Annotated in this window: 59 protein-coding genes and 2 tRNA genes (2 of these 61 running past the window's edge); 27 read left to right on the plus strand and 34 right to left on the minus strand. The window is 61.9% G+C overall.

Annotated features, from left to right (window positions below; genetic code table 11):
- A protein-coding gene (locus tag F0A17_RS13705; RefSeq protein ID WP_228716912.1) for an SOS response-associated peptidase crosses the window boundary here: on the plus strand, positions 1–56 show its 3' portion. Its footprint begins 631 nt before the window's first position; 56 of the gene's 687 nt are visible here — the last part of the coding sequence; its start codon lies off the left edge, out of view; it ends in the stop codon at positions 54–56.
- An 851-nt stretch (positions 57–907) separates the two neighbouring features.
- Here F0A17_RS13705 and F0A17_RS13710 read toward each other — a convergent pair.
- Both F0A17_RS13710 and F0A17_RS13715 read right to left on the minus strand, forming a co-directional pair.
- Positions 908–2,188: a Y-family DNA polymerase gene (locus tag F0A17_RS13710; protein WP_187774701.1), complete on the minus strand. Its 1,281-nt coding sequence runs from the start codon at positions 2,186–2,188 to the stop codon at positions 908–910.
- Between the two features lie 2 nt (positions 2,189–2,190).
- Positions 2,191–2,631 (minus strand): LexA family protein, encoded by a 441-nt coding sequence (locus F0A17_RS13715; RefSeq protein WP_149328920.1) that lies wholly within the window; start codon positions 2,629–2,631, stop codon positions 2,191–2,193.
- Between the two features lie 131 nt (positions 2,632–2,762).
- Between F0A17_RS13715 and F0A17_RS13720 the strand changes: the two genes are divergently transcribed.
- Positions 2,763–3,113 carry a LexA family protein gene (locus tag F0A17_RS13720; RefSeq protein WP_149328921.1) on the plus strand — a complete coding sequence of 117 codons (351 nt, stop codon included), beginning with the start codon at positions 2,763–2,765 and terminating at the stop codon, positions 3,111–3,113.
- Positions 3,114–3,277: 164 nt separating this feature from the next.
- Here F0A17_RS13720 and F0A17_RS13725 read toward each other — a convergent pair whose 3' ends face one another.
- A complete protein-coding gene (locus tag F0A17_RS13725; protein WP_149328922.1) occupies positions 3,278–4,306 on the minus strand; it encodes a contractile injection system protein, VgrG/Pvc8 family in 1,029 nt (342 codons plus the stop codon).
- A 7-nt stretch (positions 4,307–4,313) separates the two neighbouring features.
- Complete coding sequence (locus F0A17_RS13730; protein ID WP_149328923.1) at positions 4,314–4,757, minus strand: phage tail protein; 444 nt, start codon at positions 4,755–4,757, stop codon at positions 4,314–4,316.
- A 12-nt stretch (positions 4,758–4,769) separates the two neighbouring features.
- Between F0A17_RS13730 and F0A17_RS13735 the strand changes: the two genes are divergently transcribed.
- Entirely contained in the window at positions 4,770–5,240 is a 471-nt protein-coding gene (locus F0A17_RS13735; RefSeq protein ID WP_149328924.1) for a hypothetical protein, read from the plus strand.
- On the opposite strand, the gene F0A17_RS13740 is transcribed toward F0A17_RS13735, so the two are convergent.
- The 13 genes from F0A17_RS13740 to F0A17_RS13800 form a co-directional block, all read right to left on the minus strand.
- Complete coding sequence (locus F0A17_RS13740) at positions 5,200–7,812, minus strand: phage tail tape measure protein (RefSeq protein ID WP_149328925.1); 2,613 nt, start codon at positions 7,810–7,812, stop codon at positions 5,200–5,202. The genes F0A17_RS13735 and F0A17_RS13740 overlap by 41 nt on opposite strands.
- 11 nt (positions 7,813–7,823) lie before the next feature.
- Positions 7,824–7,943, minus strand: a complete 120-nt coding sequence (locus F0A17_RS13745; RefSeq protein ID WP_149328926.1) for a GpE family phage tail protein — start codon at positions 7,941–7,943, stop codon at positions 7,824–7,826.
- 26 nt (positions 7,944–7,969) lie between these two features.
- Positions 7,970–8,266 carry a phage tail assembly protein gene (locus F0A17_RS13750; protein WP_149328927.1) on the minus strand — a complete coding sequence of 99 codons (297 nt, stop codon included), beginning with the start codon at positions 8,264–8,266 and terminating at the stop codon, positions 7,970–7,972.
- Between the two features lie 39 nt (positions 8,267–8,305).
- A complete protein-coding gene (locus F0A17_RS13755; RefSeq protein ID WP_149328928.1) occupies positions 8,306–8,815 on the minus strand; it encodes a phage major tail tube protein in 510 nt (169 codons plus the stop codon).
- Positions 8,816–8,849: 34 nt separating this feature from the next.
- Positions 8,850–10,019 (minus strand): phage tail sheath protein, encoded by a 1,170-nt coding sequence (locus tag F0A17_RS13760; RefSeq protein ID WP_149328929.1) that lies wholly within the window; start codon positions 10,017–10,019, stop codon positions 8,850–8,852.
- Between the two features lie 416 nt (positions 10,020–10,435).
- On the minus strand, positions 10,436–11,053 hold the full coding sequence (locus F0A17_RS13765; protein ID WP_149328930.1) for a hypothetical protein: 618 nt from the start codon (positions 11,051–11,053) through the stop codon (positions 10,436–10,438).
- 417 nt (positions 11,054–11,470) lie between these two features.
- A complete protein-coding gene (locus F0A17_RS13770; RefSeq protein WP_149328931.1) occupies positions 11,471–12,154 on the minus strand; it encodes a DUF4376 domain-containing protein in 684 nt (227 codons plus the stop codon).
- Between the two features lie 7 nt (positions 12,155–12,161).
- Positions 12,162–13,349: a phage tail protein gene (locus F0A17_RS13775; RefSeq protein ID WP_149328932.1), complete on the minus strand. Its 1,188-nt coding sequence runs from the start codon at positions 13,347–13,349 to the stop codon at positions 12,162–12,164.
- Positions 13,342–13,968 (minus strand): phage tail protein I, encoded by a 627-nt coding sequence (locus tag F0A17_RS13780; RefSeq protein ID WP_149328933.1) that lies wholly within the window; start codon positions 13,966–13,968, stop codon positions 13,342–13,344. The genes F0A17_RS13775 and F0A17_RS13780 overlap by 8 nt, the downstream gene beginning before the upstream one ends.
- Positions 13,961–14,878 carry a baseplate J/gp47 family protein gene (locus F0A17_RS13785; RefSeq protein WP_149328934.1) on the minus strand — a complete coding sequence of 306 codons (918 nt, stop codon included), beginning with the start codon at positions 14,876–14,878 and terminating at the stop codon, positions 13,961–13,963. Before F0A17_RS13785 ends, F0A17_RS13780 begins: the two co-directional genes overlap by 8 nt.
- Entirely contained in the window at positions 14,875–15,228 is a 354-nt protein-coding gene (locus F0A17_RS13790; protein WP_267285441.1) for a GPW/gp25 family protein, read from the minus strand. Before F0A17_RS13790 ends, F0A17_RS13785 begins: the two co-directional genes overlap by 4 nt.
- Positions 15,229–15,238: 10 nt before the next feature.
- Complete coding sequence (locus F0A17_RS13795) at positions 15,239–15,436, minus strand: hypothetical protein (RefSeq protein WP_149328936.1); 198 nt, start codon at positions 15,434–15,436, stop codon at positions 15,239–15,241.
- Between the two features lie 2 nt (positions 15,437–15,438).
- Positions 15,439–15,954 carry a phage baseplate assembly protein V gene (locus tag F0A17_RS13800; protein ID WP_149328937.1) on the minus strand — a complete coding sequence of 172 codons (516 nt, stop codon included), beginning with the start codon at positions 15,952–15,954 and terminating at the stop codon, positions 15,439–15,441.
- Positions 15,955–16,069: 115 nt separating this feature from the next.
- Between F0A17_RS13800 and F0A17_RS13805 the strand changes: the two genes are divergently transcribed.
- The gene (locus F0A17_RS13805) at positions 16,070–16,372 is read left to right on the plus strand and encodes a type II toxin-antitoxin system RelE/ParE family toxin (RefSeq protein WP_149328938.1); all 303 of its coding nucleotides are present in this window, start codon (positions 16,070–16,072) and stop codon (positions 16,370–16,372) included.
- Positions 16,369–16,650 carry an addiction module antidote protein gene (locus F0A17_RS13810; RefSeq protein WP_103970408.1) on the plus strand — a complete coding sequence of 94 codons (282 nt, stop codon included), beginning with the start codon at positions 16,369–16,371 and terminating at the stop codon, positions 16,648–16,650. The genes F0A17_RS13805 and F0A17_RS13810 overlap by 4 nt, the downstream gene beginning before the upstream one ends.
- Before the next feature lie 56 nt (positions 16,651–16,706).
- Here F0A17_RS13810 and F0A17_RS13815 read toward each other — a convergent pair whose 3' ends face one another.
- The 11 genes from F0A17_RS13815 to F0A17_RS13860 form a co-directional block, all read right to left on the minus strand.
- Positions 16,707–17,177, minus strand: a complete 471-nt coding sequence (locus F0A17_RS13815; RefSeq protein WP_149328939.1) for a phage virion morphogenesis protein — start codon at positions 17,175–17,177, stop codon at positions 16,707–16,709.
- The gene (locus tag F0A17_RS13820; protein WP_149328940.1) at positions 17,170–17,658 is read right to left on the minus strand and encodes a phage tail protein; all 489 of its coding nucleotides are present in this window, start codon (positions 17,656–17,658) and stop codon (positions 17,170–17,172) included. The genes F0A17_RS13815 and F0A17_RS13820 overlap by 8 nt, the downstream gene beginning before the upstream one ends.
- Positions 17,621–17,866 carry an Rz1-like lysis system protein LysC gene (gene lysC, locus F0A17_RS21030; RefSeq protein ID WP_422671005.1) on the minus strand — a complete coding sequence of 82 codons (246 nt, stop codon included), beginning with the start codon at positions 17,864–17,866 and terminating at the stop codon, positions 17,621–17,623. The genes F0A17_RS13820 and lysC overlap by 38 nt, the downstream gene beginning before the upstream one ends.
- Positions 17,754–18,188: an Rz-like lysis system protein LysB gene (lysB, locus tag F0A17_RS20800; RefSeq protein ID WP_149328941.1), complete on the minus strand. Its 435-nt coding sequence runs from the start codon at positions 18,186–18,188 to the stop codon at positions 17,754–17,756. Before lysB ends, lysC begins: the two co-directional genes overlap by 113 nt.
- Positions 18,185–18,688: a lysozyme gene (locus F0A17_RS13830; protein ID WP_149328942.1), complete on the minus strand. Its 504-nt coding sequence runs from the start codon at positions 18,686–18,688 to the stop codon at positions 18,185–18,187. Before F0A17_RS13830 ends, lysB begins: the two co-directional genes overlap by 4 nt.
- Positions 18,678–18,884, minus strand: coding sequence for a phage holin family protein (locus F0A17_RS13835; RefSeq protein WP_149328943.1), 207 nt, complete (start codon positions 18,882–18,884; stop codon positions 18,678–18,680). The genes F0A17_RS13830 and F0A17_RS13835 overlap by 11 nt, the downstream gene beginning before the upstream one ends.
- 37 nt (positions 18,885–18,921) lie before the next feature.
- Positions 18,922–19,134, minus strand: a complete 213-nt coding sequence (locus F0A17_RS13840; protein ID WP_149328944.1) for a tail protein X — start codon at positions 19,132–19,134, stop codon at positions 18,922–18,924.
- Entirely contained in the window at positions 19,134–19,604 is a 471-nt protein-coding gene (locus tag F0A17_RS13845; RefSeq protein ID WP_149328945.1) for a head completion/stabilization protein, read from the minus strand. Before F0A17_RS13845 ends, F0A17_RS13840 begins: the two co-directional genes overlap by 1 nt.
- Positions 19,605–19,700: 96 nt before the next feature.
- Positions 19,701–20,381 (minus strand): phage terminase small subunit, encoded by a 681-nt coding sequence (gene gpM / locus F0A17_RS13850; RefSeq protein ID WP_149328946.1) that lies wholly within the window; start codon positions 20,379–20,381, stop codon positions 19,701–19,703.
- A gap of 9 nt (positions 20,382–20,390) precedes the next feature.
- Positions 20,391–21,413, minus strand: coding sequence for a phage major capsid protein, P2 family (locus tag F0A17_RS13855; RefSeq protein ID WP_149328947.1), 1,023 nt, complete (start codon positions 21,411–21,413; stop codon positions 20,391–20,393).
- A gap of 15 nt (positions 21,414–21,428) precedes the next feature.
- A complete protein-coding gene (locus tag F0A17_RS13860) occupies positions 21,429–22,247 on the minus strand; it encodes a GPO family capsid scaffolding protein (RefSeq protein WP_149328948.1) in 819 nt (272 codons plus the stop codon).
- Positions 22,248–22,346: 99 nt separating this feature from the next.
- On the opposite strand from F0A17_RS13860, the gene F0A17_RS13865 reads away from it, so the two are divergent.
- The 3 genes from F0A17_RS13865 to F0A17_RS13875 all read left to right on the plus strand — a co-directional run bounded on the left by F0A17_RS13865 (position 22,347) and on the right by F0A17_RS13875 (position 26,125).
- Entirely contained in the window at positions 22,347–24,188 is a 1,842-nt protein-coding gene (locus F0A17_RS13865) for a terminase large subunit domain-containing protein (protein WP_459076710.1), read from the plus strand.
- Complete coding sequence (locus F0A17_RS13870; RefSeq protein WP_149328949.1) at positions 24,185–25,231, plus strand: phage portal protein; 1,047 nt, start codon at positions 24,185–24,187, stop codon at positions 25,229–25,231. The genes F0A17_RS13865 and F0A17_RS13870 overlap by 4 nt, the downstream gene beginning before the upstream one ends.
- Positions 25,232–25,363: 132 nt before the next feature.
- A complete protein-coding gene (locus tag F0A17_RS13875; protein ID WP_149328950.1) occupies positions 25,364–26,125 on the plus strand; it encodes a DNA adenine methylase in 762 nt (253 codons plus the stop codon).
- A gap of 1,459 nt (positions 26,126–27,584) precedes the next feature.
- Here F0A17_RS13875 and F0A17_RS13885 read toward each other — a convergent pair.
- A complete protein-coding gene (locus tag F0A17_RS13885) occupies positions 27,585–28,049 on the minus strand; it encodes a hypothetical protein (RefSeq protein WP_149328952.1) in 465 nt (154 codons plus the stop codon).
- Between the two features lie 602 nt (positions 28,050–28,651).
- Between F0A17_RS13885 and F0A17_RS13890 the strand changes: the two genes are divergently transcribed.
- A complete protein-coding gene (locus F0A17_RS13890) occupies positions 28,652–28,966 on the plus strand; it encodes a DMT family transporter (protein ID WP_149328953.1) in 315 nt (104 codons plus the stop codon).
- Positions 28,967–29,023: 57 nt separating this feature from the next.
- Here F0A17_RS13890 and F0A17_RS13895 read toward each other — a convergent pair whose 3' ends face one another.
- The gene (locus tag F0A17_RS13895) at positions 29,024–29,317 is read right to left on the minus strand and encodes a hypothetical protein (RefSeq protein WP_149328954.1); all 294 of its coding nucleotides are present in this window, start codon (positions 29,315–29,317) and stop codon (positions 29,024–29,026) included.
- A 607-nt stretch (positions 29,318–29,924) separates the two neighbouring features.
- Between F0A17_RS13895 and F0A17_RS13900 the strand changes: the two genes are divergently transcribed.
- The 5 genes from F0A17_RS13900 (at position 29,925) to F0A17_RS13920 (ending at position 33,404) form a co-directional block, all read left to right on the plus strand.
- On the plus strand, positions 29,925–30,161 hold the full coding sequence (locus F0A17_RS13900) for a hypothetical protein (RefSeq protein WP_149328955.1): 237 nt from the start codon (positions 29,925–29,927) through the stop codon (positions 30,159–30,161).
- Positions 30,162–30,951: 790 nt separating this feature from the next.
- Complete coding sequence (locus F0A17_RS13905) at positions 30,952–31,551, plus strand: hypothetical protein (protein ID WP_149328956.1); 600 nt, start codon at positions 30,952–30,954, stop codon at positions 31,549–31,551.
- Positions 31,552–31,581: 30 nt separating this feature from the next.
- Positions 31,582–32,322 (plus strand): hypothetical protein, encoded by a 741-nt coding sequence (locus F0A17_RS13910; RefSeq protein WP_149328957.1) that lies wholly within the window; start codon positions 31,582–31,584, stop codon positions 32,320–32,322.
- A 78-nt stretch (positions 32,323–32,400) separates the two neighbouring features.
- A complete protein-coding gene (locus F0A17_RS13915) occupies positions 32,401–32,733 on the plus strand; it encodes a TraR/DksA family transcriptional regulator (RefSeq protein WP_149328958.1) in 333 nt (110 codons plus the stop codon).
- Between the two features lie 74 nt (positions 32,734–32,807).
- Positions 32,808–33,404 (plus strand): hypothetical protein, encoded by a 597-nt coding sequence (locus tag F0A17_RS13920; RefSeq protein WP_149328959.1) that lies wholly within the window; start codon positions 32,808–32,810, stop codon positions 33,402–33,404.
- Positions 33,405–33,417: 13 nt separating this feature from the next.
- Here the strand turns inward: F0A17_RS13920 and F0A17_RS20805 are convergent, their stop codons facing one another.
- Positions 33,418–33,966, minus strand: coding sequence for a helix-turn-helix domain-containing protein (locus tag F0A17_RS20805; protein WP_228716913.1), 549 nt, complete (start codon positions 33,964–33,966; stop codon positions 33,418–33,420).
- A gap of 193 nt (positions 33,967–34,159) precedes the next feature.
- Here F0A17_RS20805 and gltX point away from each other — a divergent pair, with 193 nt between their 5' ends.
- The 3 genes from gltX (at position 34,160) to F0A17_RS13940 (ending at position 36,042) form a co-directional block, all read left to right on the plus strand.
- Positions 34,160–35,641 carry a glutamate--tRNA ligase gene (gltX, locus tag F0A17_RS13930; RefSeq protein ID WP_149328960.1) on the plus strand — a complete coding sequence of 494 codons (1,482 nt, stop codon included), beginning with the start codon at positions 34,160–34,162 and terminating at the stop codon, positions 35,639–35,641.
- Between the two features lie 227 nt (positions 35,642–35,868).
- Positions 35,869–35,944 (plus strand) — tRNA-Ala (locus F0A17_RS13935).
- A gap of 22 nt (positions 35,945–35,966) precedes the next feature.
- A tRNA-Glu gene (locus F0A17_RS13940) sits at positions 35,967–36,042 on the plus strand.
- Positions 36,043–36,505: 463 nt separating this feature from the next.
- Here the strand turns inward: F0A17_RS13940 and F0A17_RS13945 are convergent.
- Together F0A17_RS13945 and gltA are read right to left on the minus strand one after the other, a co-directional pair.
- A complete protein-coding gene (locus tag F0A17_RS13945; protein ID WP_149328961.1) occupies positions 36,506–37,396 on the minus strand; it encodes an NAD(P)-dependent oxidoreductase in 891 nt (296 codons plus the stop codon).
- Between the two features lie 97 nt (positions 37,397–37,493).
- Complete coding sequence (gene gltA / locus F0A17_RS13950; RefSeq protein WP_149328962.1) at positions 37,494–38,777, minus strand: citrate synthase; 1,284 nt, start codon at positions 38,775–38,777, stop codon at positions 37,494–37,496.
- Positions 38,778–39,235: 458 nt separating this feature from the next.
- On the opposite strand from gltA, the gene sdhC reads away from it, so the two are divergent.
- From sdhC to sucD, 9 genes are all read left to right on the plus strand, one after another.
- Complete coding sequence (gene sdhC, locus F0A17_RS13955) at positions 39,236–39,613, plus strand: succinate dehydrogenase, cytochrome b556 subunit (RefSeq protein WP_223111551.1); 378 nt, start codon at positions 39,236–39,238, stop codon at positions 39,611–39,613.
- Positions 39,607–39,954, plus strand: a complete 348-nt coding sequence (sdhD, locus tag F0A17_RS13960) for a succinate dehydrogenase, hydrophobic membrane anchor protein (protein WP_149328964.1) — start codon at positions 39,607–39,609, stop codon at positions 39,952–39,954. The genes sdhC and sdhD overlap by 7 nt, the downstream gene beginning before the upstream one ends.
- 3 nt (positions 39,955–39,957) lie before the next feature.
- Complete coding sequence (gene sdhA, locus F0A17_RS13965) at positions 39,958–41,730, plus strand: succinate dehydrogenase flavoprotein subunit (protein WP_149328965.1); 1,773 nt, start codon at positions 39,958–39,960, stop codon at positions 41,728–41,730.
- A 14-nt stretch (positions 41,731–41,744) separates the two neighbouring features.
- Positions 41,745–42,449, plus strand: coding sequence for a succinate dehydrogenase iron-sulfur subunit (locus tag F0A17_RS13970; RefSeq protein ID WP_149328966.1), 705 nt, complete (start codon positions 41,745–41,747; stop codon positions 42,447–42,449).
- A 254-nt stretch (positions 42,450–42,703) separates the two neighbouring features.
- Entirely contained in the window at positions 42,704–45,538 is a 2,835-nt protein-coding gene (locus F0A17_RS13975) for a 2-oxoglutarate dehydrogenase E1 component (RefSeq protein ID WP_149328967.1), read from the plus strand.
- Between the two features lie 40 nt (positions 45,539–45,578).
- Positions 45,579–47,147, plus strand: a complete 1,569-nt coding sequence (gene odhB, locus F0A17_RS13980) for a 2-oxoglutarate dehydrogenase complex dihydrolipoyllysine-residue succinyltransferase (protein WP_149328968.1) — start codon at positions 45,579–45,581, stop codon at positions 47,145–47,147.
- Between the two features lie 51 nt (positions 47,148–47,198).
- On the plus strand, positions 47,199–48,638 hold the full coding sequence (gene lpdA / locus F0A17_RS13985; protein WP_149328969.1) for a dihydrolipoyl dehydrogenase: 1,440 nt from the start codon (positions 47,199–47,201) through the stop codon (positions 48,636–48,638).
- 155 nt (positions 48,639–48,793) lie between these two features.
- Positions 48,794–49,960 carry an ADP-forming succinate--CoA ligase subunit beta gene (gene sucC, locus F0A17_RS13990; protein ID WP_149328970.1) on the plus strand — a complete coding sequence of 389 codons (1,167 nt, stop codon included), beginning with the start codon at positions 48,794–48,796 and terminating at the stop codon, positions 49,958–49,960.
- On the plus strand, positions 49,960–50,832 hold the full coding sequence (gene sucD, locus F0A17_RS13995) for a succinate--CoA ligase subunit alpha (RefSeq protein WP_149328971.1): 873 nt from the start codon (positions 49,960–49,962) through the stop codon (positions 50,830–50,832). Before sucC ends, sucD begins: the two co-directional genes overlap by 1 nt.
- Before the next feature lie 97 nt (positions 50,833–50,929).
- Here the strand turns inward: sucD and F0A17_RS20935 are convergent, their stop codons facing one another.
- Positions 50,930–52,789, minus strand: a complete 1,860-nt coding sequence (locus F0A17_RS20935) for an alginate biosynthesis protein (protein ID WP_149328972.1) — start codon at positions 52,787–52,789, stop codon at positions 50,930–50,932.
- Positions 52,790–53,195: 406 nt separating this feature from the next.
- Between F0A17_RS20935 and F0A17_RS14005 the strand changes: the two genes are divergently transcribed.
- Positions 53,196–54,715: the 5' portion of a type I secretion system permease/ATPase gene (locus F0A17_RS14005; protein ID WP_149328973.1), read on the plus strand. 235 nt of this gene lie beyond the right edge of the window; 1,520 of the gene's 1,755 nt are visible here — the first part of the coding sequence; it begins with the start codon at positions 53,196–53,198; the stop codon falls past the right edge of the window.

The raw sequence follows: 54,715 nt of genomic DNA on the forward strand, positions 1-54,715 counted from the left end.
GGGCCGTGAACCGGCCCGGCAATGATGAGGATGCGGGGCTGATCAACCCGGCCTAACCTGCTTGTAAACTATCTCCTACAAACACGGAGCAGCATTCTTACGCAACGGCTTATCCTGGGTTAAACCCTTACTCGCTCATAGCGACTACCTTGGTATGTAACGGGCTAGGGAGAGCCCTACAGGGAAGGCCGAGCGACGGAACGCTCTGTACCATGGATGTTTGGGCAGGAAGCCCGAAGTTGGATGGATAGGGATGCGTTGACTGGAAGCCCGGCCCCCCCAGTGGCCGGGCTTTTTTTCGGCAGGCTGAGTTGGCGCATGGCTCCCATGGCAGATTTCTGTCCCTAGCGAGAGACGCTTTGGATTCGCGTTCTCTATGGGTTCGCCAAAATATCGCGTCTCATCGCGCCTGCCCTGGCGGTTGCCAGGGCTCTTTTACAGATCGAGCATGGGTCGGTGAGCCGGGCCGTGTACAAGCCTCGCGAGGGCCAAGGCGCTAAAATGATTCATTTAGCATAGTTGTTCGTTCAAAATTGTCTGCCACTGTTGTATGTTTACTGTGAGTCGCCTAACCATGCGTTCCCTTGCTGTGTTCGCCTTGAGTACGCGTCTCATCGCACCGCCCGGCCATCAATGGCCGGGCTTTTTATTTTCGCCACCCTCTCGTAGTAGCCGATATCTTACGTTTCGCATGGTTAATCTCTTACGCAGCGCGTAACCCAGGTTATGTTGGGAGGCGATAGGAGATGGCATCGTGAGTCTAGAGCAAAGGAAAGCTCTTGAGGAAAACGAGCAGGATGCTCGAGTAACCAAGGATGCACCGACAGGATGTCAGTGGAGCAGCTAGCAAGGAAGTGCGGTTCGAATGCCCGGCTCTAATGCCGGGCATTTTTTTGTAGCGGTCAGATCATCGCGCCTGTACCAGTGGCAACTCGTCCCATCGCGTTGAGCAACGCTGGGTGAGGTTGGCGCAGCGCAGGTGCCACGCGGCGCCCGGCGTCGGTCGGCCGAGGCTGACGGTTCCGCGCCCCATCCGCTTGTTCAGTTCGTCCATGGTATTCATCAGCTTCGCGCTGCGCTGCCTGTCGGCGTCGCTCTGGGGCGTATCGAGCAGCGAGAGCTGTTGCCGGCTGGCGTCGACCAGGTCGAGCAGCATCACACCGCCTTTCTGGTACAGGTAGCCCTTGCGGTAGATCCGCTGCAGGGCGTGGCCGGCGGCGTGCAGGATCTCGCGGCTGTCGGCGGTGGGGCGGGGCAATTCGAGCACCAGGCTGGGTGAGTACTGGTGCAGATCTTGCCTGAAGGGGTTCGTCTTCAGAAACACCAGCACCGCCTTTGCCAATCCATTCTGCCGGCGCAGTTTCTCCGCGCCACGCTGCCCGTGCTGTCGGATCGCCTCGCGGATCTCGTCCAGGTTGTCGGTGAGCTTGCCAAAGCTGCGGCTGGTCATGATGCGCTGGCGGGCTTCATCGAAGTCGTTCATTTCGATGCAGGGCACGCCCCGCAGCTCCAGGGCGGTGCGCTCCAGGGTGACCGAGAAGCGGCGCCGGATTTCCTTCGGGTTGGCCTGGGCGAGGTCCCAGGCGCTCTTGATGCCCATCACGGTCAGGCGCTCGACGAGCCGGCGGCCGACGCCCCAGACGTCGCCCAGCTCGATTTTCTTGAGCAGTACCTGCGTTTCCCTGCTGTCGTGCTGTAGCACGCATACGCCTTGGTAAGCCGAGATTTTTTTGGCCGCACGGTTCGCTAGTTTGGCGAGCGTACGCGTCGGCGCGACGCCCACGCAGACAGGAATGCCGGTGAACTGACGCACCTTGTGGTGCAACTGCCGGGCGTGCTCGAGCAACTGCTCGTGGGTGAAGCCATCGAACCTCACAAACATCTCGTCGATGGAGTAGGGCTCGACGGCCGGGGCAAACTCCTCGAGCACGGACTGCACCCGCTGGCTCATGTCGCCGTAGAGCTCGTAGTTGCTGGAGAGTAGATGGATGCGCCCCTGACGCACCAGATGCTGAAGCTCGAACGCCGGTGTGCCCATCTTGATGCCGAGGGCTTTCAGCTCAGTGGAGAGCGCGATGACGCAGCCGTCGTTGTTCGACATCACACCTACCGGCAGGCCGCGCAGCCGGGGCTGGAACACGCGCTCACACGATACGTAGAACGAGTTGCAGTCGACCAGTCCGATCATGGTCATACGGGGTACTCGTGGATGACCGAACGGACGACTCCCCACACCTGACACTCGACATCGACGAGCGGAATGGGCGCGTAGCGTGGGTTGCCTGAACAGAGGCACGGCACGTTGCCCCTCAGCTCGTAGCGCTTGACGGTGATCTCGCCGTCGATCATGGCGACAATGATGTGTCCGGGGCGGGGCTCGAGAGAGCGATCGACCAGCAGCAGATCACCCTCGTGGATACCCAAGCGCTCCATGCTGTCGCCGGTCACGCTCATGAAGAACGTTGCGGAAGGGCGCTTGACCAGCCGTTCGTTGAGATCGAGCGTGCGGCCCTCGTAATCCTGTGCCGGGCTGGGAAAGCCGGAAAGCCCTGCACGGCCGAGCGCGAGGGGGTAGGGAAGCGCAAGCGACGGCGGCTCGGGGTGAGCCGGAGTGAGCGTTGGCAGTGTCATGTGAGTCCCTTTGTACTGCTGTCGTTTTATACAGTATTCTCGACATTGCCGCTTCCAGGCAACAGGCAAACGCTAATGAAAGTTAGCCGGCCGGGCGGCCTACTGAGAAAAAAGTGAGACGAGGCAGGGGTATGCGCGTGAATTACCTGGGCCCGCTGTGTGCGGGCATGCATCCGGCGATGGAAGGGCTCAACATTCGGCAGTTTCCGCCCAGCTGCTTCTTGGTCGAGGTGAGCGCCGAGGCCGGGGTGAGCGGCCCCATCATGGAAGGGGATCTGTTGATCGTGGATGAGGGTAGATCGGTGAGCCATGCCGACCTGGTGGTGGCGGAGCTGGATGGCGAGCAGCGGCTCTTCCGCACGCACCGGATCGGAGGCGCCTACCGGCTGCTGCCGACGGCAGGGCCACGGCATTCGGTGATCGCGCGGGCGAGTGACCTGCGTGGTGTGGTGGTAAGCCAGGCGCGGCGGTATGCCGTTTGAAAGAATGATGTCTTACAGCTAGGTAAGACATTAGCCATATTGCAACCACGGTGCGATTGGTAGGTTGAACGTGACGTCTCGTGATGCGATCGACTCGCCGCGGTCGCCAGGGATGAAGAGAGACGTTGCAGCAAGGCCCCAAGCAGGGATGTTCGGGGCCTTGCTTATTTGCGTTCCTGGGCACGTTCCATACCCAGTACCTCGCACCTCGCCCGGGTGCCAAAGCCATTGTCGTCGAGGGTGTGTTCCACCTCGGTGACACGCCAGGGCGTGGCGTCGATCTCGGGCTTGAAGCCGCTGACCTGCAGCGGCGATTCCGGCAGCATATCGGCGCGGCCGTGGGCTAGTGTCAGCTCGAATTCGGCCAGGCCACGCTGGATGCGTCTCCACTCCGCGCGAGCAGCATCCAGGGCGTCGGCCTCGCTGGCATAGGTGGGACGTAGCTGTTTGGCGTTCCCGTCGTCGCCGGCGAGAACGATGCGTCGCTGGGCACCGCTGGTGTCGTTCCAGTAGGCCTTCACACCGCTGTAAGCATCGCGGTCGGTGATGCTGTAGCGGTGCTGGTCGCCGTCGTGCCGGGTCAGGGTGATGGTGGGCATGCCCCGGCCGCTGGCGGTGAGTGCCTCGCCGGCCAGGGTGAAGAGCAGGCGGCCGGCCTTCACCGCAGCGATGGCGTCATAGCGCTGGCCAAGCCGGGTCAGAAAGTTGAGGTCCGACTCCTCGGTCTGGTCGATATGGCTGACGCGGATGCCGGCCAGGATGTGGCCAATGACCGGCTCGAGCTCGTGCCGGCGCGCGATGGTTTCGACGATCTCGCCCAGGGCGAGGTTGTGCCAGCCGTGGGTGCGTTTACCGGGCAGCTCGCCACGCATGTCGGCGGAGCGCGCGCGGATGATGAGCTGATCCGGCGAACCGGTGTGCTGGATCTCGTCGACGGTGAAGGTGCCTTTCTCGACCAGACCTTCGTGCTGCCAGCCGAAGGCGAGGGTGAGCTCGGCGCCACGGCGGGGCAGGGCCAGGGCGCCGTCGTGGTCGGCCAGGGTGATGTCGAGCTGATCGGCCTCGAGGCCGCGCTGTTCGCGCAGGGTGAGGCTGACCAGGCGGCCGTTGAGGCGTGGCGTGATGTCGGTACCGGCCAGGGTGAGGCGGTAGCTGGGCCGGCGGTAGCGGTAGGGCGTGGTGTGAGCGTTCATGGCGGGCTCACACGTAGGCGCCGGCCAGGCGGGCGACGGTGTAGGTGGTAAGGCTGCCGAGCAGATCGGTGCGGGCGTCATCGACGTGCTCGAGCGTGAGCGTGAACTCGATCTTCTGCGGCATGCCGTCGCGGAAGAAGTGGCTGGCGGTTTCCTCAACCTGGGTCACGACCCACAGGCCGTACTGTCGCCCGGTGCCTTCCACCAGCGGCCAGGCTTGGCCCTGGTCGGCCATGTCGCGGATCTCGTCCAGGTCGAGGCGGCCACCGGTAAATTCTGGGAGCAAGGTGCCGATAAGAGTGATTCGGTCCTCGCCAGGGCCGACGTACTGGTACGCCGGCCGCTCGCCGACGCGCGACTGATTGGCATGGCGCCATTGAGTGACCCGCTTGAGCTCCTGATAGGGCACGGAGCGGGTCTGAAAAACGAACATACCGAGAGCCATCAGCATTTGGAGGGTCCTATGGCAGCGAAAACAACGAAAGCTTCGTCGCGTCCTGATTCACAAGCGATACAGTTTCTTTCAGTTTATTTAGTTTCGATTTTGGTAGCAGGTTGCCTCACTTTAGGGTTAGGGAAGGCAGCTGGTTGGGAGACGGTTTTCAATTCACTACGTGAAGCTCAAGTTACCGGACTTCTGGCCTTTTCTGGCTTGGCTATCGGCATAGGCCTTCAAGCTGCTGGAAGCCGAAGATATATAGCTATCGCTTATGCTTTCGGCTTCCTCATGGCGCTTGGGCATCTCATGGCAACGATGGCACCGAAGCAGGAAATCGGTTCGGATTTGATACTGATATACATCTGTCCCGTCTTATTCATTACCGGCATCGTGACAATGTTCTCCAGCAGTGTCCTAGCCTTCCGAGCTCACATTGATGAAGGGGAAGGAGAGGCTATTCCGTATCCCACAAGGAAGATCGTCGACGAGCCTTAGCCTGGTCGGATTGTTGCGCCAGGGCGCGTTGAACCTCCGCAGCGACGTACCTGGCCAGCGCCTTTTCATCCATGCCGGGTGAGCCGTAGACGTTGATCGTCATTTCTCGGCTTCCCATCTGTGCCGGCGCCGGGGCACTGAGAGCCGGCCTCCGGTCGATGGGGATATCCGCCACGGCGGGCAGGCCGGCGGTACCGATGGCGATGCCGGCGCCGGCGGTGGCCACGCGCCGGGCGATGTCGCGCACCCGCTTGGCAGGCTCGTCGCGCTGGCGGTCGAGTCCGACGTTGAAGCCGTCCACCGTGAAGCCGCCGTACTCGGCAAACACTCGGCTGGGGGAGTTGATGCCCAGGGCGTCGCGGAACCAGCCGGTAACGCCATCGGTGAGGCTGCCGACCTTGTCTTTCAGTGCCTGCCACTTGGCATCGATACCGGCCATCAGGCCGTCGATCATGGCGTTGCCCAGGGTTGAGAAGCGCTCCGGGATCTCCACGCCCATGCTCTGCAGGCCGGCAGTGATGCCGCGCCAGAGAATGCCCATGGGCGACCAGTCGAGCAGCAGCCGCGAGACGCCGGCGATGCCGCCCGCGAAGGCTTCTTGGATGGCTTGCCAGGCGTTGCCGAACAGCTCCGTGACACCGTTCCATAGGTTGCGGAAGAAGCCGCTGATCGGTTCCCAGTATTTGATGATGAGGAACACGGCAGCGGCGATCGCCGCGACGGCCAGGCCGATGGGGTTGGTGGCGAGGAACCCGGCTATGCCCTTCACCGCGGCCAGCACGGCGGGGATGGCGACGCCGGCGAGCCGCACCAGGGTGCCGATCAGCCCACCGCCGTTGATGGCGAGCAGGGCGAAGCCGTAGCGCAGCATGACCAGCGGCCCGAGGATCGAGGCCAGCGAGAGGGTGATGGCGCCGCCGATGGTGACCAGGGCGATGAGCCCGGCGGCGAGCTTGGCGATGGTACCGGCCAGCTCCGGATTCGCTTTGATCCAGTCGCCCACGCCGCGCAGGATTCGCGTCACGGTTTGCACGAGTTCGCGCAGCGGGCCGTTATTGGTATCCGTGACGCTGATGCCCACTTCTTCCCATGCCGAGCGCATGTTCTTCAGGTCACCGCCGATATTGTCGGCCATTACTCGGGCCATCTCGGCGTTCTCGCCGTAGCTTTCGCCCAGGGCGGCAATCAACTGGTCGAGCTCGCCGGCGGCCATGGAGTTGACCAGCTCGGCCATGCCGCTGCCGGCCTCGGCGCCGAAGATCCGCTGCAGCACTTCCTTGCGCTCCACGTTGCCCAGCTCGGCCGTGGCGGCGTTGATGTCGCGCAGGATGTCCGGCATGTCGCGCATGTTGCCGTTCACGTCGGCTACCTGGATGCCGTAGCTCTCCATCAAGCCGGCGGCGGTGGAAGTGGGCGCGGTGAGGCGGTTCATCATCGCCCGCATGGTGGTGCCGGCTTGGCTGCCCTGGATGCCGATGTTGCCGAGCAAGCCGGCCATGGCGGCCGCCTGTTCCATGGTGAGGTTGAGGTCCTCGGCGCCGCCGAGGTACTTCATCGTTTCCCCGAGCATCTCCAGGTTCACGTTCGCCCGGCTGGCGGCGCCCGAGAGGATGTCGGCGACCCGGCTCATCGAGCCTTCCTGCTCGAGGTCGATCTTGAACGCGCCGGCAATGTTCGAGGCGATGTCGGCGGCGCGGCCGAGCTCAGTGTTGTTGGCCAGGGCAAGATCCAGCACGTCGCGCATGGAGGCCTGGATGGCTTCCGCGCTCATGCCAGCGCGCAGCAGAAACTCCTGGCCGGCGCCGACTTCCGTGGCTGAGAAGGCCGTGGAGCCGCCCAGTTCTCGCGACTGAGCGCGCAGGGCCTGATAGCGCTCGTCATCTGCCGAGAAGCGGCCCACCGCCTGGAGCGTGCTCATCTGCTCGGCCCAGGAAACCCCTGGAGCGAGCAGGCGCGAGGCGGCGTAGCCTTTGGCCAGGCCACTGCCCACGCCAGCGGCACCGACGCCGGCCATGCGGTTTACGCGGCCCATGGATTGGCTGTAGGCCTGGCTTGCCTGGGCGGCGCGACGCTGCTGCTCGGCGACACGGCGCAGGCGATTCTGGTGCTGCTCGAGCTGCTGGTTGGCATTGCGCACGCGCTGGGCCAGCTCGCGTTGCTGGTTGACCAGAGAGCCAGTGACGCCGCTGACGTCGCGCATGTTGCCGCGCAGCCGCTGCAGTTCGCGCTGCTCGCCCTGGTACTGCTGCTTGAGTTCGCGAGCCTTGCGGATCGCGGCGTCGCGCTGGCGGGTCAACTGGCGAGTGGGGCCGTCAGCTTGCCGGATCTGCTGGGTGAGTTCACGCACCTGGCGCTGCTGCGCCTGCAGGGCGGTGGCGGTCTGCTCGCTGGATTGCTTGAGGGCGGTGAAGCCGCGCATGTCGCGCTGGGCGCGTTCCAGGGTGCGCAGCTCGTCGCGGCTGGCTCGCAGTGCGCGAGCGGTCTGGTCACTGCCTTGGGTGATCTTGCGTAGCGGGCCGGTGGCCTGATCGATCGCCCCCAGGAGAACCTGCATTCTGAGCGGCTTGGCCACCGGTGGCTCCTTCAGTCAGCGTCGCGCTGGGTGCGGCGACGGGCGCGCTCGCGCCATTGCATGAGTTCGGCGAGGGTGAAGCCGGCACAGTCGGCCGGCGTCCAGTGGAAGGTGACGGCGAGATCCGCCATGGCTTCTTCGACGTGCTCGGGCAGGCTCAGGCGCTCTCGCCCTTGGCCCGCTTCGTCAGCAAAAAACCGGCGATAGCGCCCCCGATCTGCACCAGGTCGGCGGGGTCGAGGTTGCGCATCTCGGGTTCGGTCAGGGCCGGGCTCGAGAGGCGCGGGGTGAGCTTGACCAGGGCGTCGACCTGCATCTGCAGCACGTCGGAGAGGGCCAGGCCGCGCAGCTCGCCGGCGTTGGGTTTGCGCAGGAAGAGCTTCTCGATCTTCTGCTCGCCGCGCTGGATGGGTGTGTCGAGTACGATCTCTTCGGTGGTGGCGTTCTTGGGCATGCTTGACGTTCCTATGGCGTGGTGGAGAAGGGGAGAGGTTTACAGGCCCAGCGCGCGGCGGCGCTCGGCGAAGCGATCCTGGCCGTTGACCTTGAACACCAGGCCGGGCACGTCGATTTCGATGACAGTGGCGCCGTCGATCACGAGCTTGTAGTAGCTGCAGGTGGTGGTGACCTGGTGGGCGGTGTTCTCGCCGGCCTTGGCTTCGCCCATGGCGATACGCTGGTGGCGGCCGCGCACGACGACAGTGACGGCGGAGGTTTGGCCGACGTCGTCGCGCTCGTAGAAGCCTTCGAAGCGCAGCAGGTCGGCATCCAGGCGGTTGGTGCCGAAGTTGTCGAAGATCTCCGGGACCAGGCCGCCGACGGTCCATTCGAAGGTGAGCTTCTCCATGCCCAGGTCGATATCGACCGGGGCGTCCATGCCGCCGCCGCGCCATTCTTCCATCTTGCGGGCGAGCTCGGGCAGGGTGAGGGTGTCGACCAGGCCCTGCCAGTTGTCGCCATTGCCGAACAGGTTCAGGTCCTTGAGTTTCTTGGGCAGTGCCATCGATCAGGCTCCTTGAGGTTTCCGGTGCCGACCGTCAGGCGGCGATGCGCGCGGCGAAATCCACCAGGTACTGGTCGGTGATTCGCTGCTGGAACATGAGGTTTTCGAGGGGCGGCACGGGGGTGTAGTCGTAGTCGATGTACAACTTGCCGTACTTGAGGGTGGTTTCGGAGTTGGCCTGTTCGTTGAACCAGGCGTTGCCGTCGATGATGTAGCCCAGCGCCTTCCACTCGCGGAACTTTGCGTTGATGCCCTCGATGATGTCCCGCGCGAGGGAGGGGTGCATGGGCTTGTCCACGGCCCAGAGGTGAGCCTCGGCCATGGTGTCCGCCACGACTTGCGCGGTCCTCGTGTAGTTCTCGAACGGGAACAGGCCATCGGTATCGCAGGTGCGCGAGCCCCAGAAGCGATAGCCGCCCTGGTTGATCAGCGTGGTGACGTCCGCCGCGTTGAGCACGCCGGCATCGGTGGCCGGATCCTGAAGATCCCAGAACACATCGCGGGAGATGCCGGTGACGCCCTGCACCGGCACATTCGAAATCGTCTTGTGCCAGCCGACGGTTTCATCCAGGTAGGCGCGCAGACCGAGCGCTCGGGCCACGGCGGAGAGAGTGGCGGTTTCGCCGGCGTCGGTATCGAAGCCGGTGAACTCCGGCCACAGCACCATGACTTCGCGCTGGCCGAAATTCTCGCGATACATCATCGCCTCTTCAACAGTTTCACAGCCGTGTGCCGATACATAGGCGAAGGCGCGCAGTTGCCGGGCGACGGAGACCAGCTCGGCGGCCACGTCGATATCGTCGAGCTCCGGCACGCCCAGGATCCTGGGCTTGATGCCGAAGCGCTGATGGGCGGCAAGCAGCGCCTTGATGCCGGTCTTCTGGCCGCTGGCGGTAACGGTGCCGATGAGGTTGGCTTTGGTCTCGGCGGCATCGGCACCTTCGGCCACGCGCACCACGACGATCAGCGGCTTGGCCTGGTCAGCGATGGCATCGAGCGAGCGCTTCAGCGTGCCGCTGGCACCGGCCTTGCCGATGGCGGCATAGACGTCGGTGACCAGCACCGGCGTATCGAGAGGGAAGGTGGCGGCATCGGCATCCTCGGAGGTGGCCACCAGGCCGATCACCGCCGTGCTGACGGTGCGGATCGGTCGGGTGCCTTCGTTGATCTCGATGACGCGCACGCCGTGGTGGTAATCGGCCATTCGGGGCTCCTGCGTGGGCTGAGAGGGTCAGCGGGTGTACGCAGGTATCGTGCGGGGGCGGGCGAGGTAGGCGAAGCGGCGGCGGGTGTGGGTGGGGATGGCTACACCGCGAGCGGTGGTCGATGGTTAGCGTCACCGATCCCCCTATCTGCTATTGGGCGGAGGTCGAGATGGCTGGGCCTCTGCCCCTTATGTAGACCGTAGGGGGCCGTTGTGGCCGCCGTAGCTGGAGATTGTCGATGCTGAAATTCCTGCAGATGCTCAGTGCCGCGCTAGGTGTACTCGTTGCCCTCAGTCGGGCGGTAAGGGCGATAGCTGACTTGGTCAGAGTGTTGCGAGACCTGGATGTGTGAACTGTTACGCCCGCCAAATGGCGGGCGTAAGCATTTCGCTTGTAAGCGAATAACTAGTCGTGCTTATTCGTCAATATCCCATGTGTTGCTGACGAAATTAAAAATATATACTGGAGTGTGGCGTGTGATTTTCTTTTTCATGAATGTGTAGCTATATTTTGCCTGTATACGAACCTGGGTTTCATCTGGCATTACCCGTTCAGCGTTTATGCCAATATCCTTAAAAAGCTCTCCGGTTGTGATGTTTATATCACGTTCATCTTTTCCCTGTACAAAGCCTTTTTTCTTGCATATCCTCAAAAATTTTTCAGGCTTATTGTTGTTTACGGACCCGTAAAGTGAAATCTCAAGATCCTCGAAATCATTGTGAGTCAGGTTTATATATTTTATTCCTGTTCTGTGAATGCTGCCAGGTAGTTGGTTGTCTCTATGGGGAAGGACGGCAATAAACAGTCTTGGCATATTGGATTGAGCCAGTTGTAAACGCATTAGCCAATGCTGGAATATTAAAAAAATGCTTCCAGTTAGTGCTGAGGCTACTAAGAATAGCGTAAGATAGGCGTTGACACGCTCGGCTGAGTCTAATTGGTAGCGGGTCCCCTCTCTTATCTCCCAATAAAACAGGCCACCTGCAATCCATATGAGAATACAAGCTATGACAGGAATCCAAAATGCTTTCATTGTATCGCCTATGATGAATGCTGTGATCAGGAGAAGGCTATCACATTGGGCCAGCTTGCTGTCTATCTCTTACGCTGCCTGATGAGCTACTCCGAAAAAGGTGAGAGGTAGCCCGCCGGGTGGCGGGCTCCCCTTCAGCAGAATATGAGCCAGTAGAATACGAGCTCAAGCAATATGTGGGATAGTTCAAGTGCGTGAAGGAAAAATCTGAGCGTTTCAAAAGTCTCTCCTTGGCGAAGGGTAGATACGATTAGGCCGGCACTTCTATGGTCTTCGAAGCACCGGCCCAGGGCGAGCGAGGCGCGTTGTAGAATGGCGATTTACAACAGGCAGGCTGACATACAACAAGCCCGCCGAGCGGCGGGCCTGGTTGCTATGTCTAATAAGGGAACCAATTAGCGGGTTTGCCGTTTGGCACTACCACTCCACGGCTTCGATAGCTGCCCGCTTTGCGTCGTCGTCTAGCTGCTCGTCGGCCAGGATCGCGTCGATGGCGTCCTTCCGGTCCCAACTGCGCTGATAGATGCACTCGATGTGGGCCAGTGCAGCGAGGGCGAGCTCGTCCATTTCCACCGCGGTCAGCTCGCGGTTGATGTTGCTCAGACCGCGGAAGGTGAAGACGGCATCCGGCTGGCCGGCTGCGATCAGGCGCTGGGCCTTGGCGGAGAGCCCCAATAGATTGATTTGGTCCTGAGGGCGCGTCTGGATCACGTCAGGCTCGCCGGCAATTGTGTAATTGAGACCGGCGGCGAAGGCAGCGTCGCGAGCCTGGTCGATTTCAGAGCGCTTGCGGGCAGCGAGTCTTTCAAGCAGCTCGGGTGGTTCTTCGTCTAGCGCATCTGCCGGTGGCTCTAAGCCCAGCTCGGTGATCTCATGTCGTTGACCGTCCACGGTCCAATAAACATGACCTCGCCAGTCGGCGACGACTTCCCACGCGCTTCCAATGGCGCGCGCAGCTTCATGTTCGCCGATAGGTGGCGGCGCCTCGGTCATAGCGCTGCCGGGCACCTTGGGCTGTCGACTCATAGGGTCCAGCGGGCATTCACGCCCTGCAGGGTCGATAACGGTCTGGTCGACCGGGTTGATGTCCCAGATTAGCATAATGACCTCAAATCTTGGTTAGGTAGATAACCGCGTTGTTGCGGGGGCGAGTTTCGCTAGAAAAATCACCTTTATGAGCGCCATTTTTTTGGTTTTGTCCTTGCCTGTCCGTCACAGCGTTATATGTCTCGGAGCCATTATTAACTCCCACGTTCATGTTCGGGTATTCACTCCAGTAACCATCATTTATTCCCCAGAATCCCGGCCCAGTTATTCCCTGGCCAGTAGGAAGGCCATGGTTGTGATACTGAATAGCATGGAACTGAAGGCTGGCCAGCGACCGGTCCGGATCTATACCTCGCCCATGGTCCCAGCCACGCTTGAACTCACCACGATCATCGGGGAGGTTAAATGTTGTTGCTCCGTCGCCTGCTCCATGGACTGTACCTAAGGCACTGAAAATCCGGCGGTAGTCTTTGCGACTGATTGCGGCCCCATCGTTCTCTATATATCCCTCGGGCAGTGTTTCCGACCGCCATTCGATAACACTTCCGGGCCGTTCGCCGTGCCACTCCATCCAAACATGCGGCCGGTTAGCAATGTTGGTGGGGTCGACTCCCTGCACCTGGCCGACCTGGTCGCGGTCATAAAACTCATAGAACTGGTCGTTGCTGCCGCGCACGACCTCGCCGGTAGTGTAAGTGCGCTCAGAGTCATAGGCGGCGAATTGATATCTGCCATCGGCAATGGCTTGCTCGATCGCTGCCTTAAGCGCCTTATCCCCATCGTCGACATACTTGCGAGTGGCCAGTACTACGCTGGGGTCGATCTTGAGCTCGACGTTGGCCGTGTTGCTGACGATGAGGTGCATGCGCACCACTTGGTTGCGACCGCTGCCCTGGGCAAGCAGCGGTTTGTAGCTGGGTGGGCAGTTGGCCACCGCGACGAAGTCGCCGTCTTCGTCCTCGAGGCCGAGCTCGCGGATCCACCAGCCGCCGACGTTGGGCGGTAGCACAAGCTCGGCGATCAGGATCGCTGGGTTGGCCGGGTCGACGAAGAGCTGGTTGATGGCGGCGCGGTACACCTGGTTGACCAGCTTGGTCTGGCCTGGCTGCGGTACCGGATCTGTGCCGTTCGCGTCGCCCAGCAACATGTGGGTAAGCTTCCACGGAATTTGGAGAGCATTGGCGTTGGCTTGCTTGGCCTCGCCGACATCGGTGAGAAAGCCGCCGAAGGTGGAGTTCTGGTCAATCATGTAGGTGGATATCCATCGTGTCGTGGGAGGTAGTAGCCAGGGCCTGCCGCGTGCGGCATATCACGTCGATGTCGGGCGATTCCCAGGGCAGCACGTCGAGTTCGTCACCGTCGTTGACGGCAACGCCGACGAAGGAAGTCAGGGAGGTGCTCAGGGTGATATCGAGACCTGTGATATGGCGCGTGAGCGGTTTCGCCTCGGCGATGAGCCGCTCGAGCTCGAGGAACATTTCCTCGGTGATGCCCTGGTCGAGCACACCGATACTCAAGGTGAAGGTGCCGCGCGGGCCGGGCGGCTGGGTTTGCCACCACTCCGTGACTTCCAGCAGGTAGCCGAGCGGCTCGACGACGCGGCGCAATGCCGAGATCGTCCCTTTCTTGCGGTGAACGTAGTAGGAGCTGCGGATCACCGAGCGCTTGGTGGCTTCCGACCAGGTGGGATCCCAACGATCGACCGAGAATGCCCATGCTAAGTAGGGCAAGAGGGCGGCCGGGCAACGGTCCGGGTCCCAGAGGTCGCGCAGCGGCACCGGAACGTGCTCGATCTTCGCCAGCGCCTGGGCGGCAGATCGCTCCAGGAAGGTGGCGTTGGGTGGAAGTAACGACAGTGAATTAGCCATTGGCGCCCCCCAGCGAGATGTCGATACCGGTGCAGTAGGCGGCTTGGGTGAGGTTGCGCAGGATGTGGCCGGCTGGCGAGATCAGCTCGACGTGCTTCACGCCTTCGACGTGTAGTGATGCTTCGATGGCGTCGGTGTAGACGCTGAAGCCCAGCTTGCGCAGGGCGGCGGCATAATCGTTGGCTCGGCGTTGGGCCGCGGCCAGAATCAGTTCCTGCTCGGGGCCGTAGCCGGCGTGCAGGTGCAGTACCGCCTGGATGGCGAACTCGGTTATGTCGGCAGACTGAACCGTGACACGGTCGCACACCGGGCGCACGTCCTCCGGCGTGAGGGCGGCTTCGACGATATCGAGCAGGTCCTGCGGCGCCTCACCATTTCCCAGGCGGGAAAGCACGGTGACGAGGGCTTCGCAGGGAGCGGGGGAGATGGCTCTGGCATCGGCCACGCGGCCATCGGCGGATCTGGCGTAGAACTCATAGGCGCGGGTGGGGCCGGCGACGCTCAGCCCCTCGAAGGCCTCGGGGCCGCGTAGGCGCAGGTCCTCGTCCGGCTCCAGGGTGGGCGGTACCGGTGGCATGGCCGTCGGGTCACCGGGATCCACGGTCAGCCGTTTGACGTTGAAATTGGCGACCAGGTTGTCGAGGTCGCCGTTGCGGGCGTGAGCGATCATCACTGCCTTGGCGGCTTCATTGACCCGTTGCCGCCAGTGGAGCTCGCGATAAGCGTTCTCCTGGCAGAGCTTGGTCAATGGCTCGGATTCGAGCTCGAGCAGGGCGGCGATGCCCTGACGCTCCTCGCTGGGGTAGAGCGCGACCAGGGCGGCCTTGCGCTGGGCGAGGATCTCCTCAAAGTCGAGCGGCTCGACGACGTTCGGCGCCGGCAGGCGTGAGAGGTCGATGGGGCTGCTCATGCGCTACCTCCCAGGCCTTGACGCAGGGGCACGCTGAGATCGATAGCTTCACCGGTGTCGGTGCGCTGGGCGGTCATGTCGAGAATGAGTGAGCCGGGCTGGTCGGCCGGAGCCAGCCGGGTGATCTGGCGCACGCGGATGCGCGGTTCCCACTTCATCAGAGCGACGACAGTCGCCGAGTAGGCACGCAGGGCGGTGGCGCCGTTGAGGGGTTGGTCGATGAGCTCGGGCAGCAGCGAGCCGTAATCGCGCCGCATCGCACGGCTGCCGATTGGCGTGGTGAGTATGTCACGCACGGACTGCTGGATGTGTTCGATGTCGTCCAGGCGCCGGCCGGTGGTTGCGCTCATGCCTGCCATGTCATTCCACCTTGTAGGTTCCCGACGAGCTGCCGCCAGTCACAGATACCTCGGCGTTGGCCTGGATTTCGTCGACCACGCCGTTGGCAATGGCCTGGGCCAGCCGTTCGACCCAGCTGTGCTCGCCCTGGCGGGAGGCGCCGAGGGCGACGAGCTGGCCGGCGATGCGTTCCTTGAGACGGGACTTGTCGAGTGCCATGGCTATTTCCCCGCAGTGACCGTGGAGGAGCCGTCGCCGTGGGGCAGACCGGTGAGGTGGCAGATGTGGTCCTGGGTGACGATGCCCTTGCCGCCGTTATGGTGGATCTTGGCGGCTTCGACGTTCACGGTGCCGCTGGCCTTCACCTGGACATCACCAACGCATTCGATAGTGAGCTTGTGGGCGGCGTGGTCGTACTTCAGGCGTGTGCCGTCGGGCAGCCAGCGACCAATCAAATTGCCGTCGTCGGTGGGGGTCGGGTTGTTATCGCTGTAGATGCCGGTGAGCACCACGCCGGCGGCAGGATCGCCACCTGGCGAAAGCACCAGGACCTGCTCGCCGACCGTGGGCGGGCTCCAGTCGCGGGTGGTGCCGGCACGGGGTGAGAGCCAGGGCAGCCAGTCGGTGACGAGCTCGCCGGAGGCGACGCGCACGCGGGCACGAGCGTGATCTACCCCGTGGACGGTGCCGAGGCGGATCAGGTTGTGCAGCAGGCGCAGGAGTTCGATGGGATTCATGCCGCTATCGTGCGGCGGTAAGCTGGGCGGGCGAAGCGGTGGGGGGTGTGGTAGGAGGTTTCGACACTCATGGCATCGCTTGCCTTAGTGTGAACTGTGGTTCACACTTGCGGTCATGAAGAGTATCAGCCAAACGGAAACCTATGCTGCCTGGTTCGCCAAGCTGCGAGACCAGCGAGCGAAGGCCAAGATCCTGGCCAGGATACGCCGAGTCGAGCTCGGCAATTTCGGTGATTGCGAGCCGGTGGGCGAGGGGGTGTCGGAGCTGCGCATTCACTACGGCCCCGGTTACCGGGTGTATTTCGTGCAGCGAGGATTCGAGCTGGTGATTCTCCTGGCCGGCGGCGACAAGGGCAGCCAGGCCAAGGATATCGAGATCGCGAAGCAGCTTGCACGCGAGATGAAGGAGGTTCCATGAGCACACTACAGAAATGGGATGTCGTCGACCATCTGGGGTCCGAGGAGGAAATGGCCCTGTACCTGGAGGCCTGCCTCGAGGAGAACGATCCTGCGTTGGTGGCCGCCGCCCTAGGCGACATTGCCCGGGCGCGCGGCATGGCTCAGCTGGCTCGTGACACAGGGCTGACCCGCGAGGGCCTGTATAAGGCGCTCTCCGCCGATGGCAACCCCAGCTTTGCCACGATCATGAAGGTCATGAACGCACTCGGGTTCAAGCTCCACGCCGAGGCGTCCTGAGCAAAGGATCCCATCACGGTTCAACGCCCTGGCACACTGCGCCAGGGCGTTTTTCATTACACTCGCTGGCCAGGACGGATCAGGTGATCGATCAATAGGTCATGGATGCGCGTGCGATCTTGCGCGGTGAAGCCCAACAGCTCGCGCTGTGGGTACTCGACGGTGGGGCCGTTACGGCTAACGCGGTCGCGCAGGCCGAGCTGGTGGGTGCGGGCGATGCGCGCAACGCTGCCGAAGAAGCCGAGTACGGCGGTGTCGCCCTGGACGGTGGCCTTGAGCCACTTGGCGGTGGAGAGCTTGGCGAACATGGCGCGTCGGCGAATGGCGCCTTGCCGGCCGCGCAGCCGCTGCGGCTGGCGGGGCGCGTAGGGCGTACCGTCGGGGTTGCGCTGGGCACGGATGCGGGCGCGCTGGTTGCGGCGCAGGTCCTGGGCGATGGTACGTGCCAGGGCGCGACGCTCCCTTGCTTCTAGCTTGGCCAGCAGGGGGGCGGCCCAGTCGGCAAGCTGCTGCAGGTCGTCAGCCATGGGGTGCGTCCCATTCGGCCGCCACGCTCCACTCCTGGTCGGTGTTTTCGCGGGTAGCCAGCTGCCAGTGCGTTGCCATGCAGGCGTGGCTGGGAAAGTGGGGTAGGGAGTGTTCGGCCTGGATCGTTCCGCTGTCGCAGTCGACGCGGGCGATGACGCGCTCCGTGAGAGGAACGCGCATGGCAAGATCCACGGCGCGGTTGGCCAGGATCTCGGCTTCGAAGGTGAGGGCCTCGCTGGGGTCGAGATCCGGCTGGTACTCAGCAAGCCACTGCAGCAGCGGCAGCATGACGATATCGAGATCGCCGGTGAAGTCGGTCAGCACCAGTTGAGCGACGAAGCGGTATTCGTGGGTGAGGTCGCGGCCGCGGCGAAACTCGATGCTGCCTTCTTCAACGAAGGTGAGCAGGCGATCGGGATCCCGGTCTAGGGTCGGCACCGCATTAATCAAATGCGCGCGCAGCAGGTGCAGCTTTTTCATGGCTCGTCTCGTGACAGAGGATGATGGCGTCGACTTCGGCGGCGCATTGCGCCCAGGCGGCCTCGGTGCGCTCGAGCTGGAGGTTTAGCTCTCCGTTAGTGGTCGGCGAACTCGCCGGCAGCGTGCAGGGCGTCGGTGTCGCGCAGCGATTGACGATAAGCGTCGGCGCCGGTGACGGCGGGGCGCTTGCGCAGCCGGACAACAGCATCAGGCAGGCGAGCATCAGCCCACTCGCGCAGTTGGGTGTTTTCATGTTGGAGTTCCTGGAGTCTGGCAAGGCGTGTTGATGCAGTGCGTTCGAGCTCGGCTTTCTGCTCAGCGGTGGCACGTCGCTGGGCGTCGAGGCGGGCGGCATTGTTCCAGAGCGCGTCGATAACCAGTTGGCTTTCGTGGACTCGCTGCAGCGCTTCGGCGAGCTGCTGCTCGGCAAGCTCGGCGCGCGCCTCGGCAGCTTCACTGCGCTGCCACAGCGCCCAAGTGACGAGCACGACTAAGACGAAAACCAACAGCGCGGCGTACAGGCGCGTCATGGCTGGCCCCTTTGCGCCACGGTAGCAGGCTCGTCTAGACCGGCCAGGCAGAGCTCAAGCTCAGTGGCTCGGCGCCGAACCAGGCCGGTGAGTTTCCGGCCGCCGGCGTAAACCCAACGCGACAGCTCATGGCAGGCGCCGCGCACGTCGCCAGCATTCAGCTTTCGCAGCAAAGTCGAGCTGGCGAATTGGGTTTCGCCGACGTTGTAGACGAATGACGCCAGGGCGGCGCGGGTCTGCGGGGCGAGTTCAAGCGTGGCACGCCTGTCGAGGGCCTTGAAGGCGTCGCCTAGATCATTGGCGAGCAAGGAATCACATTCCTCGCGTGTCAGTGTCTGCCCTAGGGTGGCCGTAGCCGTGTGACCGTAGCAGATCGTGGGGATGCCGACCGGGTCTAGATAGGCGCTGGGGCGGTATCCCTCGTAGTACGAGACGACCGCTGTGGCGATGCCTAGTGCGCCGGCGGCAGAGCCAATGATGAAGCGTTGCTTAAGACTCATCGCGGCGTCCCTCCCAGTAACGGCGGAAACGGTCAATGTAGCGGGGCACGAGCAGACCGATCTGCAGAACCAGATAGAGCAGCGTCAGGATCGTGACCCAGTCGGCGGGCGTCATACCGCCGACGTGCATCAGCGAGACGATGGCGGGTGGTGCGGCTTTGGCACTCTCGGTGGTGATTTCGAAGGACTGGCTCATGGGGCCTCTGCGTATTGGCGCGGCTCGGGCGCTGTCATCAATCCCACAACTGCACGGCAGGCGGGCGCTGGGGAGTCGGTGTGAGGTCGGGGAGGCGCACCGCGGTGCCCTGGGGTAGCACGGGGCCGAGCGTGGCCAGGCCGGGGTTGAGCTCGAGCACACGCTCGGTGATGCCTTGGGTACGGCCGAAGTGGCGGTAGCAGAGGGCGTCGACCGTGTCGTTCTGGTGGGCGTGGACGGTACGCGGCATCAGATCAACTCGACGGTGCTGTGCGGCCGGCCTTCGATCTCGGCAATGGCCCAGACGGCGTCGCGGCGATAGCTCTCGGCAGGGTCCACCAGGCGCTCGGCGCGATCCCGGCCGCTGTTGGTGGCATCGAAGTCGGCGTAGCGCTCGATCAGGCTGGCGTGGGCCATGGAGTAGACAGCGCGCTGGTAGAGGCCGAGGTAGACGCCGGGTGCCTGCCAGATCGGCACCGGTACCTCGGCTACCGTGGCGTGGCCGGCCGCGACCTGGCGGGCCTGCCAGTCGCGCAGGTTGCGGTTGACCGTGGCGACGGCGGCGAGCAGGGCGCCTTCGAGCCGATCGGCGGTGACGGTGCCGTCCAGGCGGTGCCGGGAGCGAAAGTCGGCCGGCACGATATCGGGCCAGAAGCCGTTGTTGGCGATGGCATCGGGATCCTGACTGCTGGCGGTACCGGTGGAAACGAAGCTGTTCATCGGCTCTCCTGGTTAGGAAGGGGGTGGGCGGCTTGCACCTCAAGTAGGAAGCCTTCGGTGCCGGCCGCGCCCCCTTGGCGTCGGCGGTCGACTCGGTCAGCCGCTGGGCTGTACGGTGGTGGTTTTCTTGAGCTCCCGGGCGATCTGCTCGAGGTCACGCTTCACGCCTACGCGCTCGTTCAGTTCGATCGCGCGCGTGAAGTGCTGCTGGGCCAGGTCGAGCTGACCTGCGGTGCGCGCGGCGTAGCCCAGCGATTTGTGGAGCTTGGCGCGGATCTGGTCGTGCATGTCCGCGCCGGCGGAGAGGGTTTCCACTTCGCTGAGCAGGTCGAGCAGGGTGGTGGCATTGCTGCTTTCAGCCTCGAGCTGCTTGAGTGCCTGCTCGGCGACTTCCTCGGCGATGACGGCCGCCGTTCCACGCTCGAACTGGTCGGGCGGGTTGAGGCCATGGGCGAGGGCGTAGCGGGCGATCTCGACGGCGCCGGCCAGGTCGCCGGCGTCGATGCGCCAGAGCATGACGCGCATGAGTATGTCGTCCTGGGCGCCCTGACCGCGCTCGAGCACGCCGGCAACGTAGTCGGCGTACTGGGGCAGGATCTCGCGCTTGATCTCGGCCTTGCGTTCCATGGACTGAGTTGCCTTGAGGCGGCGGTAGTCCTCGAACAGGGCGGCCTGCATCAGCTCGTAGGCGTCGCCCTGCATGGGCTGTTCGCCGGCGTCAGCCGCAGCGAGGGCTGCGGTGACGCGCTGGAAGTGACGGCGGGCGGGGCTGGTCATGGCGCTGCGTTACTCCCCGCTGGTGAAGTCGTCGAGCTCGATGTTTTCCACCAGGCAGCCGGCGCCAAAATCTTCCACCACGTAGGCGTCGTTCGAGCTCTCGTAGTTTTCGATGCGGTTGCGCTTGGGATTCTCGCTGACGTGGCGGCGGCGGGCGCCGTTCTGCCAATAGATCGAGAGGTTGTCGAGCGTGGTGACCATGAGGGCGTTGTCTGGGAAGAAGGGCACGTCCATGCCCTGCAGGCCACCGATGCGCTTCTGACTAATGACGACATCGGCAGCCATCTGCTCGCTGGGCGGTTGCTCGGTGTTGAGCAGCGGGAAGTACTTGTCGGACATGAGATTGCGGCCGACCAGCACGACCAGGCCCGGCACGCGGCGATACCAGGGCTCGATCAGGCTGTGCACGGCGTCGTATACCAGGGCGTCCAGGTTTAGGTAGTCGCCGCCCTTGCCCACGCGCACCTTGCCGGCGATGTTGCCTGCCTTCATCACGCGAGCCTCGGCGTGCAGGCGGTACTGCTGGAGCCAGCCGATGTTCACGTCCTGCAGCATGGGGTTGGTAGCACGGTTGGTCTGAGCCGCGGCAGTGATACCGTTGAAGCCGATCGCCATGCGGTCCAGCGCCTGCTGACGCACGATGGCGTCACGGATCATGGCCTGGAAGTTGGGGAACTTGGCCCAGGCGTCGATCTTGTTGTAGCCGAGATGGGTGTCGAACTCGGTGAAGCGGCACTCGTAGCCGTGCGGGTCGAGGGTGGTCAGGTCACGAGTCTCACGATCCTTCTGGCTGACGTCGGTACGCCCGGCGATGGGGCCAGAGATGCCGAGGCCGAGCTTCTCGCCCTTCAGCTCATCGACGCCGATGATGTTGATCCGCGAGAGGAAGTCGCTCGATTCCTGGATGCGCTTTTCTAGGCGCTGCTGGATGGTCGGATCCACGGCGAACTTCTGGGTGGCATCCGGCACGCCGTTGAGCTTGGCCACCTGGGCGGTGAATTGGTTGAACAGTACGCGAGTATCGTTGCGCATGAGCGGGTCGGTTCCTTAGCAGTCGGTGACCATGCCGCCGTCGGTGCCGGTGGCGCGGGAGCGGTGGTGCTGGGGGGCGGGTTCGTTGTCGAGTCGGGTGAACAGCTCGTCGAAGCGTTGCTGCAACTTCTCGTGAGCGGCCTGCAGGGTGCTGAAGGCGTCGCCGGTGGGGCGCTTTGCCAGCTCGCCTTCGAGTGCGGTGTGCTTCTCGACAAAGAGTGCGAGGGTCTGTTGCAGATCGGCCTGGAAGGCTGCGAGCTCATGCTTGTGCTTGCCGCTGTGCTTGCTGAACAGCGCTTTCACGGTGTCGAGCAGGCTGGCACCGCTCTCTTCCGTCCGCTCTTCGGTGAAGTCGAGTGCGGTCTCGATAGCGGCGGAGAATAGGTTCTCGGGGCGCTGCTTGCGCGCGGCCAGCGGAGAGTTCTGCCCCTGCTCGGCACTGAACTTGAGCATCGAGGTGCCGAGCGAGGCGGGGGTGTCGGTGACGGCCAGGCCTACCAGGTAGGCTTCGCCGCTATCCGCGAAGTCGGGGTCGACCTCCATCGACGTGTAGACCTTCTGGCGCTTCTGGACCATGGCCTTGAGTTCGTCGGTGGGGTCGATCTCGGCGAACAGGGCCAGCTTGCCGTCGTCGCCCTTTTCCGCTTTCAGCGCGGTGACATCACCGTAGGCCTTGAAAGGGCTGTCGGGCAAAACGCCCTTGATGTGTTCCAGGTTGATGCGGCAGCCGTACTTGGCCGGACTGAAGTTCTTGGCCATCTGCGTGAGCCACTCGGCCGTGATGGTGCGTCCATCCGTAGTGGCGCCTTCGGTTGCGATGCGATGCCAGGGCATGAGGGGTCCTCGGCGGGGAGTTGTCTGGGTGCGGTGTGCTAGTGCCGTCAGGTTCCGCGCCTCGGGAAAGAGGCTCAACGCGCAGCGGGTGTGGGAGGCGTGGCTTACACCAGGCCCGCCGCTATGGGCCTCGCGCGCGCGGGTACGCTGGGCGGCATGACGACAGCCGCCTCCGATCTGGCCAACCTCGACGCTTCACGCCTCTCTGCCCGTCACCTCTACTGGATGGGGTGGCGTATCGCGCGTATCGCCGAGCACCTGGACATTCCCCGGGCCACCATCGATAGCTGGAAGAAGCGCGACGGCTGGGACGAGGCCTCGCCTAGCCAGCGGGTGGAAGGCGCGCTCGAGGCGCGCATGGTCCAACTGATCTGGAAGGAGCGGAAGGAAGGGAAGGACTTCAAGGAGCTGGATTTGCTCGGTCGTCAGATCGAGCGCCTGGCCCGGGTCCACAAGTACGAGCGCACCGGCAAGGAGACCGACCTCAACCCCAACATCGAGCGGCGCAATGCCGGCGAGAAGCGCAAGCCGGCGCGCAACGATGTGGGCGACGAGGGAGTGATCCAGATCGTCGAGGCCTTCGAGGCCTCGCTGTTCGACTACCAGCGCGCCTGGTACCGGGCCGGCCAGCATGAACGGATCCGCAACCTGCTCAAGAGCCGCCAGATCGGGGCCACTTGGTACTTCGCCAGGGAAGCGATTGCCGACGCGATGGAGACCGGCAAGAACAAGATTTTCATGAGTGCCAGTAAGGCCCAGGCGCATATTTTCCGGCACTACATCGTGCAGTTCGTGAAGGAGCTTACCGGCGTCGAGCTGAAGGGTGATCCGATCATCTTGGCTAACGGTGCAGAGCTCCATTTCCTCGGCACGAATGCCAAGACGGCGCAGGGCTATCATGGCGACACGTTCTTGGACGAATACTTCTGGATTCACGGCTTCGAGCAATTCCGGAAGGTGACCAGCGGCATGGCCATGCACAAACGCTGGAAGCAAACCTACTTCTCGACGCCCTCGAGCGTGGCCCACGAGGCCTATCCGTTCTGGACCGGTGACCGCTTTAACAAGCGGCGCAAGAAGTCCGAGCGGGTGACGATCGACGTCAGCCACGCCGCGCTGAAGGGCGGGGCGCGCGGCCCGGATGGCCAGTGGCGCCAGATCGTGACGATCGAGGATGCGATCGCCGGCGGCTGCGACCTGTTCGATATCGACCAGCTCCGGCTGGAGTACTCCGACGACGAGTTCGCGAACCTCTTGATGTGTGAGTTCGTGGACGACACCCAGAGCGCCTTCCCGCTGGCCATGATGCAGAAGTGCATGGTCGACAGCTGGGACGTGTGGCGGGACATCAAGCCGTTCGCACCACGGCCCTATGGGGAGTTTCCGGTCTGGGTCGGCTATGACCCGGCCGGCGATGGGGAGGATGGCGATGGGGCGGGGCTCGTTGTCGTCGCTCCGCCACGCACGGCCGAGGGCAAGCATCGCGTACTCGAACGGCACCGCATCAAGGGGCGCGACTACGAGGCCCAGGCGGAGTTCATCCGCGGCGTGACGCGCCGCTACAACGTCACCTTCATCGGCATCGACACCTCGGGTCTCGGCGAGGCCGTGGCACAGTTGGTCGCCAAGTTCTTCCCCACCGTCACGCGGTACCGCTACACGCCCGAGGTCAAGGCGCGCTTGGTGATGCAGGCGCAGCAGATCATCAACAAGGGGCGGCTGGAGTTCGATGCCGGCTGGGCGGATCTCGCTCAATCCTTCATGGCGATCCGGCGCGAGCTCACCGCCTCGGGCCGCCACCTGACCTACACCGCAGGGCGCAACAGCCAGACGGGGCACGCCGATCTGGCGTGGGCCACGATGCACGCCCTGCACAACGAACCGCTGGACGGGCCGGTTTCCTTCGGTACCGGGCGATCAATGATGGAGATGTACGGATGAGCGAGACGCTTGTCGAGAAGCCCCGGGTGCGCGTGCCGGCCTATCGTGTCGAGGAGCAGACCACAGCGGCACCGGCTCGTGCAGAGGCCTTCAGCTTCGGCGATCCGGTACCGGTCATCGATGGTTACGATTTCTTCTACACCGGCTGCTGGATGATGGGCACCGAGTGGTACGAGCCGCCGGTGGACTTCCCTGCATTGGCGCAGACCTATCGCGCCACGGCGCACCATGGATCGGCGATCCAGGTGAAGCGCAACATCCTGGTCCGTTCGTTCATTCCGCATCGGTTGCTCAGTCGGCAGGCCTTCAGTGCGCTGGTGACCGACTACTTGGTCTTCGGCAACTGCTACCTCGAGCGGATCTGGGGTCGCCTGGGCAAGCTGCTCGAGCTGCGTCCGGCCAGGGCCAAGTACGTGCGTCGTGGCGCCGACCTGGAGCGTTACTTCTGGGTACCCAACTGGTCGGATCGCAGCGAGTTCGCCGCCGGCAGTGTGATCCACCTGCTCGAGCCGGATCTCAACCAGGAGGTCTACGGCGTGCCGGACTACCTGGGCGCGCTGCAGTCGATCTACCTCAACGAGAACGCCACGCTGTTCCGCCGCAAATACTACCTCAACGGCTCTCACGCCGGCTTCATCATGTATGTCTCCGACGCAGCGCAAAACCAGGAAGACATCGATGCAATGCGCACGGCCCTGAAGGAGAGCAAGGGCGTTGGCAACTTCCGCAACCTGTTCCTCTACTCGCCGAACGGCAAGAAGGACGGCATCCAGATAATTCCGATCAGCGAAGTGGCCGCCAAGGATGAATTCGCCGCGATCAAGAACCTGACGCGCGATGACCAGCTCGCCGGCCACCGCACGCCGCCGCAGCTCATGGGCATCATTCCCAACAATACCGGTGGGTTCGGCGATGTGGAGAAGGCAGCGCGGGTGTTCGTGACCAACGAGCTCGAGCCGGTGCAGGCCATCTTCACCGAGATCAACGATCGCCTGGGGGAGGAGGTGGTGCGGTTCCGACCGTACTCGCTCGAACCGACCTGAAAAGAAAGCGCTCGCAGCCGAAGCTGCAAGCGCCTGTCGCTCATGAATCGTCCCTGATCCTGTGGAGCTTCCTACTCCCTGACCGACAACGAGAGGATAACCAAAAACTGGATAAATGAACAGGTATCAAGGATGCAATCGAAACCGATTCTCCCATGGATGGGAGGCAAGCGACGCCTGGCCAAACAGATCATACCGCTGTTTCACGAGCACACCGCCTACGTCGAGCCCTTCTGCGGTGGCGCCGCGGTGTTCTTCATGAAGCCCCCTAGCCAGGTCGAAGTGATCAACGACGTGCACGGTGAACTGGTCAACCTGTACCGCGTGGTCAAGCATCACCCCGACGAGCTCGTTCGGCAGTTCCGCTGGGGGCTGGTGAGCCGCGAGGAGTACCTCACCCAGCGTGAGATCGACCCTCGCCACCTGACTGATATCCAGCGCGCGGCCCGGTTCTTCTATCTGCAGAAGCTGGCGTTCGGTGGCAAGGTGGCGGGGCAGACCTTTGGAACCTCCGCCACCAGCCCACCGCGCCTGAACCTGATGCGGATCGAGGAGGATCTCAGCACGGCGCACCTACGCCTGGCCCGCACGGTAGTGGAGCATCTGGACTGGGCCGAGTGCATGCGGCGCTACGACCGGCCGGGTACGCTCTTCTACCTGGATCCGCCCTACTGGGGCACCGCTGGGTACGGCAACGACTTCGGGCTTGAGCAGTACCACCTGATGGCCAGCCTGGCCCGCGAAGCCAAGGGGCAAGTTGTCATCAGCGTCAACGACGTGCCTGAGATGCGTGAAGCCTTCGAGGGCCTGACGATCCACACCACCAGCATCCGCTATACCGTTGGCCGGGAAGCAACCGACCAGCGAGGGGAGCTGATCATCACTAACCGCTGACCAGCGCCCACCTCTTCCATCAGCCGCCCAACCGGGCGGCTTTCTCATGCCAATCCGATCAGCCTGACAGGCGGAGCACGCCCCCTGGCGCGCCGTCGACTCCCCGCCCCGCCTGCGCGCTAAACCTGTCGCTTTTTGGGCACCCATGCAGCGGAGCGGAAGCCGCACGGATCCTGGGCCCTCTGGCGATTGCAGCTGGTCCTGAAGTCTTGCGGAATCATGCGAAATTGACCGACCTGCCAGGACTTCGAAAAGCACGAAGAGATGAGAGTGGCTCTCAGGAAGGTGGGGGGTGTTCGGAAAAAGGTAATAACGGTTAGGTCGGTGAAAATCGTATGTAAGCCATTGTTTTAAAAAGGAGTTGTCATTACCTCTCAGGGGTTAGAAAAGGTAATGAAAAAGGTAATGGATTTCTAAGTGACTGAAAAATAGTGATTTCTTCATAGCCCAAAATCACCCAAGGCAGGGGTAATGGCATTACCTCATCATTACCTTTTTATTACCTTTTTAGAATTCCATATTCTCTTTATAATTCAATTGATTGCGATGGGTTTGTGGAGCTCATTACCTTTCTTACCCTTTTCCGGACCCCCCACCAATTTTGGCGATAGGCCAACCACGCGCCCATGCATGCGCGCGTCATACATGCGCGTCATTCATTCATCGTGCTCTATCAGTTGTTGAGCTCGTGCCGGCGGGAGTCTAGGGGGGATTGCTAGGATGTGTTGGTACTTTTTTGGCACTAGAGGGCTGAAAGCCGCGTGATATCTAGAGTGAACTCCGATCCATCATCGGCGCCACGGAGAACGTTCTATCCAGCGCAGGGCGCGTTGTGCCAGTATCCATGCGGGTTGTGGGGGTTGCCTTCTCAGTCATAACTGTTCATATTTACAGTGGTTGGCGCCGGTTTTTCACGGTGCCTTGTCACAATTTTGGCACTCCGCGCCGCTGGAATTTGTCACATTGGGGGAGCGAACGTTGGCGACGATAGTCAAGCGGCCGCGAAAGGGCGGCAGTTTCTCATACCAGGCGAGGATCCGCATCGCTCGGCGTGGACAACCAGACTTCACCGAGTCGCGAACGTTCCCCAAGAAAGCCATGGCGGAAGAATGGGCCAAGCGCCGCGAGCTGGAACTGATGCAGCCCGGCGGCATCCTGACGGCTAAATGGCGAGGCGTCAGGCTCACCAGTCAAGGCAACTTCTGCGAATCACCAGCGGGGTACACGGGGACTGGCAGCATCTGGGTGTCGGTGCGGATGCTGCCGCTGAGGTATGACCGATCCGCTCTTCTTGGGTGATGCGAGCCTCGAACCATGGTAGACCCAGACCTGACAGACCGAGAATACTCTGGCATTTGGTGCACCTTTATATGCAGAACTCATGAACGTTAGGTAGTGAGCCAGGCCGTGAACCGACCCGGCTCTGTCTAAGTGCGAAACTGCTCAATCCCACTTAAGATTAAAGGGCATCGGATAAATTTGTGTACTCGTTATATGCATCGATAAATCCCATAGCGGAAAAGACGAATGAGATATCCTCCACTGTTCTCACTTCCACAGAACGACTTGTTCTGAATTGCTCAACGAGATATTCGCTACCTTTTGCGGTAGTGGCATGAAAATAGTTCCACTCTCCATGGCATTGTTGCGAATACTTCACTAGGGTGCCGTTAACGTAAAGGGGATCATGGTCGAGGATTCTCTCGCCATACTCCGCGCAATGGTCAGGCTGAAGCGCTTTCAGGTAGACTCGGATGTTCCCGGCATGAGAGATCGCCAATGTCGCAAACAAACCGCCATGGACCGACTCCATGACGGCATACTGACCTTCAACCGTTTTGTACCACTCCTCCATTCGCTCGTCTGACATCGCCAGGCTAGGGGTGGCTAAGGCAGCTATAAGAGCAATGATCCACTTTTTCACACGCAAGTCCTCATGATGAATGCGCTTGTCTCATCGGCAGGTCAATGCAAAACTTTAGTTTGCTATCGATCATCTTCCCTTTGTTTGCCAGCGTGATCGCAGCCTCCCCCATGTGGTCCGCTAGCTCGCGGTACGGTGGGGGTCTGCTTCGTCACTGGTTTGATGTTTGGACAGCGGTGCGTTCGCCGAGCCTGCGCCTCTCGAAGCCTTCTGATGGGGTCGGGAGGGAGTTACGCTTGGCAATTTCCGATGGTGGTTCAGCCCAGTCTGCATTTTTTGTTATACATGCAAGGCAGGCCGCGGCAGCTAGACAAGGAAGATGCAGGCTGAGGAGTGGAGGCATCTGCAAAAACCGTTAATTCCCTACATCTGGTGAGATTCACGTCGCGCAGCATGGCTCGGACCCAGTCGCGCCATGGAAGGGACGCAACGTAACGATACGTAAGTCATGGTGACGGGCATGGTCTGCACCTTGGCGTGAGCTTCTGAGCAAAGGCATTGCCTTGAGAAGAAACGCTCTTATAATCCCGACTCGAGAGGACGACCTCTCTCCATACCGGGCATACACTTCGGGACGGCCCGAGAGAAGTAAAGGAGCCGCGATGTCTTGGGTGCTTCTTGGGCTGGCCGGACTGCTTGAAGTCGTGTGGGCGTTCGCCATGAAACAATCCCACGGTTTCACGCGCCTGTTGCCGACGATCGTGATGCTGGTGACGATGGTGGGGTCGTTCGGGTTGCTGGCGGTTGCGATGCGAAGCCTACCGCTGGGTACGGCCTACATGATCTGGACCGGCATCGGAGCCGTCGGCTCCTTTGTCGCTGGCGTATGGTTCCTGGGGGAGGCCATATCTCCTCTGCGTGTCTGTGCCGCCCTGTTAATAGTGGCCGGCATCGTGACCATGAAGGTCGCCACCTGATCAGGAGCCGGTGCTGAGACCGGGACGATCCGGAATCAAGGAATGGGGAGGCGGCTCCTACTCGGCGTCAGCGTTCTTTCGCAGGCGTCGAGCTCGGGCGTGCAGGCTGTTGACGGCTAGCGTCATGTGGCGTGAGCGGTCGCATAGGGCCTCGATGGTCGAAATGGCTGTCCGCAGTTCCTGCCACCGGGCTGCCGCCTGTAGCCGGGCCAGTGAGGCATCGGTGATACAGTAGCCCGTTTCCCGATCTTCGAGTTCCAGTCCCACTTCGGCAATCGCCAGCCTCAGGGCCACGACTTCCGCTTCCAAGGTCTCGATACTGACGATCTCTATCTCGGCAGGGACGGTCATGAGCGGAGCTCCTTCGCGGCCACCCCTTCGTCACGCACCTCGATCCGATGACTCATGATGATAGCCTCTCTTCGGTTTCGTCTTCTTCCCTCCCTGGCTCTCTGGCCTTGATCGGATTGCCGCACTGGTTGCAGCGATGTTCACAGGTATAGCTGCCAAGCCACCGTCCTTTGCAGATTGGGCATACGAATTCGGTCATTACGTATACCTCTGGGTTGCGAGCTATCGGCCAGCTCTGCGTTCTGGTTGCGGACGTGACAAAAATACACGGTTGCTCCCGGAGGCAATTCCTTTAATCGACCCGTATAGGGGTGGTTAATTCGGCTTTTAACGGTGACGACGCTTAGGCTTGCCTTATGGCTTCGTGGCGAAATGGCTATCCAAGCATCTTGAAATGGGACATCTTTCTCTTAGACTTAAGTATATCTTCGAGGTGAGGATGCCTAGTGGAGCTGAACGAGACAGGCTATCTCGGCTGCGGAGTCTAGTTCCTATCTTTTAACCGTCGGCCTCACTCGCTTCGGTGAAGGCTGTTGTCCTTTCTGGCGGGCGAAGGCGCAAGGATTGGTCTCGGTGCCCGGCTCACGGATTGCTCCCTGGAGGAAACATGAAGCATGAGCTGACGGACCATCAGGTTGAGATAATATCGTACGCGTTACAGCATGGCGGTGTGTTGGCGGCTCCTTTCGGTCACTTCGGCGACGATAGCCTGGTCGAGGAGCTGCCGGCGCAAGTCAAGGCCTTGGAAGCCGACGGACTGGTCACGGTGACACGTGATGAACATGGCGATCTCCAGCGGATCGAACTCACCCCGCAAGGCCAGGCAGCGCTAGGGGTTCGTTAAGGATCGCCTGGTAGGAAGGCGTATTACGCGCTCTATGTGTGATCTCCTACAAGCGCTGCCGCTTTGAGAGACTGATCCATCCACCTGGCTCTGGCAAGCTTGCTCCATCAGAGCGAGGGAGCGCTCGGCAGGGAGGACAGGGCCAGGATGGCCCTTTCCAGGAGGGGCGGGCAGGGAGTCCGCGTTCAATCGAAGGGAATCGTCTCCAGGAAAGCCCGGTCCCGCAGGCCGGGCTTTTCTTTCTCCTGTCTCTAGGCTCATGATCCTGATCGTTTCATTAAGGTTGCGTTGCGTTATCCAGCGCAGGTCATGGAAATTCTCTGCAACAATGGTTAACGCAGGTTAAATCGTTTGCCTGCGAAAGGTGGCAAGGTATAGGCACTCAAGGAAACGCAGCAGAGAAAACCGGACAGGATGGCCGATTGCGATCTAGTGAGGCGTGGTAGACATCTGCGTAGCGAGCAGCGGATGAGAGGGCCAAAGACCGGCCTGGAGGTCGGGCTCTCTCTGTGCTGGTTCGGGTTGTTCGCCAGGGCGACAGCAGAGATGCCCTTAGTGCGTGAGCTGGATGCTCGAAATGCAACAATAAGTAAAGCGAGCTTGAGCTAAGCTGCGAGGTTCCAGGTGGCTTGGGTACCGGGCTGGGACGATGACGCTGAGTGTCGTCCAGCATCCAGCGTGGCAAGACGCGGCATAGCACAGTCGATGAGGTAGAAACAAGGGAGAAGTAACAGAGCGAGAGTCTTTGAGGGATTGCTGTCTATAGGACTCATAACGCAGGAGAAGAAGAATGATCGCGCTAATGTGGAAGGCAGGATCAAAATTTCTTGGCGATAAAGGTCCTAGCATCGCAATTATGATGTTCTTGTTTTTTACTTCAGGGATACTTTTCTGGCCGCACGGTTTGTCGGTCAATATGGCCGTTGGGCAAGAGCAGGAAGCTATACGATATGAAAAAATCAGGGCTTCTTATTCCGAAGATGCTGCGGCATTGATGCAAACCAATGGTGAGCTGTTCACGAAATCGCTGAGCATTCTCGATAACAAGAAATATTACTGCTTGATGCTACAGCACCTGGGTGCCGGCAAGGTTGCCGTGAGTCGTCCTGCTGCCTTGCCGCGTTATGAGAGCCTGTGTGGCATTTTTACCGATGCTGCCGCCATGGTCGATACCTATGCTGATCGCCTGAGTGGTTGGAATCGCTTTTACCCCGAACTTTACGAATTTATTCATCTGAACAAGGGGACGGAGCAGCACATCGGTCCTTTCCTCACGCTGGAAGAATGCGCCGAGATAGCGCAGCGTCTGGCGAGCCTCGGTGAGCAAACCACCGGTTGCCTACTCTATGAGGAGCCTCAGCGAGCCTCTCTCTATCCTCATCACGTCTAGCCCCGCCGGGTTGAGAATGACACGGCAACGATGCCGGTCACGCTGACGGCTCGGTCGGTATTTCAGATTTCAAGCGCAAAGGTGCCAGAGCTGGGAGGCTGGCGCCAGGCGGGATTGGCTCTGCTTGGAGCGAAGCCTGATGAACCTGACGATATAGCGATAAGGGAAAAAAGAATGAATAAGAAAATAGGGAATCTATCGGATCTTTTCTATCGTTACAGCATCATGGTCATATTGGCAGCTTTTTCCGTGCTCATGTCCTGGATGTTGCTTGGGCCAGAGGAGTGGGAAGGAGGGGCGCTTGAAAAACATCAGGTCGAAGTGAGCGAATACGAAAGAACCGAAAGGCTCTATTCCGATGGTGTTGCGGAACTCATGCGCGATTATCCTTATTTCTACAAGCGCTCCTTGAGTCTCCTGCAGCAGTATAAGGTCAATTGTTTTATGGCGGAGTATGCGCAGGCGCGAGAAGGGGAAGAACTCGATCTTGCTCTGAAAGTGAGACGGGAGAACCTTTGCGATGTATTCGCCGATGCAGCCGCCATGGTGGATACCTATTCGGACAGGCTGGGGGCACTCGAGGAAGGGCGGCCTGCGCTGCTGCATTTCTCCTTCCTTGAAGGCGGAGAGGAAACATCCATCGGCCCCTTCCTCTCCCTGGAGGAGTGTTCGATGATCGCGGCGCAGTTGGCGCGGCTCGGCGAACAGATAACGTCCTGTCAACCTTACGAGGAGTGGCACTACTCGCTGTTCTTCGCCAGCGGCGAATAGCGCCCGGTCCGGGGTTGAGGCGATGTCGCCGGCATATGCTATGTAGTAGTCATGTGCCGTCATCGCTGGAGGTGCGAAATGAAGGAGCGACAGGACGAGCTGGAAGCGCTGCGCGACGAATTAGTCGAGCGAGTGGATCAGTACAAGCTTCACAAGCTTAGGCAGGACGAGCCATTGGATCGCGACATGGAAGAGCAGGCGATCGAGCTGGAGAACGAGGATGTGATCGATGCTCTCGAAAGCGAAGCGGAAGAGGAGCTGCAGCAGGTACTTCACGCCCTTGAACGCATCGAGGAGGGCGAAGGGGATATCTGCGAGCGCTGCGGTGAGCCGATCGACCCGGCGCGCCTCGAGGCCTTGCCATACGCGACGTTCTGCTTCGATTGCGCTGAACTCGAGGGTATGCGTTGATCCCGCTTGCCGGGGCGGACTGGTCCGGACATGAGTGGTAGTCTAATGATTCAGCTACCGGTCGGGAGAGGGGCATGACGGCATGGCGCCGGCTGACTTGTGCAGGTCTCGTGGCATTGATGGGCCTGGTGGGCTGTGGGAGCGACGATGATGCCTCCCAGAGGGAGGGCGATACAGGCGCAGTTCGGCAGAATGAGAGCGATACCGAGGTCAATGCCGAGCCGGCGCCGGAAGTGACGCCGCCGGCGCCACTCCCCGTCGAGATCGAAGCAACCGCCACCCTACGCAGCGATCGCCGTCTCACCGTGGAGGGAAGCACCAACCTGCCGAATGAGGCGCGGTTGGTCGTGACGGTCGAGCGCGAAGTAAGTGGTGTGCGATGGCAGGCGCGCACGAATGTCTCGGAGGGCCGGTTTTCAGCCGGCCCCCTCGGACCGGGCAGCGGCCTTCCCGATGGTGGCTATCACATTACCGTGTACCTGCCTGAAGCCAGTGTTCAGCCTGCGGGCGTCCGCGAGCGAATCGGCGAGCGGGGAGAGGCGCTCGAAGGGCCAATGATAAAAACCTCGCGTCATGGCTTGGGACAGGTTGCCAGCTATTCCCGGCGCTACCTGATAGGCAACGAACCTCGGCGCGCGACCGATCAGGTGGAAGTGCTGGAAGTCGATTGAGTCGTGCTGCCGCTCAACGTCCTTCGTGCTGCCGCCAGCGTGCCAGCAGCCTTCCGACGACACGGTCCCCTTCTTTCAGGCCGGCGTCCATCTCTAGCTGGTCGATATAGAGGCGATTCTCTCCCTCGATCAAATAATGACCAGGCTCGTCGCAGGCGTCGGTCGGTCCGAAGGCGGCAAGGTCGCCTGTATCGAGAAAGTCGAAGTGTTCGCCGGGGGCCGGCGTGACCAGGTAACAGTCGCCGTGCCAGTCGTAGCGGGAAATGAGATCGACTGGAAGTACGATGCGGTTGGCGTTCGGTGCCAGCCAGGGAGCAGGCGGCTTGCCGTACAGGTATAGCGCGGAAGACGACCCAACGTCGTCGCTCGTCAGCAACTGGCTAAGCGGACAGTCCAAGGCTTCGGCCAGTGCCACCAGTCTGGCGTGACCGATCTGCTTGATGGCACCCGATTCCCAGTACGAAATCGTGACATCGGAGACGCCGACTTTTCTTGCGAGGGCGGCCTTGTTGAGGTCCGCCTTCAACCTCAGCTGTTTGATCTTTGGGCCCAATGAATCCATCTCTTCAACCTGCCGACAGTCGATGAATAAGGACGAGAATGTTCGATTATCCTCGCCGACTGTGCAAATTTAACGCGTCAACGCTAAAAAAACACTGCTGAGCGACGCTGCAGCGTCTTGCCGGGGCGGCTGCCGCTATGGGCTCAGGTGCGTATAATGCCCGCCATATGCATGACAATCGGATAAGGACGACATGACCGTACGAACCCGTATCGCGCCATCTCCCACTGGTGACCCCCACGTAGGCACCGCTTATATCGCCCTGTTCAACTTATGCTTCGCTCGGCAGCATGGCGGCCAGTTCATTCTGCGGATCGAGGATACCGACCGCGTTCGCTCCACCGCCGAGTCCGAACGCATGATTCTCGATTCGTTGCGTTGGTTGGGCCTCGAGTGGGATGAAGGGCCCGACGTGGGAGGGCCGCACGGCCCCTACCGGCAGAGCGAGCGCGGCGACATCTATGCCGAGTATGCACGGCAACTGATTGAGGCGGGCCATGCCTTCAAGTGCTATCGCACCAGCGAAGAACTGGACGCGTTGCGCGAAGCGCGCAAGGCGGCCGGCATGCATTTGGCGCTCAAACCTTCGGACCTGGCCCTGGAAGCGGAGGAAGAGGCGCGTCGTGAGCGCGAAGAATGGCCTTACGTGGTGCGCATGCAGGTGCCGGCCAGCGGCACTTGTGTGATCGATGACATGCTACGTGGCCCGATCGAAGTCGACTGGGCGCAGGTGGATGCTCAGGTGCTCCTCAAGTCCGATGGCATGCCCACTTACCACTTGGCGAACGTCGTCGACGACCACCTGATGGGTATTACCCATGTGCTGCGGGGTGAGGAGTGGATCAACTCGGCGCCGAAGCATCAGCTGCTCTACGAGTACTTCGGTTGGGACATGCCAGCACTCTGTCACATGCCGCTGCTGCGCAATCCCGACAGGTCGAAGCTCTCCAAGCGCAAGAACCCGACCTCCATCAATTACTACCGGCGTATGGGGTTCTTGCCGCAGGCGGTGCTCAACTACCTGGGGCGCATGGGCTGGTCGATGCCCGACGAGCGCGAAAAGTTCAGCCTCGATGAGATGATGACGCACTTCGATATCCAGCGGGTGTCGCTGGGTGGGCCCGTCTTCGACCTGGAGAAGCTGACCTGGCTCAACGGGCTTTATATCCGTGAGGACCTGGACGATAGAGCCTTCCTGAAGGCGCTGATGACATGGGCCTTCAACGAGGAGTACATCGGCCAGATCCTGCCGCAGGTGCGCTCCCGGGTGGAAACTCTCTCTGAGGTAGCGCCATTGGCCGGCCACTTCTTCGGTGGTGTGCCCGCGCTGCGTGAGGAGGACTTCGAAACCGTCAAGCTGGAGCGTGAAGAGCTGCTCAAGCTACTGCAGTTCCTGGTGTGGCGCTTCGAGGTGGTACCGGCCTGGCACAAGGAGGCGCTGCTCGCCGAGGTCAAGACGCTGGCCGGGTATTTCGAACTCAAGATGAAGGAGTTCCTGGCGCCGGTCTTCATCGCCATCACCGGTTCCACGGCCAGCACCTCGGTCATGGATGCCATGGCGATCCTCGGCTCCGATATGACCCGAGCGCGGCTGCGCCATGCCATCGAGGTGCTCGGCGGGGTTTCCAAGAAGCAGGCCAAGCGCTTCGAGAAAGAGTACCGCGACCTGCAATAAACGATAGGAAAGCGCCTATTTTCGTCGCGAGCGAGGATCGGTTGATCGCCGCCGGAGCGCAGCTCCCGGCGTGTCCGGCTACATGAGGAGACGACCGGGCCGGCGCACCGACACCGCTGGCGGCCAGCTTTTTGCAAAGGGCGCGAGCGCAGCAGGGAATGAGTATTTTCCTGCTTGACGAAGGCGAGGGGAATCAGTACGATACGCCCCGTCTTCACGAGACATGTGGGGCCTTAGCTCAGCTGGGAGAGCGCGACACTGGCAGTGTCGAGGTCAGCGGTTCGATCCCGCTAGGCTCCACCATTTCATTTCGTGATGTTCTCGCGTCCCATTCGTCTAGTGGTCCAGGACACCGCCCTTTCACGGCGGGAACAGGGGTTCGAACCCCCTATGGGACGCCACTTTCCGATGTTGTTCTCGTATCCCGTCGCTGATTGGCGACTTTTTTGTTCCTTTTTATTACGCCTCCAAGCCAGCTTGGGAGCGAAACCTTTGCGTGGAAAAGGCATTGAAGCACCGGTTTTTTCCGGTATTTCGGGGTTGACTTGTCCACTTCTGCAGTGCCTCGGTAGGCCGGCTGTGCAAAATTGCGACCTTCGTATCGCCAAGAGTGTGCAACTGCAAAAAATGATATAATTCAATAAGTTAAGATTGGTCAAAAAATAAACAATTTAAGGCTAACCCCCTTGTCATGCCGATTTGATGGCGTTTTTTAGGGGTTGTGAACAGGGTTATCCACAGAATGTGTGGAAAAAGTCGGAGGCCGTTTAAGAGCGTTGGCTGAAATGGCTGTCAAGACTTTTGTGTTACTTTTCTGATGCTGTCGGTTACGAGGCGTCGCGGATAGGCGACGCCTCGGGCGGCTCAGTTACGGTCTTCCGTTCGCAGACGTCGCAACAGCGATGATGTATCCCAGCGTCCCCCGCCCATTACCTGCACGTCGCCATAGAACTGATCGACCAGCGCCGTCACTGGCAGTCGGGCTTGCAGGCGACGCGCCTGCTCGAGACATATTCCCAGATCCTTGCGCATCCAGTTCACGGCAAAGCCGTGTTCGTACTCATCCGCAATCATGGTCTTGTGACGGTTTTCCATTTGCCAGGAACCGGCGGCTCCCTTCGAGATCACGTCGACCACCCGCTGCTGGTCGAGGCCGGCCCGCTCGGCGAAATGAAGCCCCTCGGCCAGGCCCTGCACCAGCCCGGCAATACAGATTTGGTTGACCATCTTGGTCAGTTGACCGCTCCCGGCCGGACCCATCAGGGTCACTGCGCGGCCATAGCGATCGAGTACTGGCTCGGCTCGGGCAAAGTCCCCCTGATCGCCGCCACACATGATGGTCAGCGCGCCGTTCTCCGCGCCTTGCTGGCCACCTGATACCGGAGCATCGAGAAAGCCGATCCCGCGCGTCCGGCAGGCGGCGTCGAGTTCCTCGGCCAAGTCGGCGGAGGCAGTGGTGTGGTCCACCAGCAGGCTGCCTTCGCTCATTTCGTGCAGAGCGCCATTCTCTCCGCAAGTGACCTGTCTTACGTCATCGTCATTGCCCACACAGACCAGCACCAAGTCGGCTCCTCGGGCCGCTTGCCCAGGCGTGGCATGGTGGCTGCCGCCGTATTCAGCGGCCCAGGCCTCGGCCCTGGCGGCGGTACGGTTGTAGACGCGTACGTCGTACCCTGCGCGGGACAGGTGGCCAGCCATGGGATAGCCCATGACGCCCAGGCCAAGGAAGGCGACGGTAGATAGGTTCTGGCTCATTGGAGACTCCTTTTATCCATGCTGCCGAAAAGCGAAAGCCGCCCGTGGGCGGCTCTCTGCGAGGGGTGACGCTGCGGCAGGGCCGCTGCCCGCCGGATTACTTGGCAGGATAGTCGCGTTGGGTGTGGCCGGTGTAGAGCTGACGCGGGCGGCCGATCTTGTAATCGTTGCTGAGCATCTCGTGCCAATGGGAGATCCAACCGATAGTGCGCGAGACGGCGAAGATCACCGTGAACATATTGGTCGGGATGCCCATTGCCTTGAGAATGATGCCGGAATAGAAGTCGACGTTGGGGTAGAGCTTGCGCTCGATGAAATATTCGTCCTCCAGCGCGATCTGCTCCAGGCGCTTGGCGATCTTTAGCTGTGGATCGTCGATGCCCAGCTCGGCTAACACTTCGTCACAAGTCTCCTTCATGACCTTGGCGCGCGGGTCGAAGTTACGGTAGACGCGGTGGCCGAAGCCCATAAGCTTGAAGGGATCGTCCTTATCCTTGGCCTTGTCGATGAATCGCTGGATGTTCTCTTCGGAGTCGTCGCCAATCTCATCGAGCATGTTCAGTACCGCCTCGTTGGCGCCGCCGTGGGCAGGGCCCCATAGGGCGGCGATGCCGGCGCTGATGCAGGCGAACGGGTTGGCGCCGGTGGAGCCCGCCAGGCGTACCGTGGAGGTGGAGGCGTTCTGCTCGTGGTCCGCATGCAGCATGAAAATGCGGTCCATGGCCTTGGCGTAGACCGGGTTGACCTTATACTCCTCGCACGGATTGCTGAACATCATGTAGAGGAAGTTCTCTGCATAGTTCAGGTCATTGCGTGGGTAGTTGAAGGGCTGGCCCACGTTATACTTGTAGGACATTGCCGCGATGGTCGGCATCTTGGCGATCAGGCGGATCGCGCTGATGACGCGGTCTTCCTCCTGAGTGATGTCCATGTGATCATGGTAGAAGGCCGCCAGGCCGCCCACCACGCCACACAGGATCGACATCGGGTGGGCGTCGCGACGAAAGCCCTTGAAGAAGTTGTTGATCTGGTCGTGGACCATGGTGTGGTTGCGAACCCGCGACTCGAAGTCGGCGTACTGGTCGCTGGACGGCAGCTCGCCGAACAGCAGGGTATAGCAGAGTTCGACGAAGTTGGATTCCTTGGCCAGCTGGTCGATGGGATAGCCGCGATGCAGCAGCACGCCCTTGGCGCCATCGATATACGTAATGGCGGACTGGCACGAGGAGGTTGCCATGAAGCCGGGATCATAGGTAAACAGGCCTTCGGCGCCGAGACCACGGACATCGACCACGTCAGGGCCCAGGGTGCCTGAGTAGACTGGCAGCTCGATCGTCTTGTCCAGGCCGTCTACCGTCAGTGTCGCTTTCCTGTCAGCCATTCTGGCCTCCTCTCGAAGTCGAAATGTTCGTTAACCCATTCATTCGCAAACCGTGTTGCAACGCCTGGCCCGCGAAAAGGTTCGCCCACTATAGAAGCGTTCCCGGGATTGTCAATTAGGCCAAAGTGACCTGGGAATTATGCAAAGGCTCAGTGTTGTATCGTTTTATGTACAGGAAATGGTGCTCTGCATCATGAGGCATCGTACCAAGCATACTTCGGGAAGAGGGCGGTTTCATCCTCTAACGCCGGGACGTGAAAGAGCTTGAACCATGGTCGAGTCGCAGCGGTGCGCATTTGTCACTGGGGGTTCATGTCCCTATAATCCACACCGCGCGACTGGCAGGTACTCGTTGTCACGCCCGTCTCGGCAGCGGCGAGCCCCCTACCTCAAACCACCGCCCGCTCATGCCTGGTCCCACTGGTGGCAGAGCGAGCCAAGAGAGTGTGTATAGAGCCGTGAATAGCAAACGACCCGTCAACCTCGACCTCACCACGATACAGTTCCCACTACCCGCCCTGACGTCGATTACTCATCGTATTACCGGCGTCATCCTGTTCATCGGTCTCATCTTTGCCTTCTGGGCGCTCGACACGTCCCTGTCGTCGCCGGAAGGGTTTGCGGCCGTGAAGGACGCACTGGCGCATAATTTCCTGGCGAAGCTGATTGCCTGGGGTCTGCTGTCGGCCCTGGCATTCCATTTCGTCGCCGGTATCAATCACATGCTGATGGATGCCGGTTACGGCGTAACCTTGGAAGGGGGCGTCAAGAAGGCACAGGCCACCGTGGTCATCAGTGCCGTCCTGGTCATTCTGGCGGGAGTCTGGGTATGGTAACCAACATCACTAATCTGGGGCGCAGCGGCCTCTCCGACTGGCTGCTTCAGCGCGTCACGGCGATCATCCTGGCGCTCTACACGGTTTTCATCGTCGCGTATCTGCTATTCAACCCCGGGCTCGATTACGCCACTTGGAGTCACCTGTTCGCCCAGACCTGGATGCGCATCTTCTCTCTGCTGGCCTTTATTTCTCTTGCTGCGCATGCCTGGATCGGTCTGTGGACCGTGACCACCGATTATCTCAAGTCGACGCCCATCCGCCTCGGCGCCCAGGTCGTTATCATCCTGGCCATTTTCGTGTTCCTGGTCTGGGGCATCCAAGTTCTGTGGGGAGCCTGATTCATGTCTAACATGCGTACCTTGTCCTACGATGCCATCATCATCGGTGGCGGCGGCTCCGGCCTGCGTGCCGCTCTCGAGCTGGCCAAGTCCGGCAAGAAGACAGCCGTACTGTCCAAGGTCTTCCCGACTCGCTCGCATACCGTCTCCGCCCAGGGCGGCATTACCTGTGCCATCGCTTCCGCCGATCCCAACGACGACTGGCGCTGGCACATGTACGACACCGTCAAGGGTGGCGACTACATCACCGATCAGGATGCGGCCGAGTACATGTGCTCCGAGGGCCCCAAGGCCGTCTTCGAGCTGGAGCACATGGGCCTGCCATTCTCACGCTTCGACAATGGCCGCATCTATCAGCGTCCGTTCGGCGGTCAGTCGAAGAACTTCGGCGAGGGCGGTCAGGCGGCACGCACCTGCGCGGCGGCCGACCGTACCGGTCATGCCCTGCTGCATACCCTCTACCAGAACAACCTGAAGAACAATACCACCTTCCTCAACGAGTGGTTCGCGGTCGATCTGGTGAAGAACGCCAACGGCGACGTGGTGGGCTGCATCGCCATGTGCATCGAAACCGGCGAAGTGGTGCACGTGCAGTCCAAGGCCACCGTCATGGCGACCGGCGGTGCCGGACGCATCTACGCCTCCACCACCAATGCCCTGATCAATACCGGTGACGGCATCGGCATGGCGTTGCGCGCCGGCTTTCCGATGCAGGACATGGAGATGTGGCAATTCCACCCCACCGGCATCTACGGCGCGGGCGTGCTGGTGACCGAGGGCTGTCGCGGCGAGGGCGGCTATCTGGTCAACAAGGACGGCGAACGCTTCATGGAGCGCTACGCGCCCAACGCCAAGGATCTCGCCGGCCGTGACGTGGTGGCGCGCTCCATGGTCATGGAGATTCTCGAGGGGCGCGGCTGCGGCGAGAATGGCGATCATGTCTTCCTCAAGCTCGATCATCTGGGTGAAGAGGTGCTCAACAAGCGCCTGCCCGGCATCAGCGAGCTGTCCAAGATTTTCGCCCACGTCGATCCGACCAATGCGCCGATTCCGGTGGTGCCGACGTGCCACTACATGATGGGCGGCATTCCGACCAATGTGCATGGCCAGGCGATCATGCAGGACGCCGACGGCAACGATCGCATTGTCAATGGCCTGTTTGCCTGCGGTGAGGCGGCCTGCGTCTCGGTGCACGGTGCCAACCGGCTGGGGGGCAACTCGCTGCTCGACCTGGTGGTCTTCGGCCGGGCGGCGGGCATCTTTATCGAAGGCGCACTCAACGAGGGTATCGATTACCTCGGCGCCTCCGACTCCGATATCGAAGCGGCCATGAAGCGCATCACGCGCTGGAACGAGTCCACTGGCGGTGAGTCCGTGGCTGAGCTCAAGGCCGAACTGCAGAACATCATGCAGAACGCCTTCGGTGTGTTTCGCCAGGAGGAGCACATGCAGGAAGGGGTCAAGAAGCTGGCCGAACTGCGCGGCCGTATCGGCGAAGCGCATCTGGTCGACAAGTCGGGTGCCTTCAATACTGCGCGCGTCGAGGCGCTTGAACTCGACAATCTGATGGAAGTGGCCGAAGCCACCGCCATCGCGGCCCTGGAGCGCAAGGAAAGCCGTGGCGCGCACTCCCGCTACGATTACCCGGATCGCGATGACGCCAACTGGCTGAAGCACTCCATGTACTTCCCGGCCGAGAAGAGGGTCGGCAAGCGCGACGTGAACTTCAAGCCGAAGACCGTCGACACCTTCGAGCCGAAAGTCCGTACTTATTGAGGGGGAGTCACGAGATGCTTCAGGTATCGATTTACCGCTATAACCCGGAAACCGACTCCGCACCCTACATGCAGGAGTACCAGCTGGATACCCAGGGTCGCGACTTGATGATCCTCAATGTCCTGGAGATGCTCAAGGCCCAGGACACCACCCTGGCTTTCCGTCGCAGTTGCCGCGAGGGCGTGTGCGGTTCGGACGGCATGAACATGAACGGCAAGAATGGCCTGGCCTGCATCACGTCACTGTCCGACGTGGTAAAGGACAACAAGCTGGTGCTGCGTCCGCTGCCCGGCCTGCCGGTGGTGCGCGATCTGGTGGTCGACATGGGGCTGTTCTACAAGCAGTTCGAGCGCATGCAGCCGTACCTGCAGAACGACACCCCGGCACCGGCGATCGAGCGCCTGCAGTCACCGGAAGATCGTGACAAGCTCGATGGCCTCTACGAGTGTATCCTGTGTGCCTGCTGTTCGACTTCCTGTCCGTCGTTCTGGTGGAACCCGGACAAGTTCGTCGGTCCGGCCGGCCTGCTGCAGGCCTACCGCTTCCTGGCGGATTCGCGCGACACCGCCACCCGCGAGCGTCTGGCGGGGCTCGAGGATCCGTTCAGCGTATTCCGCTGCCGCGGCATCATGAACTGCGTCGCGGTATGCCCCAAAGGGCTCAACCCGACCCGTGCGATCGGCAAGATTCGCGACATGCTACTCGCGAATGCCACTTAAATCGTGGCCCATGGCTTGCTATCATGGCAGGCGGAGTCCGACCGCGATCCCTTGTCGCGGTCGGCTCGCGAGTCGCAGTACGAGAGCCGGTGCCCTGGGTACCGGCTCTTGACCATGGAATTCAAGGTTTCCGGCTTGGCGGCCGGATCCGCCGGGCAGAAGAAAGACGCCCTTCCGGCAGGGCACCAGCCAAGCCGTCGCGGCTGGCCCGCGATGGCGCCGACAACACCCCATCAGTGTAGGGTGACCGAGAGATGCAACAAGGCATAATGGAGTTGATGTGGAACAGCTCCCATGTGAGCGGCAGCAACGTTCACTATGTGGAAGCGCTCTACGAGCAATACCTCGCCGACCCAGGATCCGTGCCCGACGAGTGGCGGACCTACTTCGATCAGCTGCCCAGTGTCGATGGCAGCGCCTCCCATGAAGTCCCCCTCAGCCCCGTGCGCGATCAGTTCCAGCAGTTGGCCCGTGCGCGCCGGGCGAGCGCCGCTACGGCTGCTGCCGACAGTGGTGAGAGCAAGAAGCAGGTTAAGGTGTTGCAGTTGATCAACGCCTATCGCTTCCGGGGCCATCAGAAGGCCGACATCGATCCGCTCAAGCTGCGCAGCCAAGCCCCCGTACCCGACCTCGACCTCTCTTTCCACCAGTTGTCTAAGGCCGATCTGGATACCGAATTCCAGACCGGCTCTTTCTTTCTGGGGATGGACAAAGCGCCACTGCGCGACATCGTCGAGGCGCTGGAGCAGACCTACTGCCGCTCCATCGGCTGCGAGATCATGCATATCGTCGATACCGAGGAGAAGCGCTGGCTGCAGCAACGCTTCGAGTCGGTTCGCTCGGCACCCAAGTATAGCGACGAGGTGCGCAAGCACCTGCTGGAGCGCCTGACCGCCGCGGAGGGCCTGGAGAACTACCTGGCCTCCAAGTATCCCGGCACCAAACGTTTTGGCCTCGAGGGTGGCGAGTCGTTCATCCCCATGATGGACGAGCTGATCCAGCGTAGTGGCGGCTACGGAGTCAAGGAAGTCGTCATCGGCATGGCCCACCGTGGGCGCCTCAACCTGCTGGTCAACATCCTCGGCAAAAATCCCTCCGAACTGATCGACGAGTTCGACGGCAAGAAGCTGATTGAGCGTGGCTCGGGCGACGTCAAGTACCACCAGGGCTTCAGCTCCAACGTCATGACGCCGGGCGGCGAGGTTCACCTGGCGCTGGCCTTCAACCCGTCCCACCTGGAGATCGTCTCGCCGGTGGTGGAGGGCTCGGTGCGCGCCCGCCAGGATCGCCGCGACGACCTCGAAGGCACCAAGGTGTTGCCGATCAACGTGCATGGCGACGCCGCCTTCGCCGGCCAGGGCGTGGTCATGGAAACCTTCCAGATGTCGCAGACCCGTGCCTACAAGACCGGCGGTACGGTCCACATCGTCATCAACAACCAGGTCGGTTTCACCACCTCACACCCGCAGGACACGCGCTCTACGGAATACTGCACCGATATCGCCAAGATGGTTCAGGCCCCGATCTTCCATGTCAACGGCGACGACCCGGATGCGGTGCTGCACGCCACTCAGGTGGCGCTGGACTACCGCCAGCAGTTCCGGAAGGACGTGGTCATCGATCTGGTGTGCTATCGCCGTCGCGGTCATAACGAGGCCGACGAGCCCTCCGGTACCCAGCCGCTGATGTACCGCAAGATCAAGGACCATCCCTCCTCGCGCTCCCTCTACGCCAGCCGCCTGGTCGAGCAGGGCGTCGTCACCGATGACGAGGCCCAGGCGATGATCGAGACCTATCGCGAGGACTTGATGGCCGGAAACCATGTGGCCAATGCCCTCGTGCAGGAACCCAACACTTCGCTGTTCGTCGACTGGAAGCCCTACCTTGGCCATGAGTGGAGCGGCCATGCCGAGACCGGAGTCGAGATGAAACGCCTGCAGCGCCTGGCGGCGCGCATGTGCGAGATTCCCGACGGCATCGAGGTGCAGCGGCAGGTGGCCAAGATCTACGAGGACCGCCGCAAGATGCAGGCAGGGGGGCTGGGCCTGAACTGGGGCTTCGCCGAAACCCTGGCCTACGCCACCCTGCTCGACGAGGGCCACCCGGTGCGCATCACCGGTCAGGACGTGGGGCGCGGCACCTTCTCCCACCGCCATGCGGTGGTGCACAACCAGAAGGATGGCACGACGTACGTGCCGCTGCAGCACATGTCAGACGGCCAGCCGCGATTCACCATCCATGATTCCTTCCTCTCCGAGGAGGCGGTGCTGGCATTCGAGTACGGCTATTCGACCACCGCCCCCAACGACTTGGTGATCTGGGAAGCGCAGTTCGGCGACTTCTTCAACGGCGCCCAAGTGGTGGTCGACCAGTTCATTTCGTCGGGCGAGACCAAGTGGGGGCGCCTGTGCGGACTGACCATGCTGCTGCCTCACGGCTATGAAGGGCAGGGGCCCGAACACTCCTCCGCGCGTCTCGAGCGTTTCCTGCAAATGTGTGCCGAACACAACATGCAGGTGTGCGTGCCGACCACCCCGGCGCAGATCTTCCACCTGCTGCGTCGTCAGGTCATTCGCCCGCTGCGCAAGCCGCTGGTGGTGATGTCGCCCAAGAGCCTGCTGCGTCACAAGGAGGCGGTTTCGAGCCTCGACGATCTGGCCAACGGCCAGTTTCACATGGTGCTGCCGGACCAGGGCAACCTCGATCCCCAGCAGGTCAAGCGCGTCGTCATGTGTGCCGGCAAGGTCTACTACGACCTGGCGGCCTGGCGCGCCGAGAATGAGCGCGACGATACGGCCATCGTGCGCATCGAGCAGCTCTATCCCTTCCCCAAGGAGGAGCTGTTCGAGGCGCTCAAGGCCTACGTCAATCTCGAGACCGTAGTGTGGTGCCAGGAAGAACCGCTCAACCAGGGCGCCTGGTATTCGAGTCAGCACCACATGCGGACCGTGGCCGACATGCTCAAGAGCGGCCTGGGCGGCGAGCTCAAGTTCGCCGGACGCCCGGCCTCGGCGGCACCCGCAGCGGGCTACATGTCCGTGCATACCGAACAGCAGCGCCAACTGGTGGAAGACGCCTTCAATAATTGAGGCATCCCGCCGGGACGAGAGAACATACAAGGGAAACGACATGGCTACCGAGATCAAAGCGCCCACCTTTCCGGAATCCGTTGCCGAAGGCAGCGTGGCGGCCTGGCATAAGAAGCCGGGGGACAGCGTCGAGCGCGATGAGCTGATCGTCGAGATCGAGACCGACAAAGTGGTGCTCGAGGTGGTGGCGCCGGAGGCGGGCACACTGAGCGAAGTGCTGGCCGAAGAGGGTGACACCGTGCAGTCCGACCAGGTGTTGGGCAGGATCGGTGAAGGCGGCGCCAAGGGCGACGAGAAGAAGAGTGAAGCGAAGGGCGAGAAGGGCGACGCCAAGGCCGAGCAAGAGAGCGAAGCCACGGCCGAGCCTGAGAGCGCACCGGCCGCAGGCGGCCAGACCCATGAGGTGAAGGCCCCCACCTTCCCCGAGTCCATCCAGGAAGGCACCGTGGCCACTTGGCACAAGCAAGTCGGCGAGGCGGTCAAGCGCGACGAGGTGCTGGCCGACATCGAGACCGACAAGGTCGTGCTGGAAGTGGTGGCGCCCGCCGACGGAGCCCTGCAGGAGATCAGGGCGGAAGAGGGCAGTCAGGTGGAATCCGAGGCGGTACTGGCGATCTTCGCCGAGGGCGCCGGTGGTGGCGCCGCCACGGCGGCCGATGAAACGCCGGCGGCTTCCGCCGACACTGGCGCCAGCGACGAGAAGATCGGCGACAAGATCCTGGCGCCGGCCGCACGCAAGCTGGTGGCCGAGCACGACCTCGACGTCAGCAGGATCGAAGGCACCGGCAAGGGCGGCCGCATCCTCAAGGAGGATGTGCAGCGTGCCGTCAACGAGGGCAGCGCCAAGAAGGCCGAGAAGCCGGCCGCCGCGCCCAAGCAGGCCGCCGCAGCGCCGGTCGTCGAGGGCGAGCGTCCCGAGAAGCGCGTGCCGATGAGCCGCCTGCGCCAGACCATCGCCAAGCGCCTGGTCCAGGCCCAGCAGACTGCCGCCATGCTGACCACCTACAACGAGGTGGACATGGGCGCGGTGATGGAACTGCGTGCCCAGTACAAGGACACTTTCCTCAAGGCCCACGACGTCAAGCTCGGCTTCATGGGCTTCTTCGTCAAGGCGGCTTCGGAAGCGCTCAAGCGCTTCCCTGACGTCAATGCCTCGATCGACGGTACCGACATCGTCTACCACGGCTACCAGGACATCGGCGTGGCGGTCTCCACCGACCGCGGCCTGGTGGTGCCGGTGCTGCGCGACACCGACAGCATGAAGATCGCCGACGTCGAGAAGGGGATCGTCGACTTCGGCAAGCGGGCACGTGACGGCAAGCTCGGCATCGACGAGATGCAGGGGGGGACTTTCACCATCACCAACGGCGGCATCTTCGGCTCGCTGATGTCGACGCCTATCCTCAATCCGCCGCAGACGGCGATCCTGGGCATGCACAAGATCCAGGAGCGCCCCATGGCGGTGAACGGCAAGGTCGAGATCCGTCCGATGATGTACCTGGCCCTGTCATACGATCACCGCATGATTGATGGCAAGGATGCGGTGCAGTTCCTGGTTACCCTCAAGGAACTGCTCGAGGATCCGGCGCGCTTGCTGCTGGATATCTAACGGTGCCTCGATTCAACGGACCAAACGCGAACCGATCAACAGGAAAACCACATGGCCGATAAATTTGATGTGATCGTCATCGGTGCGGGCCCCGGGGGCTACGTGGCCGCCATTCGTGCCGCCCAAATGGGACTGAAGACCGCCTGCGTCGAGAAGTGGGTCAACAAGGAAGGCAAGACCGTTCACGGCGGCACCTGCCTGAACGTGGGGTGCATTCCCTCCAAGGCGTTGCTCGAGACGTCCCACAAGTTCGTCGAGGCGCGCGATCACTTCGCCGAGATCGGCATCGATCTCGAAGCACCCAAGGCCAACGTGGCCAAGATGCTGGAGTTCAAGAACTCCGTCATCGCCAAGAACGTGGGCGGCATCAGCGCGCTGTTCAAGGCCAACGGCGTGACCGCACTGGACGGCACCGGCAGGGTGGTCGGCAGTAAGCAGGTCGAGGTCACCGGCCATGACGGCGAGAAGAGCACCTTTGAAGCCGATAACATCGTTATCGCTGCCGGTTCGGTGCCGGTGGAGATTCCGCCGACCCCGCTGCACGAGGACATCGTCGTCACTTCCACCGGTGCGCTGGAGTTTACCGAAGTGCCGAAACGCCTGGGCGTGATCGGCGCCGGCGTCATCGGCCTGGAGCTGGGCAGCGTGTGGAGCCGTCTGGGCGCCGAGACCGTTGTGCTCGAGGCCATGGATACCTTCCTGCCGATGGTCGACACCGCCATTGCCAAGGAGACCCAGAAGCTGCTCAAGAAGCAGGGCCTGGACATCAAGCTCGGTGCACGCGTTACCGGCTCCGAGATCAAGGGCAACGAGGTGACGGTCAAGTACAGCGACAAGGACGGCGAGCAGGAGCTGACCTTCGACAAGCTGATCGTCTGCGTCGGTCGCCGTCCGTACACCAAGGGCGTGGTCGACGAGAGCGTCGGCGTGGGCCTCGACGAGCGTGGCTTCATCCATGTCGATGACCAGTGCCGCACCAGCGTACCGGGCATTTACGCCATTGGCGACTGCGTGCGCGGGCCGATGCTGGCGCACAAGGCTTCCGAAGAGGGCGTGATGGTGGCTGACATCATCGCCGGCCATAAGGCCGAGATGAACTACGATGCCATCCCCAGCGTGATCTACACCTCTCCCGAGGTGGCTTGGGTCGGTATGAACGAGCAGGAGGCCAAGGCCAAGGGCATCGAGGTCAAGACCGGCAGCTTCCCGTTCTCGGCCAATGGTCGTGCGCTGGCCAATAATGCCCCCGAGGGCATGGCCAAGATCATCGCCGATGCCGAGACCGATCGTATCCTGGGCGTGCACATCGTCAGCCAGCATGCCGGCGAACTGATCGCCCAGGGCGTCATCGCCATGGAATTCGGCTCCAGCGCCGAGGACTTGGCGCTGACCTGCTACGCGCACCCGAGCACCTCCGAAGCCATCCACGAAGCGGCCCTGGCGGTGGATGGGCACGCGATTCACATGGCCAACCGCAAGAAGCGCAAGTAAGCGGGTTCGCCAAGAGGGACAACAAGCGCCATCCGCGGATGGTGCGTCGCGCCCGGCCATGTACCGGGCGCGAACGGGGGTAACCCGATGCTCACCGCCCTACGCGGGGTTTCGCGGTTGCCATTCGAGTCACATGCAACCAATGGCATGAATCGATGAACCTTCACGAGTATCAAGGCAAGCAGCTGTTTGCCGATTATGGTCTGCCGGTATCCAAGGGCTTTGCAGTCGACACCCCCGAGGAAGCGGCAGAAGCCTGCAAGAAGATCGGCGGTGACATGTGGGTGGTCAAGGCCCAGGTCCACGCCGGTGGCCGCGGCAAGGCCGGTGGCGTCAAGCTGATCAAGAGCCCGGAAGAAGCCAAGGCCTTCGCCGAGCAGTGGCTGGGCAAGAACCTGGTGACCTATCAGACCGACGAGAACGGTCAGCCGGTTGCCAAGATTCTGGTCGAGAACTGCACCGATATCGCCAACGAACTCTACCTGGGCGCGGTGGTCGATCGTGCCACCCGTCGCGTGGTGTTCATGGCGTCCACCGAGGGCGGCGTGGAGATCGAGAAGGTTGCCGAGGAAACCCCCGAGAAGATCCTCAAGGCCGAGATCGATCCGCTGGTCGGCGCGCAACCGTACCAGGCGCGCGAGCTGGCCTTCGCCCTGGGCCTGAAGGGCGACCAGGTCAAGCAATTCACCAAGATATTCCTGGGCCTGTCGCGCCTGTTCCACGAGAAGGACCTGGCGCTGCTCGAGATCAATCCGCTGGTGATCACCGACGAAGGCAACCTGCACTGCCTCGACGCCAAGCTCAACCTGGACAGCAACGCCCTCTACCGTCATCCGGATCTGCAGGCGATGCGCGACCCCTCCCAGGAGGACGAGCGCGAAGCCGAAGCGGCAGCGTGGGAACTGAACTACGTGGCCCTGGAAGGCAACATCGGTTGCATGGTCAACGGCGCTGGCCTGGCCATGGGCACCATGGACATCATCAAGCTCAACGGCGGTCAGCCGGCCAACTTCCTCGACGTGGGCGGCGGTGCGACCAAGGAGCGCGTGGCGGAAGCCTTCAAGCTGATCCTCTCCGACGATTCCGTCAAGGCCGTCCTGGTCAACATCTTCGGCGGCATCGTGCGTTGCGACATGATCGCCGAGGGCATCATCGGTGCCGTCGAGCAGGTCGGCGTGAACGTGCCGGTAGTGGTGCGTCTCGAGGGTAACAACGCCGAGCTGGGCGCCGAGAAGCTGGCTTCCAGCGGACTGAACATCATCGCTGCTACCAGCCTGACCGATGCGGCTCAGCAGGTCGTCAAGGCAGCGGAGGGCAAGTAATGAGCATCCTGATCGACAAGAACACCAAGGTCATCTGCCAGGGCTTTACCGGCGGGCAGGGGACTTTCCACTCCGAACAGGCGATCGCCTACGGCACCCAGATGGTCGGCGGCGTGACCCCGGGCAAGGGCGGCCAGGAGCACCTGGGCCTGCCGGTGTTCAACACCGTCAAGGAAGCGGTCGAGAAGACCGGTGCCGAGGCCAGTGTGATCTACGTGCCGGCCCCCTTCTGCAAGGATTCGATCCTTGAGGCCGCCAACGCCGGCATCAAGCTGATCGTGTGCATCACCGAGGGCATCCCGACGCTGGACATGCTCGACGTCAAGGTGAAGTGCGACGAGCTGGGCGTGCGGCTGATCGGCCCCAATTGCCCCGGCGTGATCACCCCGGGCGAGAGCAAGATCGGCATCATGCCGGGCCACATCCACAAGCCCGGCCGCGTGGGCATCGTGTCGCGCTCCGGTACCCTGACTTACGAAGCGGTCAAGCAGACCACCGACCACGGCTTCGGCCAGTCCACCTGCGTGGGCATCGGCGGCGATCCGATCCCGGGCTCCAACTTCATCGACATCCTCGAGATGTTCGAGAAGGACCCGAAAACCGAGGCGATCGTCATGATCGGCGAGATCGGCGGTACCGCCGAGGAAGAGGCCGCCGCTTACATCAAGGCCAACGTGACCAAGCCGGTGGTGTCTTACATCGCCGGTGTCACTGCCCCCCCGGGCAAGCGCATGGGCCATGCCGGTGCCATCATCTCCGGTGGCAAGGGCACCGCTGACGAGAAGTTCGCTGCGCTGGAGGATGCCGGTGTACGTACCGTTCGCTCCCTGGCCGAAATCGGCGATGCGCTGAAGGACGTCACCGGCTGGTGAGCCCTCAAGCGATCTGAAGACGCAAAGGGCGCCCCTCGCGGGGCGCCCTTTTTCGTGACCGGCAGACATTCCATGCCCAGTCGTGCCGCACGCACGGTCAGCCGAGCAGGCCGAGGTCAGTGCCGTCGTGCATGCCGAGCAGCGCAACGTCCTGGCCATCCGAGGCGGTGATGGCGTCGGGCGTGGGCTCGTCGCCATAGGCGCGGTAGGCGAAGCGCCATGCCTCGCCGGAAGCCAGCTCGGTGGCATCGTCGTCGCGGACCCGGTAGGCATCTCCGTCGCGGTCCAACTCGCCGTTCCACAGGACATCGATGGTATCGTCGGTTTCCAGGCGCAGCTCGGGCGCCGCGAGGGGGGCGTCGGTCAGGTTCTCGACGAAGACCTCGGCGACATAGCCGTCGTCCCAGCGTCGCGTTGTGCTGCCCGCTACCAGAAGCTCGGCACCACCGTCCACCAAGCCGGTAGGAATGGCATTGCCATCAAGGATGTCATCCGCGTCGGGAATGTCGAACGCAGTGGCGTGAAAGGTGCCGCGGGACGCCGTATGCAGTACGGTGCCATCGGCGAAGCTGACCAGCTCGATGTCTTCGAGCGTATCGGTTGCGCCCTTGTCGCTATGCACAGCGATGCGGTCGCCGTCGAACTCGATCCGGTAGGCATCGATCGGGCCGCTATAGCGCACTGTATCGATGCCTGCTCCTCCGATCAGTCGATCGTCCCCGTCGTACCCGTCGTCGCCGGGGCCACCCTCCAGCACGTCGTGGCCGGCGCCGCCGAACAACGCATCATGGCCCAGCCCGCCATTGAGGTAGACGCCGTCGTCGCTGCCTCGAAGCGCATCGCTGCGACGCGAACCCATCACATAATCGAAGCGCACCTCGTTGGCATCGGGATCGGTGATGGCGCCGAAGCTCTCGCCGCCGGCATTGACCCACAGTGCCGGTGAGAGTTCATCGGCCTCGGCATTGCGACTCGATTGGGCGACGCGGACTTGATTGTCATGGTCGCGTCCGCCGTGAAAGTTGATGTCGCGGTCGGTGAAGTCGACCTCGATCTCATTGCCGACGGAGGAGCGCCAGGAAGCGAACAGTACGCCATGGCGCATGCCGCTGTCTTCGAGGTGGCTGAAGTTACCGTCATAACTCTCCCTTAGTTCGAAGCCGTAGCCGTTGCCGCCGCTGCCCTTGTTGTGGGCTCCCTCGGCGCGTAGCGAATCGGCCTCGACATCCAGCGAGCGAGCGAAGTGAAAAGCCGTCGAGGGGCCATTCTCGACCGCGATATCCTCTAGCCGAGCATCGAGGGTGCCATCCAGGCGAATGGCTTGGTAGTCGGTCAGGCTGCCTCGGGTATTCGTAAACGCCGAAGCGTCGGGCGTTCCCAGTTCGTAGTCAACGGTAAGCCCCTCCAGGGAGACATCATCGACGGGAGCGAGCCGTTCCAGCTTGGCCTGCCCCCCGGCGAAATTGAAATGCGCGCCACGATCGAGCGTGACGGTGTCGCCGTTTACGGCATCGACCCTGGCCATGCTGGTACGCAGCTCGGCATGGGCCTGCTTGCGCCAGGAGGTGTCGCCGATCGCATCGAGGAACGCCGTATCGTTATCTTGCCAGATCCGCACCGTGTCGCCTCGCTCCAGACCATGCCCGGCGCCGAGTCGTACGCTTCGCTCGCCTTCGCCAAGGTCGGCGGCGAGCGTGCCGAGCGTCACGCCCCGCATGTCGCCCTCGATCCCGATACCGAAGCGGTCGTTCGCATCAAGAGCGGCCTCGGTGAACGTCAGCGTGGTCGAGTCGGCGCCCGCTCCCTTGAGGGCGATATCGGAGCGGTGGATGCGCAGGGCCTGGTCGAGTCGGTAGTCGCCTGAGTCCAGAAGCAGAGTCGACTCGCTCGGGGCGGTGTCGATCAGCTCTTGAAGTTCCCGGGCCGATGTCCCGCGGGCGACATCGATGATCGGCATGCTGGTTCCTCCTGGTGAGTGTTGCTCGGCCCCGTGGCATCACGACGTGAACGCGCGGGGCCATACGATCCGTGCACTGGCGATCGCCAATCACAGGCTTCGCTGCGGATGCTAGCGAGACGGAAACGAGCCACAAGGGCGGGCAGATGGCGAGAGAACGTAATTGAGGGATCTTTTTACATTTAATCGTGCAATAGACGTTGTCCTTTTTATTATTTACTTGAAATCTAGCGAGTTTATGCACCCAGCTTGAGATTGATCCCTTGTCGGGACTACTTTTCCTATCATTAATACACAAAAAGCTTAATAAGTTACCCAATGAGGCAGGGACGGTTTGTTACCGTGCCGTTCGCAAGCTGAGCGAGACGGCTCTGCGTTGCTTCTCCATTCCGATTCAGTGAGCACCATGTCTCCACAATCCCAAAGCGACTTTCGGCACGCGCTGAGACTTTGTCGGCCCGCTCTGCGATGGGTGGCCGGCTTCAGCCTGTTCATCAATCTGCTGATGCTGACACCGGCCTTGTACATGCTGCAGGTCTATGACCGGGTCATCACCAGTGGCAGCAAGGAAACCTTGCTTATGCTGACCCTGGTGGCGATCTTCCTGCTGGCGGTCATGGTGGGATTGGAATGGGTGCGTTCTCGGCTGCTGGTGAGGGCGGGCAACCATCTCGATACGCTGGTGAGTGGTCGACTGTATCGTGCCATGTTCGCCCGAGGGCTGGCGTCACCGGACGAGGGCAGCGGCCAGCCTCTCGACGATCTCAAGACGGTACGCCAGTTCATCGCCGGGAATGGGCTGTTCGCCTTCTTCGATGCGCCCTGGGTACCGATCTATCTGGCCATTCTCTTCGTGTTCAATGTGTGGTTCGGTATCTTCGCGACCGGTGCGGGACTGCTCCTGCTGGGGCTTGCGATCATCAACGAAAAGAGCGCCAGGCGCCTGTTGGCCGAAGCCGGGCATGAACACATTCAGGCCCAGGCTCAGGCCGGCAGCAACCTGCGCAACGCCGAGGTCCTGCATGCCATGGGAATGCTGTCGTCGATCATGAGACGCTGGGAGGAGCGGCACGTGGCGGCACTGGTCAAGCAATCCCGGGCCAGCGATCGCAGCAGTGGGCTGAGCCATCTGTCCAAGGGGCTGCGCATCCTGGCGCAGTCGCTGATTCTCGGGTTGGGTGCACTATTGGTGCTGGAGGCGAGCATCACGCCGGGTATGATGATCGCCGCCTCGATCCTCATGGGGCGCGCACTGGCGCCCATCGATCAGATGATCGGAAGTTGGAAGAGCTTCGTGGGCTGCCGCGATGCCTATTGCCGGCTCGATGCGCTGTTTCGGGATGCGCCGACGGAGACGCGTCGCTTGTCGCTGCCTGCGCCCAAGGGAGAGGTCGCGGTCGAAGCCTTGACGCTGACGCCGCCAGGGGGTGCGAAGCCATCACTGCACAACATCGGTTTCAGGGTGGCGCCCGGCGAACACGTCGGCATCATCGGACCGAGTGCGGCGGGTAAGACTACGCTGGCGCGCGCCCTGCTAGGTATCTGGCTGCCCGAATCGGGGGCGGTTCGGCTCGACGGCGCCGACCTTCGACACTGGAACCGGGACGAACTGGGGCCTCATGTGGGATATCTGCCCCAGGACATTGAACTCTTCGATGGCACGATCAGCGAGAACATCGCACGCTTCGGCGAGATCGACGACGCGCAAGTGATTGCGGCGGCGAAGAAGGCAGGGGTGCACGAGATGATTCTGCGCCTGCCTGAGGGCTACGAGACACGTATCGGTGCCGCCAGCGGGGCGCTATCACGCGGCCAGCGCCAACGGATCGGCTTGGCGCGAGCGCTGTACGGCAAGCCCGTGTTGGTCGTTCTCGACGAACCCAACGCCAATCTCGACGACGCTGGCGAGCGGGCGCTGGCCGAGGC

Source organism: Billgrantia pellis (genome assembly GCF_008297955.1).
GTDB classification, from domain to species: Bacteria; Pseudomonadota; Gammaproteobacteria; order Pseudomonadales; family Halomonadaceae; genus Halomonas; species Halomonas pellis.

Bases quoted from the DNA above. Each gene is read 5' to 3' on its own strand.
- F0A17_RS13710 (WP_187774701.1), bottom strand. From the start codon at position 2,188: ATGATCGGACTGGTCGACTGCAACTCGTTCTACGTATCGTGTGAGCGC.
- F0A17_RS13715 (WP_149328920.1), bottom strand. From the start codon at position 2,631: ATGACACTGCCAACGCTCACTCCGGCTCACCCCGAGCCGCCGTCGCTT.
- F0A17_RS13720 (WP_149328921.1), top strand. From the start codon at position 2,763: ATGCGCGTGAATTACCTGGGCCCGCTGTGTGCGGGCATGCATCCGGCG.
- F0A17_RS13725 (WP_149328922.1), bottom strand. From the start codon at position 4,306: ATGAACGCTCACACCACGCCCTACCGCTACCGCCGGCCCAGCTACCGC.
- F0A17_RS13730 (WP_149328923.1), bottom strand. From the start codon at position 4,757: ATGCTGATGGCTCTCGGTATGTTCGTTTTTCAGACCCGCTCCGTGCCC.
- F0A17_RS13735 (WP_149328924.1), top strand. From the start codon at position 4,770: ATGGCAGCGAAAACAACGAAAGCTTCGTCGCGTCCTGATTCACAAGCG.
- F0A17_RS13745 (WP_149328926.1), bottom strand. From the start codon at position 7,943: ATGGCGGATCTCGCCGTCACCTTCCACTGGACGCCGGCCGACTGTGCC.
- F0A17_RS13750 (WP_149328927.1), bottom strand. From the start codon at position 8,266: ATGCCCAAGAACGCCACCACCGAAGAGATCGTACTCGACACACCCATC.
- F0A17_RS13755 (WP_149328928.1), bottom strand. From the start codon at position 8,815: ATGGCACTGCCCAAGAAACTCAAGGACCTGAACCTGTTCGGCAATGGC.
- F0A17_RS13760 (WP_149328929.1), bottom strand. From the start codon at position 10,019: ATGGCCGATTACCACCACGGCGTGCGCGTCATCGAGATCAACGAAGGC.
- F0A17_RS13765 (WP_149328930.1), bottom strand. From the start codon at position 11,053: ATGAAAGCATTTTGGATTCCTGTCATAGCTTGTATTCTCATATGGATT.
- F0A17_RS13770 (WP_149328931.1), bottom strand. From the start codon at position 12,154: ATGCTAATCTGGGACATCAACCCGGTCGACCAGACCGTTATCGACCCT.
- F0A17_RS13775 (WP_149328932.1), bottom strand. From the start codon at position 13,349: ATGATTGACCAGAACTCCACCTTCGGCGGCTTTCTCACCGATGTCGGC.
- F0A17_RS13780 (WP_149328933.1), bottom strand. From the start codon at position 13,968: ATGGCTAATTCACTGTCGTTACTTCCACCCAACGCCACCTTCCTGGAG.
- F0A17_RS13785 (WP_149328934.1), bottom strand. From the start codon at position 14,878: ATGAGCAGCCCCATCGACCTCTCACGCCTGCCGGCGCCGAACGTCGTC.
- F0A17_RS13790 (WP_267285441.1), bottom strand. From the start codon at position 15,228: ATGAGCGCAACCACCGGCCGGCGCCTGGACGACATCGAACACATCCAG.
- F0A17_RS13795 (WP_149328936.1), bottom strand. From the start codon at position 15,436: ATGGCACTCGACAAGTCCCGTCTCAAGGAACGCATCGCCGGCCAGCTC.
- F0A17_RS13800 (WP_149328937.1), bottom strand. From the start codon at position 15,954: ATGAATCCCATCGAACTCCTGCGCCTGCTGCACAACCTGATCCGCCTC.
- F0A17_RS13805 (WP_149328938.1), top strand. From the start codon at position 16,070: ATGAAGAGTATCAGCCAAACGGAAACCTATGCTGCCTGGTTCGCCAAG.
- F0A17_RS13810 (WP_103970408.1), top strand. From the start codon at position 16,369: ATGAGCACACTACAGAAATGGGATGTCGTCGACCATCTGGGGTCCGAG.
- F0A17_RS13815 (WP_149328939.1), bottom strand. From the start codon at position 17,177: ATGGCTGACGACCTGCAGCAGCTTGCCGACTGGGCCGCCCCCCTGCTG.
- F0A17_RS13820 (WP_149328940.1), bottom strand. From the start codon at position 17,658: ATGAAAAAGCTGCACCTGCTGCGCGCGCATTTGATTAATGCGGTGCCG.
- lysC (WP_422671005.1), bottom strand. From the start codon at position 17,866: ATGCTGTTGTCCGGCTGCGCAAGCGCCCCGCCGTCACCGGCGCCGACG.
- lysB (WP_149328941.1), bottom strand. From the start codon at position 18,188: ATGACGCGCCTGTACGCCGCGCTGTTGGTTTTCGTCTTAGTCGTGCTC.
- F0A17_RS13830 (WP_149328942.1), bottom strand. From the start codon at position 18,688: ATGAGTCTTAAGCAACGCTTCATCATTGGCTCTGCCGCCGGCGCACTA.
- F0A17_RS13835 (WP_149328943.1), bottom strand. From the start codon at position 18,884: ATGAGCCAGTCCTTCGAAATCACCACCGAGAGTGCCAAAGCCGCACCA.
- F0A17_RS13840 (WP_149328944.1), bottom strand. From the start codon at position 19,134: ATGCCGCGTACCGTCCACGCCCACCAGAACGACACGGTCGACGCCCTC.
- F0A17_RS13845 (WP_149328945.1), bottom strand. From the start codon at position 19,604: ATGAACAGCTTCGTTTCCACCGGTACCGCCAGCAGTCAGGATCCCGAT.
- gpM (WP_149328946.1), bottom strand. From the start codon at position 20,381: ATGACCAGCCCCGCCCGCCGTCACTTCCAGCGCGTCACCGCAGCCCTC.
- F0A17_RS13855 (WP_149328947.1), bottom strand. From the start codon at position 21,413: ATGCGCAACGATACTCGCGTACTGTTCAACCAATTCACCGCCCAGGTG.
- F0A17_RS13860 (WP_149328948.1), bottom strand. From the start codon at position 22,247: ATGCCCTGGCATCGCATCGCAACCGAAGGCGCCACTACGGATGGACGC.
- F0A17_RS13870 (WP_149328949.1), top strand. From the start codon at position 24,185: ATGAGCGAGACGCTTGTCGAGAAGCCCCGGGTGCGCGTGCCGGCCTAT.
- F0A17_RS13875 (WP_149328950.1), top strand. From the start codon at position 25,364: ATGCAATCGAAACCGATTCTCCCATGGATGGGAGGCAAGCGACGCCTG.
- F0A17_RS13890 (WP_149328953.1), top strand. From the start codon at position 28,652: ATGTCTTGGGTGCTTCTTGGGCTGGCCGGACTGCTTGAAGTCGTGTGG.
- F0A17_RS13895 (WP_149328954.1), bottom strand. From the start codon at position 29,317: ATGACCGTCCCTGCCGAGATAGAGATCGTCAGTATCGAGACCTTGGAA.
- F0A17_RS13900 (WP_149328955.1), top strand. From the start codon at position 29,925: ATGAAGCATGAGCTGACGGACCATCAGGTTGAGATAATATCGTACGCG.
- F0A17_RS13905 (WP_149328956.1), top strand. From the start codon at position 30,952: ATGATCGCGCTAATGTGGAAGGCAGGATCAAAATTTCTTGGCGATAAA.
- F0A17_RS13910 (WP_149328957.1), top strand. From the start codon at position 31,582: ATGCCGGTCACGCTGACGGCTCGGTCGGTATTTCAGATTTCAAGCGCA.
- F0A17_RS13915 (WP_149328958.1), top strand. From the start codon at position 32,401: ATGAAGGAGCGACAGGACGAGCTGGAAGCGCTGCGCGACGAATTAGTC.
- F0A17_RS13920 (WP_149328959.1), top strand. From the start codon at position 32,808: ATGACGGCATGGCGCCGGCTGACTTGTGCAGGTCTCGTGGCATTGATG.
- F0A17_RS20805 (WP_228716913.1), bottom strand. From the start codon at position 33,966: ATGGATTCATTGGGCCCAAAGATCAAACAGCTGAGGTTGAAGGCGGAC.
- gltX (WP_149328960.1), top strand. From the start codon at position 34,160: ATGACCGTACGAACCCGTATCGCGCCATCTCCCACTGGTGACCCCCAC.
- F0A17_RS13945 (WP_149328961.1), bottom strand. From the start codon at position 37,396: ATGAGCCAGAACCTATCTACCGTCGCCTTCCTTGGCCTGGGCGTCATG.
- gltA (WP_149328962.1), bottom strand. From the start codon at position 38,777: ATGGCTGACAGGAAAGCGACACTGACGGTAGACGGCCTGGACAAGACG.
- sdhD (WP_149328964.1), top strand. From the start codon at position 39,607: ATGGTAACCAACATCACTAATCTGGGGCGCAGCGGCCTCTCCGACTGG.
- sdhA (WP_149328965.1), top strand. From the start codon at position 39,958: ATGTCTAACATGCGTACCTTGTCCTACGATGCCATCATCATCGGTGGC.
- F0A17_RS13970 (WP_149328966.1), top strand. From the start codon at position 41,745: ATGCTTCAGGTATCGATTTACCGCTATAACCCGGAAACCGACTCCGCA.
- F0A17_RS13975 (WP_149328967.1), top strand. From the start codon at position 42,704: ATGCAACAAGGCATAATGGAGTTGATGTGGAACAGCTCCCATGTGAGC.
- odhB (WP_149328968.1), top strand. From the start codon at position 45,579: ATGGCTACCGAGATCAAAGCGCCCACCTTTCCGGAATCCGTTGCCGAA.
- lpdA (WP_149328969.1), top strand. From the start codon at position 47,199: ATGGCCGATAAATTTGATGTGATCGTCATCGGTGCGGGCCCCGGGGGC.
- sucC (WP_149328970.1), top strand. From the start codon at position 48,794: ATGAACCTTCACGAGTATCAAGGCAAGCAGCTGTTTGCCGATTATGGT.
- sucD (WP_149328971.1), top strand. From the start codon at position 49,960: ATGAGCATCCTGATCGACAAGAACACCAAGGTCATCTGCCAGGGCTTT.
- F0A17_RS20935 (WP_149328972.1), bottom strand. From the start codon at position 52,789: ATGCCGATCATCGATGTCGCCCGCGGGACATCGGCCCGGGAACTTCAA.